General features: G+C 66.2%; 46 protein-coding genes and 1 tRNA gene (2 of these 47 running past the window's edge). 23 read left to right on the top strand and 24 right to left on the bottom strand.

Translation table 11 applies throughout. The features are described from left to right. Both VGN62_RS19130 and VGN62_RS19125 read right to left on the bottom strand, forming a co-directional pair. Positions 1-915, bottom strand: partial view of an ACP S-malonyltransferase gene (locus tag VGN62_RS19130; protein ID WP_327456861.1) — the 5' portion only. Its footprint begins 129 nt before the window's first position; the window shows 915 of its 1,044 coding nt (coding positions 1-915); the start codon lies at positions 913-915; its stop codon lies off the left edge, out of view. Further along, the gene (locus VGN62_RS19125; protein ID WP_327456859.1) at positions 912-3,113 is read right to left on the bottom strand and encodes a thiamine pyrophosphate-dependent enzyme; all 2,202 of its coding nucleotides are present in this window, start codon (positions 3,111-3,113) and stop codon (positions 912-914) included. The genes VGN62_RS19130 and VGN62_RS19125 overlap by 4 nt, the downstream gene beginning before the upstream one ends. A 180-nt stretch (positions 3,114-3,293) precedes the next feature. Here VGN62_RS19125 and VGN62_RS19120 point away from each other — a divergent pair, with 180 nt between their 5' ends. Genes VGN62_RS19120 through VGN62_RS19085 form a run of 8 tightly spaced genes read left to right on the top strand, consistent with a single transcriptional unit; the run spans position 3,294 to position 10,581 of the window. Next, a complete protein-coding gene (locus VGN62_RS19120; RefSeq protein WP_327456856.1) occupies positions 3,294-4,004 on the top strand; it encodes a DUF4129 domain-containing protein in 711 nt (236 codons plus the stop codon). Then, on the top strand, positions 4,001-5,233 hold the full coding sequence (locus VGN62_RS19115; RefSeq protein WP_327456854.1) for a DUF4350 domain-containing protein: 1,233 nt from the start codon (positions 4,001-4,003) through the stop codon (positions 5,231-5,233). Before VGN62_RS19120 ends, VGN62_RS19115 begins: the two co-directional genes overlap by 4 nt. Then, positions 5,223-6,188 (top strand): MoxR family ATPase, encoded by a 966-nt coding sequence (locus VGN62_RS19110; RefSeq protein ID WP_327456852.1) that lies wholly within the window; start codon positions 5,223-5,225, stop codon positions 6,186-6,188. Before VGN62_RS19115 ends, VGN62_RS19110 begins: the two co-directional genes overlap by 11 nt. Next, positions 6,185-7,501, top strand: a complete 1,317-nt coding sequence (locus VGN62_RS19105; RefSeq protein ID WP_327456850.1) for a DUF58 domain-containing protein — start codon at positions 6,185-6,187, stop codon at positions 7,499-7,501. Before VGN62_RS19110 ends, VGN62_RS19105 begins: the two co-directional genes overlap by 4 nt. Then, positions 7,501-8,538 carry a stage II sporulation protein M gene (locus VGN62_RS19100; protein WP_414713306.1) on the top strand — a complete coding sequence of 346 codons (1,038 nt, stop codon included), beginning with the start codon at positions 7,501-7,503 and terminating at the stop codon, positions 8,536-8,538. Before VGN62_RS19105 ends, VGN62_RS19100 begins: the two co-directional genes overlap by 1 nt. Next, the gene (locus VGN62_RS19095) at positions 8,535-9,404 is read left to right on the top strand and encodes an RDD family protein (RefSeq protein ID WP_327456846.1); all 870 of its coding nucleotides are present in this window, start codon (positions 8,535-8,537) and stop codon (positions 9,402-9,404) included. The genes VGN62_RS19100 and VGN62_RS19095 overlap by 4 nt, the downstream gene beginning before the upstream one ends. After that, positions 9,391-10,077, top strand: a complete 687-nt coding sequence (locus VGN62_RS19090; protein WP_327456844.1) for a nitroreductase — start codon at positions 9,391-9,393, stop codon at positions 10,075-10,077. Before VGN62_RS19095 ends, VGN62_RS19090 begins: the two co-directional genes overlap by 14 nt. 6 nt (positions 10,078-10,083) lie before the next feature. Further along, positions 10,084-10,581, top strand: coding sequence for a hypothetical protein (locus VGN62_RS19085; protein ID WP_327456842.1), 498 nt, complete (start codon positions 10,084-10,086; stop codon positions 10,579-10,581). A gap of 9 nt (positions 10,582-10,590) precedes the next feature. Here VGN62_RS19085 and VGN62_RS19080 read toward each other — a convergent pair whose 3' ends face one another. Then, positions 10,591-11,025 carry a hypothetical protein gene (locus tag VGN62_RS19080; protein WP_327456840.1) on the bottom strand — a complete coding sequence of 145 codons (435 nt, stop codon included), beginning with the start codon at positions 11,023-11,025 and terminating at the stop codon, positions 10,591-10,593. Between the two features lie 107 nt (positions 11,026-11,132). On the opposite strand from VGN62_RS19080, the gene gyrB reads away from it, so the two are divergent. Together gyrB and VGN62_RS19070 are read left to right on the top strand one after the other, a co-directional pair. Next, positions 11,133-13,679: a DNA topoisomerase (ATP-hydrolyzing) subunit B gene (gyrB, locus tag VGN62_RS19075; RefSeq protein ID WP_327456838.1), complete on the top strand. Its 2,547-nt coding sequence runs from the start codon at positions 11,133-11,135 to the stop codon at positions 13,677-13,679. Between the two features lie 151 nt (positions 13,680-13,830). Continuing rightward, the gene (locus VGN62_RS19070; RefSeq protein WP_327456836.1) at positions 13,831-14,226 is read left to right on the top strand and encodes a septal ring lytic transglycosylase RlpA family protein; all 396 of its coding nucleotides are present in this window, start codon (positions 13,831-13,833) and stop codon (positions 14,224-14,226) included. Here the strand turns inward: VGN62_RS19070 and VGN62_RS19065 are convergent. After that, positions 14,223-14,768: a putative immunity protein gene (locus VGN62_RS19065; RefSeq protein WP_327456834.1), complete on the bottom strand. Its 546-nt coding sequence runs from the start codon at positions 14,766-14,768 to the stop codon at positions 14,223-14,225. The two genes, VGN62_RS19070 and VGN62_RS19065, sit on opposite strands and share 4 nt — an antisense overlap. An 8-nt stretch (positions 14,769-14,776) precedes the next feature. After that, entirely contained in the window at positions 14,777-15,706 is a 930-nt protein-coding gene (locus tag VGN62_RS19060) for a glutaminase (protein ID WP_414713301.1), read from the bottom strand. A 100-nt stretch (positions 15,707-15,806) separates the two neighbouring features. Between VGN62_RS19060 and VGN62_RS19055 the strand changes: the two genes are divergently transcribed. The 8 genes from VGN62_RS19055 (at position 15,807) to VGN62_RS19020 (ending at position 27,634) form a co-directional block, all read left to right on the top strand. Beyond that, positions 15,807-16,280, top strand: a complete 474-nt coding sequence (locus VGN62_RS19055) for a VOC family protein (RefSeq protein ID WP_327456832.1) — start codon at positions 15,807-15,809, stop codon at positions 16,278-16,280. Further along, positions 16,277-16,603 carry a metalloregulator ArsR/SmtB family transcription factor gene (locus VGN62_RS19050; protein ID WP_327456830.1) on the top strand — a complete coding sequence of 109 codons (327 nt, stop codon included), beginning with the start codon at positions 16,277-16,279 and terminating at the stop codon, positions 16,601-16,603. Before VGN62_RS19055 ends, VGN62_RS19050 begins: the two co-directional genes overlap by 4 nt. Next, the gene (locus VGN62_RS19045) at positions 16,600-17,067 is read left to right on the top strand and encodes an SRPBCC domain-containing protein (protein WP_327456828.1); all 468 of its coding nucleotides are present in this window, start codon (positions 16,600-16,602) and stop codon (positions 17,065-17,067) included. Before VGN62_RS19050 ends, VGN62_RS19045 begins: the two co-directional genes overlap by 4 nt. Positions 17,068-17,344: 277 nt before the next feature. Then, positions 17,345-19,756: a ligase-associated DNA damage response DEXH box helicase gene (locus tag VGN62_RS19040; protein ID WP_327456826.1), complete on the top strand. Its 2,412-nt coding sequence runs from the start codon at positions 17,345-17,347 to the stop codon at positions 19,754-19,756. 69 nt (positions 19,757-19,825) lie between these two features. After that, positions 19,826-20,863 (top strand): retroviral-like aspartic protease family protein, encoded by a 1,038-nt coding sequence (locus tag VGN62_RS19035; RefSeq protein ID WP_327456824.1) that lies wholly within the window; start codon positions 19,826-19,828, stop codon positions 20,861-20,863. A gap of 40 nt (positions 20,864-20,903) precedes the next feature. After that, positions 20,904-21,626 carry a ligase-associated DNA damage response endonuclease PdeM gene (pdeM, locus tag VGN62_RS19030; RefSeq protein WP_327456822.1) on the top strand — a complete coding sequence of 241 codons (723 nt, stop codon included), beginning with the start codon at positions 20,904-20,906 and terminating at the stop codon, positions 21,624-21,626. A gap of 152 nt (positions 21,627-21,778) precedes the next feature. Continuing rightward, complete coding sequence (locus VGN62_RS19025; protein WP_327456820.1) at positions 21,779-24,613, top strand: TonB-dependent receptor; 2,835 nt, start codon at positions 21,779-21,781, stop codon at positions 24,611-24,613. Between the two features lie 237 nt (positions 24,614-24,850). Further along, positions 24,851-27,634 carry a TonB-dependent receptor gene (locus tag VGN62_RS19020; RefSeq protein ID WP_327456818.1) on the top strand — a complete coding sequence of 928 codons (2,784 nt, stop codon included), beginning with the start codon at positions 24,851-24,853 and terminating at the stop codon, positions 27,632-27,634. 93 nt (positions 27,635-27,727) lie between these two features. Here the strand turns inward: VGN62_RS19020 and VGN62_RS19015 are convergent, their stop codons facing one another. From VGN62_RS19015 to VGN62_RS18935, 17 genes are all read right to left on the bottom strand, one after another. After that, positions 27,728-29,011 (bottom strand): peptide MFS transporter, encoded by a 1,284-nt coding sequence (locus VGN62_RS19015; RefSeq protein WP_327456816.1) that lies wholly within the window; start codon positions 29,009-29,011, stop codon positions 27,728-27,730. Then, positions 29,008-30,018: a dipeptide epimerase gene (locus VGN62_RS19010; RefSeq protein WP_327456814.1), complete on the bottom strand. Its 1,011-nt coding sequence runs from the start codon at positions 30,016-30,018 to the stop codon at positions 29,008-29,010. The genes VGN62_RS19015 and VGN62_RS19010 overlap by 4 nt, the downstream gene beginning before the upstream one ends. Continuing rightward, complete coding sequence (locus tag VGN62_RS19005; RefSeq protein ID WP_327456812.1) at positions 30,018-32,003, bottom strand: serine hydrolase domain-containing protein; 1,986 nt, start codon at positions 32,001-32,003, stop codon at positions 30,018-30,020. The genes VGN62_RS19010 and VGN62_RS19005 overlap by 1 nt, the downstream gene beginning before the upstream one ends. A 2-nt stretch (positions 32,004-32,005) precedes the next feature. After that, positions 32,006-33,292 (bottom strand): metal-dependent hydrolase family protein, encoded by a 1,287-nt coding sequence (locus tag VGN62_RS19000; RefSeq protein WP_327456810.1) that lies wholly within the window; start codon positions 33,290-33,292, stop codon positions 32,006-32,008. A 28-nt stretch (positions 33,293-33,320) separates the two neighbouring features. Then, positions 33,321-34,331 carry a dipeptide epimerase gene (locus VGN62_RS18995; protein WP_327456808.1) on the bottom strand — a complete coding sequence of 337 codons (1,011 nt, stop codon included), beginning with the start codon at positions 34,329-34,331 and terminating at the stop codon, positions 33,321-33,323. Between the two features lie 21 nt (positions 34,332-34,352). Beyond that, the gene (locus VGN62_RS18990; protein WP_327456806.1) at positions 34,353-35,780 is read right to left on the bottom strand and encodes a serine hydrolase; all 1,428 of its coding nucleotides are present in this window, start codon (positions 35,778-35,780) and stop codon (positions 34,353-34,355) included. A 4-nt stretch (positions 35,781-35,784) separates the two neighbouring features. Next, the gene (locus VGN62_RS18985) at positions 35,785-37,410 is read right to left on the bottom strand and encodes a D-aminoacylase (RefSeq protein ID WP_327456804.1); all 1,626 of its coding nucleotides are present in this window, start codon (positions 37,408-37,410) and stop codon (positions 35,785-35,787) included. A 40-nt stretch (positions 37,411-37,450) separates the two neighbouring features. Further along, a complete protein-coding gene (locus VGN62_RS18980) occupies positions 37,451-38,509 on the bottom strand; it encodes an alpha/beta hydrolase (protein ID WP_327456802.1) in 1,059 nt (352 codons plus the stop codon). Then, complete coding sequence (locus VGN62_RS18975) at positions 38,506-39,663, bottom strand: hypothetical protein (protein ID WP_327456800.1); 1,158 nt, start codon at positions 39,661-39,663, stop codon at positions 38,506-38,508. Before VGN62_RS18975 ends, VGN62_RS18980 begins: the two co-directional genes overlap by 4 nt. Further along, positions 39,660-40,706: a DUF1611 domain-containing protein gene (locus VGN62_RS18970; protein ID WP_327456798.1), complete on the bottom strand. Its 1,047-nt coding sequence runs from the start codon at positions 40,704-40,706 to the stop codon at positions 39,660-39,662. The genes VGN62_RS18975 and VGN62_RS18970 overlap by 4 nt, the downstream gene beginning before the upstream one ends. 189 nt (positions 40,707-40,895) lie before the next feature. Next, positions 40,896-42,875, bottom strand: a complete 1,980-nt coding sequence (locus VGN62_RS18965) for a serine hydrolase domain-containing protein (protein ID WP_327456796.1) — start codon at positions 42,873-42,875, stop codon at positions 40,896-40,898. Positions 42,876-43,103: 228 nt separating this feature from the next. Beyond that, complete coding sequence (locus VGN62_RS18960) at positions 43,104-43,775, bottom strand: XRE family transcriptional regulator (RefSeq protein ID WP_327456794.1); 672 nt, start codon at positions 43,773-43,775, stop codon at positions 43,104-43,106. Positions 43,776-43,972: 197 nt separating this feature from the next. After that, positions 43,973-45,142 (bottom strand): acyl-CoA dehydrogenase family protein, encoded by a 1,170-nt coding sequence (locus VGN62_RS18955; protein ID WP_327456792.1) that lies wholly within the window; start codon positions 45,140-45,142, stop codon positions 43,973-43,975. Positions 45,143-45,153: 11 nt separating this feature from the next. Continuing rightward, the gene (locus VGN62_RS18950) at positions 45,154-46,071 is read right to left on the bottom strand and encodes an SDR family NAD(P)-dependent oxidoreductase (protein ID WP_327456790.1); all 918 of its coding nucleotides are present in this window, start codon (positions 46,069-46,071) and stop codon (positions 45,154-45,156) included. 171 nt (positions 46,072-46,242) lie between these two features. Next, entirely contained in the window at positions 46,243-47,235 is a 993-nt protein-coding gene (locus VGN62_RS18945; RefSeq protein WP_327456788.1) for a hypothetical protein, read from the bottom strand. Positions 47,236-47,260: 25 nt separating this feature from the next. Beyond that, on the bottom strand, positions 47,261-48,823 hold the full coding sequence (locus VGN62_RS18940; RefSeq protein ID WP_327456786.1) for an aldehyde dehydrogenase family protein: 1,563 nt from the start codon (positions 48,821-48,823) through the stop codon (positions 47,261-47,263). Between the two features lie 48 nt (positions 48,824-48,871). Continuing rightward, positions 48,872-50,209 carry an amidohydrolase family protein gene (locus VGN62_RS18935; protein ID WP_327456784.1) on the bottom strand — a complete coding sequence of 446 codons (1,338 nt, stop codon included), beginning with the start codon at positions 50,207-50,209 and terminating at the stop codon, positions 48,872-48,874. A 193-nt stretch (positions 50,210-50,402) separates the two neighbouring features. On the opposite strand from VGN62_RS18935, the gene VGN62_RS18930 reads away from it, so the two are divergent. From VGN62_RS18930 to VGN62_RS18915, 4 genes are all read left to right on the top strand, one after another. Next, positions 50,403-52,844 carry a TonB-dependent receptor gene (locus VGN62_RS18930; RefSeq protein ID WP_327456782.1) on the top strand — a complete coding sequence of 814 codons (2,442 nt, stop codon included), beginning with the start codon at positions 50,403-50,405 and terminating at the stop codon, positions 52,842-52,844. Between the two features lie 194 nt (positions 52,845-53,038). Continuing rightward, positions 53,039-53,662 (top strand): XRE family transcriptional regulator, encoded by a 624-nt coding sequence (locus tag VGN62_RS18925; RefSeq protein ID WP_327456780.1) that lies wholly within the window; start codon positions 53,039-53,041, stop codon positions 53,660-53,662. A gap of 89 nt (positions 53,663-53,751) precedes the next feature. Continuing rightward, positions 53,752-54,816, top strand: a complete 1,065-nt coding sequence (locus VGN62_RS18920) for a dipeptidase (RefSeq protein WP_327456778.1) — start codon at positions 53,752-53,754, stop codon at positions 54,814-54,816. Next, positions 54,813-55,742, top strand: coding sequence for a hypothetical protein (locus tag VGN62_RS18915; RefSeq protein WP_327456776.1), 930 nt, complete (start codon positions 54,813-54,815; stop codon positions 55,740-55,742). Before VGN62_RS18920 ends, VGN62_RS18915 begins: the two co-directional genes overlap by 4 nt. Before the next feature lie 153 nt (positions 55,743-55,895). Here VGN62_RS18915 and VGN62_RS18910 read toward each other — a convergent pair. Beyond that, positions 55,896-55,972, bottom strand: a tRNA-Arg gene (locus tag VGN62_RS18910). Positions 55,973-56,076: 104 nt separating this feature from the next. Here VGN62_RS18910 and VGN62_RS18905 point away from each other — a divergent pair. Next, positions 56,077-57,138, top strand: coding sequence for a YeiH family protein (locus VGN62_RS18905; protein WP_327456774.1), 1,062 nt, complete (start codon positions 56,077-56,079; stop codon positions 57,136-57,138). A 31-nt stretch (positions 57,139-57,169) separates the two neighbouring features. On the opposite strand, the gene VGN62_RS18900 is transcribed toward VGN62_RS18905, so the two are convergent. Next, positions 57,170-57,671, bottom strand: the 3' portion of a protein-coding gene (locus VGN62_RS18900; protein WP_327456772.1) for a zinc-ribbon domain-containing protein. Its footprint extends 278 nt past the window's final position; the window shows 502 of its 780 coding nt (coding positions 279-780); its start codon lies off the right edge, out of view; the stop codon is at positions 57,170-57,172.

The following is a 57,671-nucleotide window of genomic DNA, read 5'->3' as shown; positions in this document are numbered from 1 at the left end:
CGCGCCACCGAGCGTGTCGCCGGGGCCGGGCAGGATGATCACGTCGGGGGCGAATTCCCGGACCGCGACCTGCACCGACAGAGCAAAATCATAGGGTGCGAGGATCTGCTGACCGAAGGTGTAATCCCACATCGCGGCCGGATCGGCGGATAAACGCCGCCAGATATGCCCACGCCCGTCGACAAGCGGCAGCGCAGGACGATGGAAGAACGAATGCGGCAGCTCGGCCTTCGCCTTGTCCGAACTGCCGAACATCAGCGGGGTGTGGAACGGCCCGTGGCCCGCGAGGCGAAGCGGATCGCGCCCCGGGGTCGGCGGCGCGGCGGCGAGAAGCGCGGCAAGGCCCTCTTCATTGCCCGCGAGCACGAGCATCCCGGCAAGATCGATCGAGAGCGCGAGTGCGTGGCCGGGGCGCAATGCGATATCGGCGACGAGGCCGAGCAGCTTTTCGCGCAGGCCCGGCACCGGACGCCAGTCGTCATCGACAAGCTGAAGCAATATCTGCCCGCCCGGCCCGTGCGTCTGGCTGTTGAGCCCCATCGCATTGCTGATGCGAAACCCGTCCTCGGCCGACACCGCACCGCCCAGCGCCAGCGCGCTGTACCAGCCCATCGAATTGCCGAGGGCCGCAACGACATCATATTTGTCACGATCGATGCTCAGCCAGTCGAGCACCGTCGCCGTGTAGATCAGCGGCGCGGCAACATCGCCGCGCATGTGCGTCGCGACGCTAAAGCGTTCGGCGCCGTCGAGTTCGCTGACCGTCGGCTGGCCGCGGTCGCGGCGCTGCGCGTCGAAATCGGCGATCAGCTCGCCGAAGCGCGCGCCGTGCAGCCGCGCGATGCTGCCCAGCTCGCCTTTGCCATAGGTGCCGCGGCCGGGCGCGACGACCAGCGCGGTCCGCCGGGCGCTCATGCGAGAAGCGCCTTCGCGGCAGCGTAGATCGAGTCGCGGCTCGGCAAGGTCAGCGTCGCCGCCCTCCCCAGCGGGATGAAGCTGTCGTCGGCGGCGATGCGCTTGAGCTTCTTTTCGGGCGTGCGCTCGACAAAGGTCGCCATCAGCGCCTCGCTCTGCGACCCGGTGATGCGGCATTCATCGACGATCAGGATGCGTTTCGCGTCGCCGACGGCGGCGACGAGCTTGTCCTCATCGACCGGGCCAAGCCAGCGCAGGTCGATCACGCGCGCCTTCACCCCATCGGCGGCAAGCAACTTCTCGGCCTGCCGCGAGAGATAATATCCGTTGCCATAGGTGACGATCGCAAGGTCGGTGCCGTCACCATGAACCCCGACGTCGCCGAGGCGGATCGGCGCTCCCGCACCCGGCGCCTCGTAGGTGCTGGTCCACAGGCCGTCGCCCTCCTCGTGCAGGTCGCGCGTCATATAGAGCGCGATCGGTTCGACGAAGACGACGACGCGTTGTTCCTCGCGCGCGAGCCGCACGCATTCGCGGAGCATCGCGACCGCATCGCGACCGTTCGACGGCACCGCGAGGATCACGCCCGGAATGTCGCGGAAGACCGCGAGACTGTTGTCATTGTGGAAATGGCCGCCGAAGCCCTTCTGGTAGCCGAGCCCCGCGATGCGGATCACCATCGGGTTGGTATATTGGCCGTCGGAGAAGAAGCTCAAGGTCGCCGCCTCGCCGCGGATCTGGTCTTCGGCATTGTGGACATAGGCGAGGAACTGGATTTCGGGCATTGGGACAAAGCCATTGTGCGCCATGCCGATCGCGAGCCCGAGGATCGCCTGTTCGTCGAGCAAGGTGTTGACGACACGCGCCGACCCGAAGCGCTGGTGGAGCTTCGCCGTGACGTTGTAGACGCCGCCCTTCGGCCCCACATCCTCGCCCGCGACGACGATTTCCTCATGCGCGAGCATCAGGTCGGCGAGCGCCCACGAGAGGAGCCGCGCCATGTGCATCGGCTTGTCCATCTGGCCGGCGTCGCTGCCGAACATCGCCTTGCGATCATCGTCCGACAGCGTGTTGGCGCGCGCGACTTCGCGCTTCGGCGGGACCAGGCTTTCCATCACATGCGCAGGCGTCGTGATCTTCGGTCGCAGGATCGCCGCCTCGGCCTGCCGCGCGAGCGTCGCACCGATATCTTCATAGGCGTCGGCGATTTCGGCGGGCGACATCCAGCCATGCTCGGCCATCAGCGCCGCGCCGGCGAGCAGCGGGTCGCGTGCCTCGTCGGCCTCGATCAGCGCCTTGGGAAGATATGCGCCCTGCACGTCCGACCCGGCGTGGCCATAGAGACGAACGGTGCCCATATGGAGGAAAACGGGCTTGCGATACCGCCGCGCATAGTCGGCGGCCTCGGCGGCACCGGCATAGGCCGAGACGAGGTCGGTCCCGTCGCATTTGATATAGTGCAGCCCTGCGCGGTGCCGGAACTGCGCCTCGATCCAGCCCGTCGGCGTGCGCGTCGAAATGCCGATGCCATTGTCTTCGCACAGGAAGATGAGCGGCATCGGCGAGCCCTGGAACGCCGCCCAGCCCGCGGTGTTGAACGCGCCCTGCGCGGTCGAATGGTTCGCCGACGCGTCGCCGAAACTCGTGAGCACGACCGCATCGTCGGGAAGCGGCAGCCCGGTCATGCCGAGGCGGCGCGCGATGCCGATCGAGAAGGCGGCACCGACGGCCTTCGGCAAGTGCGAGGCGATCGTCGAGGTCTGCGGCGGGATATTGAGCGGCTTCGACCCGATCACCTTGTGCCGCCCGCCCGAGATCGGGTCTTCGGACGACGCCGCGAAGCTCAGCAGCATGTCCCACGTCGGCGTGCCGCCCGGAAGCTGGCGCGCGCGGTGGAGCTGGAACGCGTTCGAACGATAGTGGAGGAACGCCATGTCGGTGACGCGGAGCGCCGCCGCGACCGCGGCATTGCCCTCGTGCCCCGACGAGCCGATCGTGTAAAAGCCTTCGCCGCGCGCCTGAAGCGCACGCGACAGCCGGTCCATCTGGCGGCTCGTGAGCTGCGACAGGAAGATGTCGGTCGCCTGGCCGCGCGACAGGCCGGCGACCGCGGGATCGGGCGCGTCGGCGCGATCGGGCAGACGCCCCCCCGCCAAGGCTGCGAGGAACTTCTCATGTACCGCTTGCGCCGCGTCCACCTGTCTCTCCTGTCGCGCGGCCTTACGGTTACACCTGTAACGACCCGGCCGGTTTTGCCGCGCGCTAGAACGAGGCCGTTCGGCGCGCAAGCATCTCTTGTCCTCCTCTCTTGCCTTCCCGCGCCGCCTCGCGCTACCACCATTCACAATGAACGACCGGGGCTGGGCCATCTTTTCAACATGATATCCTTGTGGATCGCCCAGGCGTCGGCCGCGGCCGACACGTCCGGCACCGGCGGGGGTCAGGGCTGGCTGCTCGATCCCGAACTCGTCGATCCAGGCTATAGCCAGACGATCGCGGGCGGCGGTATCCAGACCGCCTTTCCGCCGCCCCCGCCGCCCCCGCCGCCGCCCCCCGAATGGATGCGATCGCTGTTCGACGCGATCGGCCGGTTTTTCGAGTGGAGCGCGCCCGCCGCCAAGCCGCTGATGTGGATCGCGGTCGCGGCGCTCGTGCTGTTCCTCCTCTATCACTTCGTCCCCGCCTTTGCGCAGTGGGTCGACAGGCTGCGTTTCGGCCGCAAGGCGGGCGATGCCGATGCGGCGGACCATGTCGGGCAGGCCGAAGCGGGCGCCGCGCGCGCGCTGCTCGGCGAAGCCGACGCGCTCGCCGCCGAAGGCCGCTTTGCCGAGGCGGTGCATCTGCTGCTCTATCGCAGCGTCGAGGACATCGACGGGCGCCGTCCCGGCCTCGTCAAACCCGCGATGACCTCGCGCGACCTCGCCGAGGCGGAAGGGCTGCCGTCGGTCGCGCGGGGGGCGTTCAGCCGCATCGCGCGCGCGGTCGAGATCAGCCTGTTCGGCGGGCGTTCGATCGATGCCGGGGCGTGGCAACAGTGCCGTGCCGCCTATGCCGAGCTGACCGTCGCGAAGAACTGGGCGCGCGCATGAGCAGCGCGGCCGACGATCATGGCTTCAACCCGCGGCTGATCGCCGCGGTGGTCGCGATCGGCGTGATCGCCTTCATCGCGCTCTGGGCGCTGATCGCCCTGGGGCCGCAGATCAGCAGCGGCAACGACGGCGGCGGCCATGCGCTGTCGAAGGCGGCACCGGGCTATGCCGGGATCGTCGACCTCGCCGAGCGCGCGGGCGCCGGGGTCGAGCTGCGCCGCCGCGTCGAGACGACGCGTTACGAAGACCATGAGCCCTTGCTGATACTGACCCCGACACACCGCACCCGCGCGCCGGAAATCGCCGAGCTGATCGATGCCGACGGCAACGCGCCCATATTGGTCGTGCTGCCGAAATGGCAGACGATGGCGGTTCCCGGCCAGACGCCGAAGCCCGGCTGGGTCAGCGCGGGCATCGCCGTCAAGCCGCCCGCAAAAATGTTGCCCCCTGCCCATTTCGGGACACTCGAAATCAAGACGGCGCCGAGCAAGGCGCAACCGGTACCCGCCAACATTACCGGCCATGTTTTCACCGCGCTGCTCCCCGACAATGTGCAGACGGTGACGGGTAAAAATCTCGAAACGCTGATCGCGGGGCCAAGCGGCGGCGCCGTGCTGGCGCAGGTCGGCGACCGCGACCTTTACATCCTCGCCGACCCCGACCTGATCAACAATTTCGCCTTTGCTTCGAGCGACAAGGCGCGCGCGGGCGTCACGCTGGTCGATGCACTCGCCGAATATGCGGACGCCGACGGTCTGGCCTTCGATGTGACGCTCAACGGCTTCGGCGGCCAGCGCTCGCTGCTCCGCTTCGCGTTCGTCCCGCCCTTTATCGGCATCACGCTCTGCCTGATCGCGGCGGGGCTGTTCGCGCTGTGGCAGGCGTGGATGCGCTTCGGCCCCGCGACCCGGCCCGGACGCGCGATCCCGGTATCGAAGGCGGCGCTGATCGCGAACAGCGCCGACCTGATCAAACAGGCAAGGCGCGAGCTCGACGGTGCCGACGCCTATGTAAAGAGCCAGCGCACTGCGATCGCGCGGCGGCTGCACGCGCCCGCCGGGCTCGACGACGAAGCAACCGATCGCTGGATCGACAAGCATCTGCGCGCCGGCAGCGACCTCTTCTCCTCGCTCGCGCGGCGCCTGCCGCTCGCGCGCAATACGCATGAATTTCTCGGCGACGCACAGGCGTTGCACGACATCAGGAAGGATCTACTCCGTGACAGCTAACCCCATCGAGAGCGTCCAGGCGCTCGGTTCCGCGATCGAGGGCGAGGTCGCCAAGGTCGTGTTCGGGCAAGGACCGCTCACGCGCATGGTGACGATCGCGCTGCTCGCGGGCGGGCATGTGCTGCTCGAAGGGCCGCCGGGAACCGCCAAAACGCTGCTCGCGCAGGCCTTTGCGCGCGCGACGGGGCTGGCGTTCGGACGCATCCAGTTCACCCCCGACCTGATGCCCGGCGACATTTTGGGGTCGAACCTCTTCAACTTCCAGACGTCGAGCTTCACCCTCACCAAGGGACCGATCTTCACCGAGCTGCTGCTCGCCGACGAAATCAACCGGACCCCGCCGAAGACGCAGGCGGCGCTGCTCGAAGCGATGCAGGAACGCCGCGTGACGATCAACGGCGAACCGCATGTGATGAGCCCGCGCTTTACCGTGCTCGCGACGCAGAACCCGATCGAACAGCAGGGCGTCTATCCGCTTCCTGAAGCGCAGCTCGACCGCTTCCTGTTCAAGCTGGTCGTCGATTATCCCGACGCCGCAGAGGAACGGCGGATCGTCGCCGACCATGGCGGGCGCTTCAAAAGCCCCGCGGTCGCCGATTTCGGGGTGACCGAGGTCGCCAATGCGAAAACGATCGAGGCCGCAATCGACACGATCGCGACCGTGCGGCTCGCCGACGAGATTGTCGATTATATCGTCCGGCTGGTGCGCGCGACGCGCGAAAGCGCCGACCTCGAATGCGGAGCGAGTCCGCGCGCAGCGACCCTGCTGGCGCGTGCGGCGTGCGCAGCGGCGGCGCTCGACGGGCGCGACTATGTCATTCCCGACGACATCCAGCGGCTTGCCGCAGGCGTCCTGCGCCACCGCGTGATCCTGTCGGCCGCCGCCGAGATCGAGGGCCGCAATGTCGAACAGGTCGTCGCGGCACTGCTCGAACGCGAGGAGGTGCCGCGTTGATCTACCCGACGCGCCGCGCGATCTACCTGCTGCTCGCGGGCGCCCCGATGGCGCTCGCGCTCGGGCTTGTGCGGCCCGAGCTGTGGCTCGTTGCGCCCGGCTGGATCGGAGTGATCCTCGCCTGCCTGATCGTCGATTGCGTGGCGGGGGCGAACCCGCGCCTCCTCGGCCTCGACGCGCGGTTTCCGCACCAGGTCGGGGTCGGCGACCCGTTCGACCTGTCGCTGGCCGCGACCGGCGCCGCGGTGCCGCCGCGTGCCGAGATCGCGCTCGCGCTCGACGAACGGCTCGCCGAGGGCGGGCGGCTGGCGGGCGATATGCGCAGGGTGGCCGAGGGCGGTATTCTGACGCGCACGCTGTCGCTCACTGCCTCGCGGCGCGGGCTGGCGCGGATCGAGGCGCTGTGGATTCGCTGGGCGGGGCCGCTCGGGCTCGTCTGGAAACAGCGGAAATTTGTCATCGACGGCGCGATCAACATCGTGCCGAGCCTGCGCGCGGTGACCGACGAGGGCAGCCGCTTGTTCCAGCGCAACAGTTGGTTCGGGCTCCGCCAACAGCGCTTTCGCGGCGAAGGCAGTGAATATGAGGCGCTCGCCGAATATCAGCCGGGGATGGACCGCCGCGCGATCGACTGGAACGCGTCGGCGCGTCACGTCAAACTGCTCGCGAAGGAATATCGGGTCGAGCGCGACAATCGCGTCGTGCTGGCGATCGATGGCGGACGGACGATGGCCGAGCCCGTCGGCGGCATGCCGCGCGTCGACCGCGCAGTGTCGGCAGCGCTTCTGCTCGCCTATGTCGGGCTGAAACTCAACGACCGGATCAGCCTGTTCTCCTTTGCCGCGAAGCCGCACGCGCTGACCCCCGCCTATATGCACACGCAGGATTTCCCGGCGCTGCAGCGCGCGGCGAGCCTGATCGACTATGCGCACGTCGAAAGCAATTTTACCCTCGCGCTCACGACGCTCAGCGCGCAGCTCAACCGCCGGTCGCTGATCATCCTGTTCACCGAATTTACCGATGCGACGAGCGCCGACCTGATGATCCGCGCCGCCGGACGGCTGGTGAAAAAGCATCGCCTGCTGTTCGTCGTGATCCGCGACGAAGAGGTCGAGAGCGAGGAGCGCCGCCGCCCCGAAAGCGCCGCCGACGTTACCCGCTCGAACGTCGCCGCGGCGATGCTGCGCGACCGCCAGCTCGTCATCGCGCGCCTCCAGCGGCTCGGCGCCGATGTGATCGAGGTGCCCGCCGACGCGATGGGGGCGAGCGCGGTCGAGGCCTATCTGGGCATCAAACGGCAGGGCAGCCTGTGATCCCGCCCGCCGCCTCCCCGCGTGCGATCGACGCGCCGAGCTTTTCGACGAGCCGCTTTCGCGCCGAGCGCGAGGCCGACTGGATCGCGTTCGACCTGCTGCTCACCCGGCTCGAAAAGAAGGGCGCGGCGGCGCTGACCAGCGACGAGCTGCTGCAGTTGCCGCTGCTCTATCGTGCAACCTTGTCGTCGCTGTCGATCGCGCGCGCGACGAGCCTCGACAAGGCGCTGCTCGATCATCTCGAGGCGCTGTCGATCCGCGGCTATTTCCTCGTCTATGGCGTGCGCGAGAGCCGCTGGAACCGGCTCCGCCGTTTCTTCCTCTACGACTGGCCTGCCGCAGTGCGCTCGGTGTGGAAGGAGACGGTGATCATTTCGCTGATCATCCTGCTCGGTGCGCTGACCAGCTATTCGCTCGTCTCGAGCAACCCCGAATGGTATTTCAATTTCGTCGACGAGGAGATGTCGGGCGGTCGCGACCCGCGCGCGACCGCCGAATTTCTCCAGTCGACGCTGGGCCACGGCAAGGCCGCGGCGGAGAAGGGCGAAAGCGGGCTGCACGTCTTCGCGACCTATTTGTTCACCCACAACAGCCAGGTCTCGATCCTGTCCTTCGCGCTCGGCTTCGCCTTCGGCATCCCGACGATGATGCTCGAATACTATCAGGGGATCGGGCTCGGCGCGATGATGGCGATCTTTTCCGCCAAGGGGCTCGGCTTCGACTTCGGCGGCTGGCTGTTCATCCACGGCACCACCGAATTGTTCGCCGCCGCGCTGTCGGGTGCCGCGGGACTGCGGATCGGGAGCGCCGTCGTCTTCCCCGGTGCGCGCGGACGGTTGCAGGCAGCAGCCGACGCGGGCCGAACCGCGGGCAAGGTGATGGTCGGCGTCATATTGATGCTGTTCGCCGCCGGGCTGCTCGAAGGTTTCGGGCGCCAGCTGATCACCGACACGATGCTGCGTTACGCCATCGGATCGCTGATGCTGCTGTTCTGGCTCGCCTATTATTACATTCCGCGGCGCGAGGATGTGACATGACCGCCGCCGCCGCCAACGCGAAATCGCGCGCCGCGCGCGCGAAAAAGATCCGCCAGTTCGTCACCCCCGAGGGCGTCGACCTCGAACTGAAGATCGCGAGCGCGGGGCTACGCTTCGGCGCGCTACTGATCGACATGATCCTGATCCAGCTCGCGCTGCTCCTCTTCTGGTTGCTGATGCTGTGGATCGGGGTCGCCGCGCAATCCGATGTCACCGAGGTGATCTGGATGCTCGGCGCCTTCCTGCTCCGCACCTTCTGGTTCATCGGGTTCGAGCTGGGGTCGCGCGCCGCGACGCCGGGTAAGAGATTGATGGGCATCCGCGTCGTCGCGCGCGACGGCGGCCGCCTGACCGCCGATGCCGTGGTCGCGCGCAACCTGATCCGCGAACTCGAGCTGTTCCTGCCGCTGATGATGCTGGGGGCCGGAGTCGCGCAGGACAGCGTGTCGGGATGGATCATGCTCGCGGGCGTGCTCTGGTCGCTGACGCTCAGCCTGTTCCTGCTGTTCAATCGCGACCGGATGCGGATGGGCGACCTGATCGCCGGGACGTGGGTCGTGATGGCACAGCGCGTCAAGCTCGACACCGATATCGCGGTCGATGCGGCGGGGGGCGCGATGACGTTCAGCGAGGAAGAACTTGCAGTCTACGGTATTTTCGAGCTGCAGGAACTCGAGCGTGTCCTGCGCGGCCGCGATCCGCGCGCGATGCGCGACGTCGCCGACGCGATCCGCGCCAAGATCGGGCGGCCTGTCGCCGAAGAGGATGACGTGTTCCTGCTTTCCTATTACCGGCAATTGAAAGCCCGGCTCGAACGCAAACTGCTGTTCGGCAAACGGCGAGAGGATAAATATGCCAGCGACTGACACCAGCGTTACCGAAGCCCTGCATGCGCGCCGTTCGGTGCGTGCCTTCACCGACAAACCCGTCGACCCGGCACTGCTCAAGCAAATCTTCGCCGCGGCGCAGCGCGCGCCGTCAGGGGGCAATCTCCAGCCGTGGCAGGCGACGGTGCTGACCGGCGAACCCTGGCAGGCGGTGAAGGATGCGGTCGCAGCGCGGATCGCGATGGGGCGCGAGGGCTATGAACCCGAATATGACATCTATCCCAAGGGGCTGATCGAACCCTGGACCGATCGGCGTTTCGGCGTCGGCGAGGCGCTCTACGCCTCGCTCGGCATCCCGCGCGAGGACAAGGCGGGGCGGCTCGCTCGGTTCATGGATAATTACCGGGGTTTCGACGCACCGGTGATGCTTTTCCTCCACTGCTCGCGCATCATGGGGCCGCCGCAATGGTCGGACATGGGCATGTGGCTGCAATCGGTGATGCTGCTGCTCGTCGAGGCCGGGCTCGCAAGTTGCCCGCAGGAATGCTGGGCGATGTACGGAGCGACGGTGCGCCGCACGGTGGGGCTGGACGAAGGGCAGATTTTGTTCACCGGGCTGGCGATCGGCCATGCCGATACCGATGCGGCGGTAAACCAGTGGGCGGTGCCGCGCGTATCGCTCGACGAAGTGATTGATTGGCAGGGATTTTAGACGATGATGAGCAAGGGTTTTCGCTATGGCGCCGCGGGCGCGCTGATGCTCGTCGTCGCGGGGTGCGCCGCCATCCCGCAACCCGAAACCCCGCCGCCCGCGCCGCGCCCGGTTGCTCCCGCGCCGACACCCGCGCCGCTGCCGACGCCGACGTCGGGCTGGGAGGACCGCGCGGTCGATGCGGGCGCTTGGCGTTATGACGCGGGCAGCCGTACCGCAGCGTTCGTCCCGACGGGCAGTTCCAACCCGCTGCTCAGCATGACGTGCAGCGGCGGCGGCATCCGGATGACCTCGTCGCTATCGGGCAATGTCAGCCTGCGCACGAGCGCCGGGACCGACCAGATCCGCTTCGATGGCGGTAGCGCGAACCTCGCGAACCGCGACCCGCGTCTCGACCGCATCGCCTTCAGCCGCGGGCGTTTCGCGCTCGAAACGCCGGGTGGCGGCGCAATGACGCTGCCGGTGCAGTCCGAAATCGGCCGTGTGATCGAGGATTGCCGCTAGGCAGGCCGTTCAGCCGCCGAGCTGGACCGTCCCGCCCTTGATCCAGCCCCAGCGGCACGGTCCCTGATATTCGCGGGCGTTCTGCACCGACTTGCCGACGCCGCACATGTCGGGGTCGGTGCCGGGTGCCGCGAAGACGACGCCGAACCAGGCATCATTTTCGGCCGCTTCGCACAGCGACACATTTGCGCCGCCCGCAAGCTTGGCCTTGATCGCGCGTGTTTCGCCGGGCGCCCAATAGACGTCGGTGCCGCCCGCCTTGACGCGGCTGATGCTCGAACAGGCGGGCAGGCTCGGCCCTTCGGTGCCGATCATCACTGCGCGGGTCGCGAGCGGTTCGCCGGCAACCGCGGGCGCGTTTTCGGCGGGTGGCGCGGGCTGGCTGCACGCGGCGAGCGAGACGGTCAGAAGAGCGGCGGCGGGGAAGACGAGACGATGTTTCATGCCTGTGAAACTAGCCGCCGCGGCGCGCGCGCGCAACGCTCGTCGCCACGGCAGCGAGAGCCGCATTTTCGCTTGGGTTTTTGCGCCTTCGACCCTATATAATCGATATGACGGACACGCCTGAAAATAACGCGCCGAGCGCGCCTTCCAACCAGCCCAACACCAACGCCTATGGCGCCGATTCGATCAAGGTTCTCAAGGGCCTCGACGCAGTGCGCAAACGGCCGGGCATGTATATCGGCGACACCGACGACGGGTCGGGTCTGCACCACATGGTGTTCGAGGTTTCGGATAACGCGATCGACGAAGCGCTCGCGGGGCATTGCGACCTTGTCCTGATCACATTGAACAGCGACGGATCGGTCAGCGTCGAGGACAACGGCCGCGGTATCCCCACCGGCATCCATGCCGAGGAAGGCATTTCGGCGGCCGAGGTCATCATGACCCAGCTCCACGCCGGCGGGAAGTTCGAGAATACCAGCGACGACAATGCGTACAAGGTGTCGGGCGGCCTCCACGGCGTCGGCGTCAGCGTCGTCAACGCGCTCAGCGAATGGCTCGAACTCACGATCTGGCGCGACGGCGAAGAGCATTGGATGCGCTTCGAACATGGCGATTCGGTCGCGCCGCTGAAGGTCAACGGCCCCGCCCCCGCGGGCAAGAAGGGCACGCGCGTGACCTTCATGGCTTCGACCGAGACGTTCAAGAATGTCACCGAGTTCGATTTCGAAAAGCTCGAGCATCGTTATCGCGAGCTCGCCTTCCTCAATTCGGGCGTGCGAATCAAGCTCGTCGACGCGCGCCATGCCGAGCATGAAAGCCATGACCTCTTCTACGAAGGCGGCATCGCGGCCTTCGTCAAATATCTCGACCGCAACAAGAATGCGCTGCTTCCCGATCCGATCGCGATCAGCAGCGAGCGCGACGGCATCGGCATCGACGTCGCGCTGGAGTGGAACGACAGCTATTACGAGAATGTCCTCTGCTTCACGAACAACATCCCGCAGCGCGACGGCGGCACGCACCTTGCGGCGTTCCGCGCCGCGCTGACGCGAACGCTCAACGGCTATGGCGAAAAGTCAGGGATGCTGAAGAAGGAGAAGGTCAGCCTCACCGGCGAGGATATGCGCGAAGGGCTGACCGCGATCGTGTCGGTCAAGCTGCCCGATCCGAAATTCTCGTCGCAGACCAAGGACAAGCTCGTCAGCAGCGAAGTTCGCCAGCCGCTCGAAAGCCTGATGGCAGACCGGATGACCGAATGGCTCGAAGAAAATCCCGCGCATGCGAAAGCGGTGATCCAGAAGGTGATCGACGCCGCCGCGGCGCGCGAGGCTGCGAAAAAGGCGCGCGAGCTGACGCGGCGCAAGGGCGCGATGGACATCGCCAGCCTGCCCGGCAAGCTCGCCGACTGCCAGGAACGCGATCCGACCAAATGCGAACTCTTCCTCGTCGAGGGTGACTCGGCAGGCGGATCGGCGAAGCAAGGCCGCGACCGCCATGTGCAGGCGATCCTGCCGCTGAAGGGCAAGATTTTGAACGTCGAGCGTGCGCGCTTCGACCGCATCATCTCGTCGAAGGAAGTCGGCACGCTGATCCAGGCGCTCGGCACCGGGATCCGCGACGAGTTCAACCTCGAAAAACTGCGCTATCATAAGATCGTGATCATGACCGACGCCGACGTCGACGGCGCGCATATCCGCACCTTGTTGCTCACCTTCTTTTACCGCCAGATGCCCGAGATCATCGAGGGCGGCCATCTCTACATCGCCCAGCCGCCGCTCTACAAGGTCGCGAAGGGGCGGAGCGAGGTGTATCTGAAGGACGACACGGCGCTCGAAAATTACCTTGTCGACGCCGGGATCGACGCGCTGCTGCTCGAAACGCCGGGCGGCGCGCGTTCGGGGCAGGATTTGCGCGGGCTGATCGATCATGGCCGGCGCCTGCGCGCGCTGATGCGCTATGTGCCGCGCAACCTGAACCATGGGCTGATCGAAGCGCTCGCGCTGACCGGCGCGCTCGACCCCGATCTCGACACCGCGGGACGCCACAGCGCCGCCGCGACCGCCGCAACCTGGCTCAACGCCGCCGAGCGTGCGCTGACCGGCGGCGCCGAAGCCGTATGGACCGTCGAGGCGGTCGAAGGCGGCGGTTACACGCTCGAACGCCGCTGGCGCGGGGTCAGCGACCATCATGCGATCGACGCCGCTTTCCTCGGCAGCCAGGAAGCGCGCCGAATGCACAAGCTCGCCGCCGAACAGGCCGACAGCTATGCGCGCCCGGCACGGCTGGTGAAGGCGACGGGCGCGGCCGCCGAGGTCGAAGCGGAAATCGCCGATGGCGAAGAGCCCGACCTGCCTGCGGCAACGAGTGCAAAGGCCAGCCCGGTCACGCGCCCGTCCGAACTGCTCGAGGCGATCTTTGCGCACAGCCGCAAGGGGCTCGCGATCAGCCGCTACAAGGGGCTGGGCGAGATGAATGCCGAGCAGCTCTGGGAAACGACGCTCGATCCCGCCAACCGTTCGCTGCTGCGGGTCGAGGCCGAGCAGGCTGATGTCGCGCACGAAATCTTCGAACGGCTGATGGGCGACGAAGTCGAACCGCGTCGCGATTTCATTCAGACGAACGCGCTGTCGGTGGCAAATCTGGACGTATAGTTTCAGTTATTGTTCGGTTAAAACCGGACAAATCGCACATCCGGACGCAAAATCACTTCAGTCCAACGCGCGGCGGCTTGCCTTGGCAGGCCGCCGCTGCTTTTGGCGCCTCCTCTGACAAGGGGATGATGTCATGCGGGCCTTTTCTGCCATGATGATACCGCTTCTGCTGACGGTTTCGGCCGCAGCGCAGGAAGTCGAAGCCATCGATCAAGCCGGCCAGAGCGTCGCCGACATCGATGAAGAAACCGAAATCGGCGGCGGCATGGCCAGCTATTACGGCAACGAACTTGCCGGAAATCGCACCGCGAGCGGCGAACGCTTCGATCCCGGTCAGCTCACCGCAGCACACCGGTCGCTCCCCTTCGGCAGCATGGTACGCGTCACCAACACGTCGAACGGCGACAGCGTGATCGTCCGCATCAACGACCGCGGCCCCTTTGCGCACGGCCGCGTCATCGACGTCAGCCAGGCCGCCGCGCGCGAAATCGGCATGCACCGCAGCGGCACCGCACGCGTCAAGCTGGCATTGCTCAGCGACGACTAGGTTGCGCCGCCTTCGCGGCGTTTCCCGCGAAGCTTCATATCGAGCAGTCGCAAAAGTTCACCGGTCCGCCCGCCGCCCCTCGGCGCCGGAGGGTAGCGACACAATATGTCTATAACCGCAGGCGTAGCTTCGCATGCCGCGGCTTCGACGAAAGCATCCCCGGCAGCGAGGTCGTCGCCGGCGGCGAGCTCCGCCGCACGGGCAGCGTGCGCGGCGGCGCCGAGAATGTGACGAACCTGCGTCGAACGCGCCAAGGGATGCAGAAAAGCGGCCGAGGGCGCGGACATCGCCGCCCTTGCCGCCTCGCACGCTGCCGGATCGCCGGCGCCCTGCGCGGCTTTCAGCGCGGCCCACGCCGTATCGCGCAGCGCCGCAACACGCTTGCCGCCGTCCGCGAAAGCCCTGGCGGCCGCGATGGCCTCGCCCGGGCGCGGGTCCGACGGACAAGCCCGTTCGAAAATTATCAGCGCCTTCTCCGCGCTCGCGGCGGCATAAGCCGCAACCGTGCGAAGGTCCGTGATGTCGAGTTCGATGTCTGTCATCGCAACAATCAGTCGAACACCGACCAGCCCGCCGCATAAGCGAAATGTTCGAGCGCCACGGCGCCCGCCAACGAGGTACCCGCCTCGTTGAGCGCGGGTGACCAGACCGCGATCGATCCCTGCCCCGGCGCGATGCAGAGAATGCCGCCGCCGACCCCGCTCTTGCCCGGCAGGCCGACGCGGAAAGCGAACTCGCCCGAATTGTCGTAATGGCCGCACAGCATCATGATCGCGTTGATGCGCCGCGCCCGGTGCGGCTCTATCAGCTGCTCGCCGGTCAGCGGGTCGCGCCCCTCCATCGCAAGGAACAGCCCGGCGCGCGCGAGCTGGCGGCACGACATCGCGATCGCGCATTGGCGAAAATAGACGCCGACCACCGTTTCGACGGGATGCCTCAGGTTTCCGAACGCGTCCATGAAATGCGACAGGCTGCGGTTGCGCGCACCGGTTTCGGATTCGGAGAAAGCGACGTCGAAATCGATTTCGACGCTGTCGTCGCCCGCCAGCGCGCGCATGAAATCGACGATCTCGTCCGCGACCGCATCGCCGCCGCGCCCGTCGATCAGCCGGTCGGTCGCCGCGATCGCACCCGCGTTGATCAGCGGGTTGCGCGGGATGCCATGCTCGCTTTCCAACTGGACGATCGAATTGAATGCCGATCCCGACGGTTCGCGCCCGACGCTGTCCCACAGCGAACTGCCAACCCGCCTGAGCGCCATTGCCAGCGTGAACACCTTCGATACCGACTGGATCGAGAAGGACTCGTCAGCGTCGCCCGATGTGTGGACGGTGCCGTCGGGGAGCGCGAGCGCGAAGCCGAGCTTGTTCGGATCGACCCCGGCCAGCGCGGGGATATAGTCGGCGACGCGGCCTTTCCCGAGGTGCGCGGCGGCCAGCGTCATCGCTTCGTCGATATGGATGCGGAGGTCATCGGTCATCGCGCAACTTTAGCATCTTCGCGCACATCGACGAGTATTTTCATTATTGCGAAAATATTCTATGAAACGGAAACCAATCCAGCGACTCGGGAGAAGGAAGATGGTGGATCATCCGCGCGGCAAGGGGCTTTCGAGCGCCGTCAGTTATCAGGACAGCAAGGCGGCGTTCCGCTGGCTGGAGGAGGCGTTCGGGTTCGAGCCGCTGTTCGTGCTGCTCGATGCCGACGGCAACCTCGCGCATTCGGAAATGGAGTTCGGCAATTCGGCGATCATGGTCGGCAACGAATGGTCGGACGATCACAAAAGCCCGAAGTCGATCGGCGGCAAGAACACCCAGTCGGTGCATGTCCAGCTCGCCGTCGGCGACGATATCGACGCGCATTGCGAAAAGGCGCGTGCCGCAGGAGCCGAGATCATCGCCGAACCCGAAACCCAATTCTACGGCGACCGCAGCTACCGCGCGAAGGACCCCGAGGGCCATATCTGGACCTTCGGCGTGACGGTCGAGGAAAAGACCGCCGAACAATGGGACGCCGAGGGCGGTTTCACGACCAAGACGCGGCTCGACGATTGAGCGCCGCGCTCGACCGGATGCTGGGGGCGCTCGCCGACCCGAAACGGCGGCGCGCGATCGAACTGCTGGGCGAGCGCCCGCGCAGCGCGGGCGAACTCGCCGGCGAACTCGGCCTCGCACCCCCGGCGATGAGCCGCCATTTGCGCGCGCTGAAGGAGGGCGGGCTCGTCGAGGACGGGCATCCCGACTTCGACGCGCGGGTGCGCATCTATTCGCTGAAGGACGGCGCGACCGCCGAGCTCAAGCAATGGCTGGCCGAGACCGAGGCGCTATGGTCGCACCAGCTCGCGTCTTTCAAGCGCCATGTCGAGGGCGGCGCATGACCGCTGCGGTGATCGTCGCCTTGCGTATCGGCGTGACACCCGACGTCGCCTTTACCGCCTTTACGCGCGACATCGGCATGTGGTGGAAAAGCCACCCGCTGTTCCAGCTGTCGCGAAAGGGCGACGGCACGTTGCGATTTGATCCGGAGGGACCGGGCGGGCGGCTCGTCACCCGCTTCGACGACGGCAAGGAGTGGGAGATCGGCGCCGTGCATCATTGGCTGCCCGGCGAGCGGCTGGCGTTTGGCTGGCGGCTGCCGAGTTTCAAGGCCGATCAGGCGACCGCGGTCGATGTGCGCTTCGAGGCCGTCGGCGCCGAGACCCGCGTGACGGTCGAGCATCGCGGCTGGGACAGCATCCCGCAGAAACATGTCGCGCGGCACGGGTTCGAGCTGATGCTGTTCCAGCGGCGGCTAGGCGAATATTGGCGCGGGTTGCTGAAAGGGATGGAAGCGGGGCTTTGAATGAAGACCGCTTTGGGGTGGGGAGCGGATGTTCTCCACTTTCGTCATCCCCGCGAAAGCGGGGACCCAGAGCGCGCGTGGGCTTACTCCACACTAGGTTCCCGCTTTCGCGGGAATGACAAACTAAGATGGGACGCAATGTCCGCAACCGGTCGGTTTCTGCCCACCCGTGTGCCCCGGCTTTCGCCGGGGTTCACATCTCTACGGCAATAACCGGTCGTGAGCAGACGATGAGAGAAGCATTGCGCGCGCGCGTATCCGGCCCCACGTTCGGCTTATGGATTTGCCCGCCCCTTTCGCTCAATGGTTTGGCGCGCGCGGGTGGCGGCTTCGGCGGCACCAGGCCGATATGCTCGCGGCCGGGATGCGCGGCGAGCATGCGTTGCTCGTCGCCGCGACGGGCGCGGGCAAGACGCTGTCGGGTTTCCTGCCGACGCTCGTCGACCTCGCGCAGCATCCGACCGACCGGCTGCACACGCTCTACGTCTCCCCGCTGAAGGCGCTCGCCGCCGACGTCGAGCGCAACCTCCTCGGCCCGATCGCCGAGATGGGGCTCGACATCAGCGTCGAGAGCCGGAGCGGCGACACATCGTCGGACAAGAAGGCACGCCAGCGCAGCCGGCCGCCGAACATCTTGCTGACCACCCCCGAATCGCTGTCGCTGCTGCTGTCCTACCCCGACAGTTTCACGATGTTCGCCGACCTCAAGACGGTCGTGATCGACGAGATTCACGCCTTTGCCCCCGGCAAGCGTGGTGACCTGCTCAGCCTCGCGATGGCGCGGCTGCAGGCGATCGCCCCCGCCCTCCGCCGCGTCGGCCTGTCGGCGACGATCGCCGACACCGCCGCCTATCGCAGCTGGCTCGCGCCCGATGACGACGCGGACGCGGTGACATTGGTCGAGGGCGAGGCGGGCGCCGATCCCGACATCGCGATCCTGCTGCCCGAGGGCGCGGTGCCCTGGGCGGGGCATTCGGGGCGTTATGCGGTCCACCAGGTGATGGAGGAGATTGCGAAGAACCGCACGACGATCATCTTCTGCAACACGCGCGGACTAGCCGAGCTGATCTTCCAGGAGCTGTGGAAGGTCAACGACCTGTCGCTCCCCATCGCGATCCACCACGGCAGCCTCGACCGCGAGGCGCGCCTGCGCGCCGAGGCGGCGATGGCCGAGGGGCGGCTGCGCGCGCTCGTCGCGACGTCGAGCCTCGACCTCGGGCTCGACTGGGGCGATGTCGATTGCGTGATCCAGATGGGCGCGCCGAAAGGCTCGTCGCGGCTGCTCCAGCGCATCGGGCGCGCCAACCACCGGCTCGACGAGCCGAGCAAGGCGCTGATCGTCCCCGGCAACCGCTTCGAATATCTCGAGGCGCGCGCGGCGCTCGATGCCGTCGACGCCGGCGAGCGCGACGCCGACCGCTTCCGCCCCGGCGCGCTCGACGTGCTGGCACAGCATGTGATGGCGCTCGCCTGCGCAGCATCGTTCCGCGAGGACGAACTGCTCGCCGAGATCCGGTCGGCGACGCCCTACAAATGGATCGACGCCGACATCTTTGCGCGCCTCATCAGTTTCGTGCGCGACGGCGGCTATGCGCTCAAAAGCTATGACCGCTTCCGCCGCCTCGCCCCCGACGGAGAGGGCCGCTGGCGCATCGCGCACCCGCGGCTTGCTGCGCAGCACCGGCTCAACGCCGGGATCATCGTCGAGGCGCCGATGGCCGATGTGCGCTTCAGGAACGGCCGGCGGCTCGGCAAGGTCGAGGAATATTTCGCGAGCACGCTGTCGCCCGGCGACACCTTCGCCTTCGCCGGCCTCAGTCTCGAGGTCGAATCGATCCGCGACACCGACCTGATCGTGCGCGCGACGACGCGCCCCGCGCGCATCCCGAGCTATATGGGCGCGCGCCTCGCGATCTCGACGCGGCTCGCCGACCGCGTCCGCGCATTCCTTGCCGACCGGACGAGCTGGCACCGCTTTCCCGAGGATGTGCGCTTCTGGCTGGAAATGCAGGCATTGCGTTCGGCCTTGCCGCGTCCCGGCGAGCTGCTCGTCGAGACCTTCCCGCACGAGGGCCATCATTATCTCGTCTGCTACCCGTTCGAGGGATGGAACGCGCACCAGTCGCTCGGCATGCTGATCACCAAGCGCATGGAGCGCGCCGGGTTGCAGCCATTGGGCTTCGTCGCGTCGGACTATGCCATCGCCATCTGGTCGCTGCGGCCCGTGCCGCATCCGCAAAATCTGTTCGATGCCGAAATCCTGTCGGAGGAGTTCGTCGAATGGGTCGAGCGGTCGCATCTGTTGAAGCGCGCGTTTCGCGAGGTCGCGGTGATCGGCGGGCTGATCGAGCGCCAGCATCCGGGCAAGCGCAAGACGGGCAAGCAGGTCACCTTTTCGACCGACCTGATCTTCGACGTGCTGCAAAAATACGAGCCCGACCATCTGCTGCTCGAGGCGGCATGGGCCGACGCGCGCGAGCGACTGACCGATGTCGCGCGGCTCGGCGACCTGCTCGACCGCGCGGCGGGGACGATGCTCCACCAAAGGCTGGACCGGATCAGCCCGCTCGCGATCCCCGTGCTCGTGCTGATCGGGCGCGAGAATGTCGCCGCGGCGGATATCGACGACGCGCTGCTCGGCGAGCTTGCCGACTCACTCGCCGAACGGGCGATGCGCCTCGACCAGTGACCGGCGTTTCGCTTGCTGCGCGGCCCGATGAGGCGTAGATTGGGACAAAATATACAGAGGATGCCAGCGATGACCCAAGCTACTCCGCGGTCCGTCCTGTTTGCGCTGCTGCTCGCCGCCCCGGCGCTCGTCGGCGCAACGCCGGCTCCCCCCCACCCGGCACCCGTACCGGCCGCGACCCCCGCCGCGACGGGCGAGGTGGTCGCGCCGCCGGTCGTCGTTGTCCCCTTCATCGAACCTTTCGACCTCGACGCGTCGCGGCGGATGTCGGTGAAGGTGATGGTGGGCGGCAAGGGTCCTTTCTCCTTCCTCGTCGATACCGGCGCCGAACGCACGGTGATCGCGCGCGAGCTCGCCGAGCGGCTGGGGCTGGCCGAGGGCGCGAAGCTGCGGCTTGCGACGATCGGCGGGTCGGCGACGGTCCCGAGCTACCGCATCGCGGCGCTCCAGATGGCGAAGCTCCACCTTGCCTCGGTCGAGGCGCCGGCCTTTTTCGGACGGCATATCGGTGCCGCGGGGCTGATCGGGGTCGACATGCTCGAGGAACGCCGCGTTCTGATCGATTTCCGCAAGGAAAGCATGCAGATACTGGAGACGCGGCGGCGCGCGCAGCCGATCATTCGCGACGATGACGCGATCGTCGTCACCGCGCGCAATTCGGCGGGGCGCCTGATCCTGTCCGACGCGCGGCTGAACGGCAAACGCATCGACGTCATCGTCGACACCGGCGCACAGACGAGCGTCGGCAATATGGCGCTGCAGCGGCTGGTCGCGAGCAAGCGAGCGAACCGCTTTCCCTTTACCGCGACGATCCTCGACGCCGTGACGGGGGAGTCGGTCCCCGCCATGCAGACGGCGATCAGGCGGATCGTGATCAACGGCATGGACGTCAACGACCTGCCGGTCGCCTTTGCCGACGGCCAGGCGTTTCGCGCGCTCGGCCTGCACGAACGGCCCGCGCTGCTGCTCGGCATGGACAGCCTGTCGCTGTTCGACCGCGTCGAGATCGATTTCCCCAACAAACGCGTCGTGTTCGACCTGCCCGACGAAGCGAGCCGCAAGGCCGGCCAACGCTTCGCCGCAAACATGGCGATGCAGGGCAGTTAGGGCGCTTGCGGCGCCCCCGCCGCGCCTGCATAGCGGCGTCATGTCCGCCGCGCCGACCTTCGACTTCGCGGGCCAGCCGTTCCAGATGCTGGCCGACCGCGCGCTGTTCTGGCCGCGTCACGGCGCGCTGATCGTCGCCGACCTGCACCTCGAAAAGGCGAGCTGGTACGCCGCGCTCGGCCAGCCGCTGCCGCCCTATGACAGCCACGACACGCTCGACCGGCTCGCGGCGCTGGCTGCCGAAACCGGCGCGCGCGCGATCTGGTGCCTCGGCGACAGCTTCCACGACCGGGACGCCGCAGAACGGATCGTGCCCGCGGTGGCCGAGCGCCTGTCGGGGCAGGCAGCGGCGGCCAAACTCCTGTGGATCGCGGGCAACCACGATGGGCTCAGCGGCGGCGCGTGGGGCGGCAACGTCGCCGACGAGCTGGTCGTCGACGGCATCGTCTTTCGTCACCAGAGCCAAGGCAGCGAGACACGGCCGGAAATTTCGGGGCATTTCCATCCCAAGCTGCGGATCAATGTGCGCGGCCGCCCGATTTCGCGGCCCTGTTTCGCGGGCGACGCGCAGCGATTGATCCTGCCCGCCTTTGGCAGCCTGACGGGCGGCCTCGCCGCCGACGATCCGGTGATCGCGGCAAATTTTGCCGGACCTTATGCCGCGATGCTCGTCGCGCGCGGCCGCCATTTGCGCTTCCCGTGCCGCGGCCGCGGGGCCAATGACGCTACGGCAAGCCCGCCGACGCGGCAAACGAACGCCTAAGCCCCGCCGAACAGGCGCTTTTCCGCCTGTGGCCTAAAAGCATCACCCGATCAAAAACGACGCAAAAGCGTGCCTTCGTCTGGATCGCCCGCGCAATTGAGTTATGCTCCCCTCGCAACAAAAATAATGAAATGTTGAGAGGAGTGCCCGATATGAAATCATCTTCCCTTCGTGCTGCCCGCTTTCTGCGCACCAGCGCGCTCGGTGTCTCGATTGCCCTCGCGGCGGTCTCGGCTCCGGCCTTCGCACAGGACGCGCCCGCCGATACCGCGACCGACGACAGCGACAACACCCCGATCATCGTGACCGCACAGGGCCGCGCCCAGCTGCTTTCGGACGTGCCGGTCGCGATCTCGGCGGTCAGCGCCGAAACCTTGCAGAACAGCGGCGCGAACGACATCCGCCAGCTGAACCAGGTCGCCCCGTCGCTGTTCGTTTCGTCGACGGGTTCGGAAGCGAACGGTTCGGCACGTATCCGCGGGATCGGCACCGTTGGCGACAACCCCGGTCTCGAAAGCTCGGTCCCCGTCTTCATCGACGGCGTCTATCGCTCGCGATCGGGCATCGGCCTCAACGAACTCGGCGAAATCGACCGTGTCGAAGTGCAGCGCGGTCCGCAGGGCACGCTGGGCGGCCGCAACTCGTCGGCAGGCCTGATCAGCATTTACTCCAAAAAGCCGAGCTTCGAATTCGGCGGCTCGGGTGAGATCACCTACGGCAACTACGACTATTGGCGCCTCGCCGGCGGCGTGACTGGCCCAATCGGCGACACCGTCGCCTTCCGTCTCGACGGCGTGTGGGTCAAGCGCGACGGCTTCCTCAAGGACACGGCAAACAACACCGACGTCAACAATCGCGACCGCTATTTCGTGCGCGGTCAGTTGCTGTTCGAACCGACCGATGCGCTCTCGATCCGGCTGATCGCCGACTATACCTATCGCGACGAACGCTGCTGCGGCGCAATCTATGTCGACAACAGCGTCAATCCCTATATCGGCGGTCTCAACACCCCCTCGCCGCTGCCGTTGCCGCCCGGCGCGGCCATTCCGGCCGGCACCAACAATATCGTCACCGTGCTTCGCGACCTCGGCCAGCCGATCGGTGCGTTCAACCAGGGATATAGCCGCAACCTGTCGGTCACCCCGGGGCGCAGCTTTGCCGGCGAGACCAAGGATTACGGCTTCTCGGGCCAGATCGATTACGACATCGGCAGCGCGACGCTGACCTCGATCACCGGGTATCGCGAATATCGGTCGGGACAGGCGGGCGACCTCGACTATGGTTCGGTCGACATCCTCTATCGCGCACCGAGCGACGACGCCTATCGTCAGTTTCACACCTTCACGCAGGAACTGCGCCTGCAAGGCGAGGCTTTCGACGGCAAGCTCGACTGGCTCGTTGGCGGTTTCTATTCGAACGAGAAGCTGACCGTTCGCGACAATCTGCGTTTCGGCACGCAATATGGCCAGTTCGCGGCGTGCCGCCTCGTTTCGGGCAGCTTTGCCTTCGCCTATGGCCCGACCTCGCCCGGCTGTCTCAGCCCCGCCGGCCGCGCGGGCCTGCTTGGCGCAAACGGCGGTGCCGGTCAGTTCGGCGCGGCAACGCCGCTGCTGCTGGGGGCAATCGACCGTCTCGGAACGCTCAGTGACAAGGGCAGCATCAACGATCGCTACCACCAGAACGGCACCAACTGGGCGCTGTTCACGCACAATATCTTCCACATCACCGACAAGCTCGATTTCACATTTGGCGTCCGTTACACGCACGACAAGAAGAAGTTCAGCGCGTCGTTCACCAACGACAATACCATCTGTACCCAGAATCAGGCTGCCATCGGCGGGCTGCTCGCCAACGCGGCGCTGCAACCGCTCGTTGCCGGCATCCTGGGCCTGAGCTGCCAGGGCAATTCGACCGCCGAACTCAACGGCGTCTCGATCAACGACCAGCGCAGCGAAGACGAGTTCACCGGCACCGCGATCCTGTCGTACAAGCCGGTCGATGATCTGATGGTCTATGCAAGCTATTCGCGCGGCTACAAGGCGGGTGGCTTTAACCTCGACCGTTCGGCGCTGAAGCCACCGGTCATCACCGGGGCGACGCCCAGCTCCACCTTCGCAGCGGTCGGCGGCGCACAGGCGCTGGTCGGCAATCTCCAGTTCGATCCCGAACTGGTCAACAGCTATGAAATCGGCGCGAAATATGCGACCGGCCCGTTCAGCGTCGGCCTGACCCTGTTCCGTTCCGATTTCGAGAATTTCCAGCTCAACACGTTCAATGGCACGGTCTTCCTCGTCCAGAATATCAACGGGTGCGAGGACAGCCTGAATGGCGGCGACCGCGACCAGAGCAAGTTCACGACCGCACCAAACTATAGCGCCGCAGCGGCAACGACCGGCGCGTGCGCAACGGACAAGGTGGGCTGGGGCGTGCGTTCGGAAGGGTTCGAACTCGAAGCCTCGCTGGTTCCGGCGCCGAGCTTCCGCATGACCGCGGGCCTGACCTATGCAAAGACGAAATATCGCAGCAATCTGGTCGGCACCAAATCGGGCGCGCCGCTCGATCAGGCGCTCCGCCTGTTGCCCGGTGACAATATGTCGAATGCGCCCGAACTGGTCGCAACCGGCAGCGTCGCGTGGACGCCGGATATCGGCAGCAGCGGCCTGACCGGCCTCGTTTATGTCGATGGCCGCATGACCAGTGACTACAACACCGGGTCGGACCTGTTCCCGCAGAAGGAACAGAATGGCTATGCGATCTTCAACGCGCGTATCGGCGTTCGCGGTCCCGACGAGAAGTGGGGCATCGAATTCTGGGGCCAGAATATCTTCAACAAGCAATATGCGCAGGTCGCCTTCAACTCGCCGTTCCAGGAAGGTGCGACGACGGGCGCCTTTGCCGACCCGCAATATCCGGGTGGCCGCCAGATCTATTCGCAGTTCCTCGCCGAACCGCGGACCTATGGTGTGACGCTGCGCGGCAAGTTCTGATCGCAGCGACCTTTGTAACAGAGGGGCGGGGCCGTTGGCCTCGCCCCTTTTCTTTTGGCGGATGACGTCAACCCGTCACTTCTGACAGCTGTGACATAAATGCCGCGCCGCGCCGGACAATGACGTTACGGAACGGCTTGCACTGGCTTGCCGCGTCCCGGTCGTGATAGGCTGGCCGCAAGTAGAATATCGCGACGCTCTCCCGCACGAAAAAACCTGTGGAGGAGGGCCATGACCATGACAGACTGTTCCCACCGTACCCGCCTGCTGCGCACCAGCGTTGCCGGCCTGCCGCTTGTCTTCGCCCTGTGGGCAGCGCCTGCCGCGGCGCAGGAAGCCGGCACCACGACGAACGACGAAACGATCATCGTCACCGCAACGCGGCGCAGCGAGGCGCTATCCGATGTCCCGATCGCGGTGTCCGCGGTCACCGGCGACACGCTGGAAAAGACCGGGGCGACCGACGTCCGCGCGCTGGGGCAGGTCGCGCCGTCGCTGCTCGTGTCGGGCGCGACGAGCGAGGTCAATTTCTCCGCGCGCATCCGCGGCATCGGCACGGTCGGCGAGAATCCCGGCCTCGAATCGTCGGTCGGCCTGTTCATCGACGGCGTCTATCGCAGCCGCACGGGGGTCGGACTGTCCGAGCTCGGCGATATCGAGCGCGTCGAAGTGCTGCGCGGGCCGCAGGGGACCTTGTTCGGGCGCAACTCGACCGCGGGGCTGATCAACATCGTGACCAAGGGTCCCGACCTCGGCCGTTTCGGCGCCAAGGGTTCGATATCCTATGGCAATTATGATTATTGGCGCGTCGACGGCATGGTCAACGCACCGCTGGGCGACAAGGCGGCGGTGCGCGTCGACGGCGTCTGGCAGAAGCGCGACGGTTTCATCGACAATGCGACCGCCGGCGAACCCGATATCAACGACCGCGACCGCTGGCTGGTGCGCGGACAGGCGTTGTTCGAGCCGAGCGAGACGCTGAAGTTCCGCCTGATCGCCGATTACAGCAAACGTAACGAAAATTGCTGCGGCGGCATCCTGTTGAACCCCGTGCGCAACCTCGCGCGCGGCCCCGACGGCTTCCCCGTGGCATCGGCGAACACGTTGCTGCCGATCCTGCAGGCCTTGGGGGCGAACCATCAGGTCGCACCGGCGGGAACGCCGTTCGTCCGGCGGCAGGCGACAACGCCGGGGGTCACCTATCGTTCGGATACCAAGGACTGGGGCGTGTCGGGCGAGCTGAACTGGGAGCTTGGCGCGGCGACATTGACCTCGATCACCGCCTATCGCGATTACAAGAATGCGCAGGGGCAGGACGCCGATTTCAGCGCGCTCGATATATTGCGCCGCACCGACCTCGACCGGCGTTTCCGGCTGTTCACGCAGGAGGTGCGGTTGCAGGGTGAAGCGTTCGACGGGCGGCTCGACTGGCTGATCGGCGGCTATTATGCGAACGAGAAACTCGATGTCGACGACGACATCGTCTATGGCAATAATTACGAGCAATTCGCCAATTGCCTGCTCTTCGCGAGCGCGCTGCCGAGCGCGGTGCTACCCTCGAATGCGTCGTGCGTAAACGTGCCGGTGGTACAGGGAACGATCGCCGTGCTGCCCCCGGGGGCGACGCGCACGCTGCTCCAGTCGCTGATCGCCAATCCGGCGCGCCCGGGCTTCGGCTCGCTCGCCGCGGCGCTCGGCCAGCCGGCGCTCGCGATCAACGGAACGGGCAACCAGGGATCGACCTTTGCGCAGCGCAGCCGCAATTTCGCGGTCTTTACGCATAACAGTTTCGACATCGTTCCCGACGTGCTGACCTTCACGATCGGCGCGCGTTACACGAGCGAACGCAAGACGCTCGATGCCGACGCGAATTTCAACAATGCGATCTGCCCACTGATCGTCAATTCGCCGTTCCAGTCGCTCGCGACCTTGCCGTGCGTGATCAACGGCACCGCGCCCGACCTGCCGCGCGGCAGCGCAGGGACGAAGTTCAAGGACAATGAATGGACGGGGACCGCGGTGCTCAGCTGGAAACCCGCGCCCGAATGGCTGGTCTATGGGTCGGCGTCGAAGGGGTACAAGGCCGGCGGCTTCAACCTCGATTTCTCGGCGCTCGACCGGACGTGCAGCGTGACCTTCGACACCGCCTGCGCAGCACGCCTGGCGTTGCCCGCAAACACCCCCGGCAACGGGCGGCCCGAGGCGAGCGACCTGCAGTTCGCGAGCGAAAAGGTCGACGCCTATGAACTCGGGATCAAATGGGACGGCCCCGGGATCGACGTCAATATCGCGGCCTTTTATCAGGAATATAGCAATTACCAGCTCAACACCTTCAACGGCGTCAATTTCGAGGTCACCAATATCCAGGCGTGCAAGGACGACCTGAACGGCGCCGATTCGGACGGATCGGCGACGACCGGAGCGTGCCCCTCCGACCGGCTGAAACCCGGCGTGCGGTCGAAGGGGATCGAGATCGAGGCGTTCATGCGCCCCGTGCGTTATGTGTCGGTCAACATGGGGCTGACCTATGTCGACACGCTTTATCGCCGCAACCTCGTCGGCACGGGCGGGCGGCCACTGTCGCCGGTGCTGTTCCAGCTTCCCGGCCGCGGGGTGTCGAACGCGCCGCGCTATGTCGCGACCGCGGGGATCAGCTGGACGCCGCCGATCGGCAGTTCGGGGATGAGCGCGCTCGTCTATCTCGACGCGCGCCTGCAAAGCGACACCAACACCGGGTCCGACCTCGACGTCGAAAAGATCCAGGACGGCTTCGCGATCTTCAACGGCCGCGTCGGGCTTTACGGGCCCGAACGGCGCTGGGGCATCGAGCTGTGGGGCCAGAACCTGCTCAACAAGAAATATTACCAGATCGGCGCCGACATGCCGCTGCAAGGCGGGGGCACCTTCCGCGCCGTCGCGGCGCCCGCATCTTCAGGGCTGGCGGGGACCGCGAACCAGCTGTTCGTCGGCTTCCCCGGCGAACCGCGCACCTATGGCGTGACCCTGCGCGGACAGTTCTGACCGCTCTCTCCCCCTCCCCAAATCCGGGGAGGGCGTAGGGAGGGCCTGCCGCGGCCGGGCACTGTCGCGTCAGGCCCTTTCCTTTGGGTGCGGTCAGTCGCCCTTGGGTGCCCAGGTCGGGTCGACGCGCCGCACCGCGCCGTCGAGCGCGCGCAGCAGCAGCGCGGCCGCGAACGCGATCACGGCGAGCATCGCAAAGAAGGGCGCCTGCCCCATGTGGCTCCACAGCATCCCGACGAGCCCCGCCGACAGGCTGCCGGTAAAGATCGCGAGATACCAGGCCGCGACCGTCGTCGCGCCGAGACGCGGCGGCGCGAGGCGGGCAAAGAGTCCGAGCCCCGTCGGCAGGATCAGCAGCTCGCCGAAGGTGAAGATCGCGAAGAAGACCGCGAACCACAGCCAGGGCGCCTTCGCATCGCCGCTGCCCCACTCGACGGCAGCGAGCAGCAGATAGGCACAGGCGACGACGGCGGCGCCGAGCGCCATGCGCCGCGCGGGCGACATGTCCTTCCCCGCGTCGGCGCGGCGGTGCCAGTAAGCGAGCAGCGGCGGGGTCATCAGCATGACGAGCAGCGGGTTGAGCGACTGGAACCAGGTCATCGGGATGGTGAAGGCACCGGCGGCGCGGTCGAGCCCGGTATCGGCCCACAGCGCGACGGTATTGCCGACCTGTTCATAAGCGCCGCGGAACACGGTCACCGACAGCGCGACCGCGAGCAGCACCATGAAGGTGCCCTTGTGATCGGCCCAGCGCATCGGCGGCGTGTCGGCGGTCGGCACGCGCGGCGGTTCGGGCGGCAGGTAGCGCTGGCCCCACAGATAGATGACCAGCCCGGCGAACATGCCGATGCCCGCGGCCCCGAAACCATAGTGCCAGCCGTAAAGCTCGCCGAGGGTGCCGCAGATCAGCGGCGCGAGGAAACCACCGATATTGATGCCGACATAATAGACATTATACGCCCAGCCGCGCCGCGAATCGCCCGCCTTGTAAAGGTCGTTGATCTGGCTCGGCAGGCTGGGGAGGAACAGCCCGTTGCCGAGCGCGATCGTCGCGAGCGCGAAATAGAAAAGCGGTTCGAACGCCATCATGAAATGGCCGATCGCCATGATCGTCGCGCCGAGAATCACCGCGCGCCGCTTGCCGAGCAGCCGGTCGGCGATCACCCCGCCAACGATCGGGGTGAAATAGGCGCAGGCGGTATAGGCGCCGTAAACGAAGCTGCTGTGCCCTTGGCTCAGCAGCAGTTCCTTGGTCATGTAATAGACCAGCAGCGCGCGCATCCCATAGTAGGAGAATTGCTCCCACATATTGGTGAGGAACAGGACGGTCAGCCCGCGCGGCTGGCCGAACCAGGTCGGAGCGGCGGCGTGCGTCATGCGGCGACGGCCGCCTTCGCACCCCACACCGATTCATCGCACCAGACTGTCCCGTCGCGATAGACGACGCCCGGCGTGCGATCCTGTTTCAGGAAGATCGGCCCGTCGAGGTCGACGAGGTCGCAAAGCTGACCGACGACGAACCCCGGCGCGGCGCCGAGGCTGCTGCACACCATGCACCCGACCATCACGCCCAACCCCGCCTCGCGCGCTGCGGCGGCAATCATCAGCGCCTCGGTCAGCCCGCCGCATTTGTCGAGCTTGATGTTGAAGACGTCGAAACGCCCCCTGAGACCCGCGACATCGGCGAGCGTCAGCGCGCTTTCGTCGGCGGCGAGCGGGATCGGTGCATCATAACCGTCGAGATCGGCCTCGCGCCCGCGCGCCAGCGGCTGTTCGATCAACGACACGCCCGCCGCGACCATCGCGGCGACGAGCTTGTCGAGATCGCCCACCGAAAAGCCCTGGTTGGCGTCGACTCCCAGCCACACGTCGGGGCGCGCCGCGCGGATCGCATCGACCCGCGCGATGTCGAGGTCGAGCTCGCCGGTGAGTTTGACCTTGATCGAGTTCGCGCCGCGATAGGCGACAGCCTCGGCGGCCATCCTTGCCGGCTCGTCCGCGCCGACGGTGAAGGTCGTGCGGAGCGGGCGCGGCGCATCGAGCCCGGCGAGCGCCCAGACCGGCCGGCCCGCGCGTTTCGATTCGAGCTCCCACAGCGCCGCGTCGACCGCGTTGCGCGCGCCGCCGGCGGGCAGGATGGCGCGGAGGTCGGCGCGCGACGGACCCGCCTCGATCGCGCCACGCGCATTGGCGAGCGCCGCGAGCATCTGTTCGAGATCGTCGCCGATATAATAGACGCCCGTCGCCTCGCCGCGCCCGACATGTTCGCCGTCGTCGAGCGTGACGATGACCGCGTTCCGGCCGTCGAAGACATGGCCCGAGATCCGGAACGGGTTGGCAAGGCGGAGCTTCTCGACCGAAACCCCCATTTTCAGACGTGACATCAGTAGTTCACCGTCATCGCGAGCAGGCCGAAGGTCCATGCGACATAGAGCGGCATGACCGTCGCGAGCAGCAGGAGCAGCGCCCAGAGCGTGCGGAACCAGCCGCGCCTTTCACGGACGACGGTCCGCAAATTCCACGCCGCGAGCAGGACGCCGCCGACGAGGACGATCAGGCCGGCGATCTGGAGGAACCACAGCCAGGGATCGTAGGAAGGCAGGGCCTTCAGCGTCGACATGCTGACCACCCATGCGGCGACGAGCGCAAGCACCAGCCCCGCCGCGGCGCGCACGCCGCGATAGGCGAGGAGCGAGCGGCGCGGGAGCGTCAGCGGCGCCTTGTAATGGCGGCGGATCAGCGCCGAGACCGGCCATTGGAGGAAGGTGAGCAGCAATATGCCGAGGCTGACGTACATCGCGGGCATGATCCATCCCGCGGACTTCGACGCGGGCGCGCGGTCGAACACCATGAAGGGCGAAAGGCCGTCGATGCTCCAGCGCACGACCTTTCCGTCCACCACCTGCGCGGCGAGCCGGCCGTGGCCGTTGGCGTTGTGCCAGACGAAGGGCGAGGTTTCGATCCACTTGGCGGGCTTGCCGTTGAGGTCGCGTCCCGCCGGGACGACAAGCTCGCCCTTCGCATCGACGCTGATCTTGACCTGCCCGAGCAGCGACGCGATCGCATAGAAATTCGTCTCGGCCCGGCGGCTGTTGAGCCAGTTGCCAACCAGCATCTTCGCATGTTCGGCCGAGGTCTTCGCATCGACGCGGGTCGCGGGCATTTCGTTGCCCGGCAGGTAGCGGTCGGCGAAATCCTCGAACAGCGCGCGGCGCAGCGGGCCTACCGAGGCCTGTTCGCCGGTGGCGTTGAACGACATGTAGATGCCGACATTCTCGTTCATGAACAGGTGCAGCGCGGTGTGGAAAAGCTGCGTGTCGCCCAGATGCGCGATCACCTGACGGCCGTTGATGTTCGTTTCGAAAAAGCCGAGCTCCATCCGGTTGAGCGGCGGCAGGATCGTCAGCGGGGTGTCGTGCATCATCCGCGCGGTTTCGGGCTTCATCAGCCCCGCGCCCTGATTGAGGTGCGCGACCATGAACTTCGCCATGTCGGCGCCGGTCGACGAGAGGCCGCCCGCGGGCGACGGACCGACGATTTCGAACTTCGACGGCCCGGCCGAAAGCTGGCGATAACCCGTCGCCATCCACGGCGCGAACGCCCCCGGCAGCGGCTGGCGGAAGGTCGACTGCGTCATGCCGAGCGGCTGGAAAATCCGCTGTTCGACATAATCGTCGAACGGCATCTTCGTCACGCGCTCGACGATATAGCCCGCGAGCGCGGTGCCATAGTTCGAATAGGAGGGCGTGGTTCCGGGCGCATAGATGCGGTTCGGGATACCGCCCTTCACCAGGGCGCCGAGCGGGATCTGGAATTTCTTGTCCTCGAACATGGTCAGCTTGCCATGTTCCTCGAACCCAGCGGTATGCGTCATCAACTGGCGCATCGTGACGGGTTTGCCATCCTTCGGCGGGATCTTGAAATCGAGGTAGGTGTTGACGTCCTTGTCGAGGTCGATCCTGCCCGCTTCGACCTGCTGCATCACCGCGGTCCAGGTGAAGAGCTTCGACACCGAACCGGGACGGAACAAGGTGCGCGCGGGGTCGACCGGCGTGCGCTTCGCGGCATCGGCATAACCGAAGCCGCGCTGCGTCAGCACCTGGCCATCCTTGACGACGACGACCACCGCGCCCGCAAGGTCGCCGCGTTTCAGCGCATAGGGGACGAGGCCGTCGAGCCAGCTGTCGACGTCCTGCTTCGTCAACGGAGCCGCCGATGCCGGAAGCGCCGGGGCGGGCGCCGCCGCCTTTTGCGCTTCGGCCGCCGGCTTGGGGGCCAGCACGGGCGCCAAGGGGGTCGCCGGTTTCGACGCCGCGGTGCCGAGCATCATGACGAGCGGCAGCAGCGCGAATAATTTCATCGAACGCATCGTCACTCCCCTGCCGCCCGCACGACGACGCCGCGCGCCATCACGAAGCCCATCGTTTCGAGGCTGCTGACGTCGGTCAGCGGATCGCCCTTCACCGCGACGATGTCGGCCGACTTGCCTGCGGCGAGCGTGCCGATCTCGGCTTCGAGCCCGGCATGCGTTGCCGCCCACACGGTCGCGGACTTGATCGTCTCGAGCGGGGTCAGCCCCGCCTTCACCATCAGCGCGAATTCGCGGGCATTCTCGCCATGCTTCGACACCGCGCTGTCGGTGCCGAACGCGATCCGAACGCCGCCCTGGTGCGCGCGGCGTAGCGCGTCGATCATCAGCGGGCCGACGGTGCGCGCCTTGGCGCGAACCGGAGCGGGCATCCAGTCGGCGGTTTCTGCCTGCCGCGCGACGGTATCGCCCGCGAGCAGGGTGGGAACGAGATAGCTTCCCTTCGCCTTGAACAGGCGGATCGATTCGGCGTCCAGATACGTCCCATGCTCGACCGAATCGACCCCGGCGCGAAGCGCGGCGTTGACGCCGTCGGTGCCATGCGCGTGCGCCGCGACCTTGCGGCCGAGGCGGTGCGCGGTGTCGACGATCGCGACAAGTTCGGCGTCGCTCATCTGCTGGCCGAGCCCCGCTGCGGTGTTCGACATCACGCCGCCGGTCGAGGCGGTCTTGATGACGTCGGCGCCCTGCTGCACCGCGAGCCGAACCGCGCGCGCGCAGTCGTCGGCGCCCGAACAGAGCGTCGGCGAACGGAACAGGTCGATGATTTCCTGGCGATAGCCGTGGACGTCGCCATGCCCGCCATGCGCGGCGACACCGCCCGCGGCGATGATCCGCGGCCCCACGACCTTGCCCGTCGCGGTTGCGTCGCGCAGCGCGTTGATCGCCTGCGGATCGGAGCCGAGGTCGACCACCGTCGTGAACCCCGCGCGCACGGTGCGCTTGGCGAAGACGACGCCGTCGAACGCCTGATCGACCGTCGATTTCGTCACCGCGTCGAGGCGGCTCGTCGGACTCGATTCAAAGGTCAGGTGGACATGGCTGTCGATGAAGCCCGGCATGACGAACTGGTCGCGCAGGTCGACCACCCTGCCTTCCCCGACGAAGCCGTCGCGGATTTCGGCGACCTTTCCGGCGGTGACGACAATCGTCTTGTTCGTTTCGACACGGCCGCTTGCCGGATCGGCGAGCAACCGGCCCGCGTGGATATATGTCTTCGCCGGTTCTTGCGCGGCGGCCGGCTGGATCAGTGCCACGAGCGCGAGCCCTGCGAATATCGTCTTTTTCATCGTGCCTCTCCCTGTCCCGTTATCGCAATCAGCCGACGTCGCGGCCCCAGATCGCCTCGCCGCACCATGCATTGCCGTCCGTATATTCGATCGAGGGCTTGCGATCGTCGGCGAGGAAGATCGGTCCGTCGAGGTCGACGATGTCGCAGAGCTGTCCGACGATAAACGCCGGCGCCATCGCGAGGCTGGAGCCGACCATATTGCCGACCATCACGCCCAGACCGAGTTCGCGCGCGCGCTTGGCGATGGCGAGGCCTTCGGTCAGCCCGCCGCATTTATCGAGTTTGATGTTCACGACGTCGAAGCGGCCGACCAGCCCCTCGACATCGGCGAGCGTCAGCGCGCTTTCGTCCGCCGCAATCGGGATCGGGCACTGGTAGCCGTCGAGATCGGCTTCGCGTCCGCGCGCCAGCGGCTGTTCGAGCAGCTTGACGTCGGCCGCGACCAGCGCCGCGACGAGCGCGTCGAGATCGCCGATCGCAAAACCCTGGTTGGCATCGACGCCGATCCAGCATTCGGGCCGCGCCGCGCGTACCGCCTGCACCCGCGCGATATCGAGGTCGAGGTCGCCGGTGAGCTTGAGCTTGAGCGCGCGCGCCTGTGCGTAGCCCCGCGCCCCTTCTGCCATCACTTCGGGATCGTCGGCGCCGAGCGTGAAGGTGGTGCGGAGCGGGCGCGGTTCGGCGAGGCCCGCGAGTTCCCAGACCGGAACGCCGCGGCGCCGCGCGTCGAGTTCCCACAGCGCGCAATCGATCGCGTTGCGCGCGCCGCCCGCGGGCAAGAGCGTCTGCAACGCCTCGCGCGTAATCCCGGCCTCGACTGCGCCGCGCACGCTTTCGATGGCAGCGACCATCGCGGGCACATCGTCGCTGAGATAATAGACCCCCGACGCCTCGCCGCGCCCGGCGTGCTCGCCGTCGGATAGCGTGACGAGAACGACCGGGGTGTCGGTGAAAACATGGCCAGAAATGCGAAACGGCTTGGCGAGCGGAAGCGATTCGATCGCGACGTCGAGCGTGAGGGGGGCAGGCGTGGTCATCGATTTTGTCCTTCGGTCGATTCAGGGCGCAGCGACGGCGGGCGCAAGTGCCGCCGCGATTTGCGAGAGATATTTGTTCCAGTCGAATGTGTGTCCCTCGGGCGTCCAGCCGAGGCGGACGATCACCGCATCCTGCGACGGGATCGCGGCGACAATCTGGAAACTATGCCCGCGCGCCATGACGGTATCCTCCGGCAGGCCGGGATAGAGTTTCCGCCGCTCGCCGTCGGCTTCGGCCTGGTTCAGCCAGAGCTGTGCGCCATAGACGGGGCGCGGCGCGGATTTTGTCGGCGTGACCGCAAAATCGAGCCATTGCTTCGACAGCAATTGCTTGCCCCCGGCCTTGCCCTTGTTGAGGTGCAGCAGGCCATATCTCGCCCAGTCGCGCGCGGTCGCATAGGCGTAGGAGCTGCCGACCTGCACGCCCGCTTCGTCGGGTTCGATCAGTGCGCTCGTCATGCCCGTCGGCTCGAACAGCCGCTTTTGCGCAAAGCGCGTCATGCCCTCCAGCGTCCCGCCGGTCGCGTCGAACACGATGCGCGAGAGGATATTCGTCGTCCCCGACGAATAGCTCCAGCTCGTGCCGGGTGCGTCCTTCAGCGGCTTCGCCGCCGCCATTGCGCCCATGTCGCCCGCCTCGAACAGCATCTTGATCGAGTCGTTGCCGGGGACATAGCTTTCGCTGAAGGTCAGGCCGCTCGACATGGTGAGCAACTGGCGCAGCGTGATCTTCGCGCGCGGATCGCCTTCGCCCTTCCACTCGGGAACGGGCGCGGGTTCGTCGAGTTTCAGGACCCCGTCGTCGACCAGCAGGCCGACCAATGTGCCCATGATGCTCTTCGACGCCGACCAGCCGAGCATCTCGGTGTTCCGATCGAACCCCGGCGCATAATGTTCGGCGACGATCGCCCCGCCCTGCACGACGACGATCGCGCGCGTGTCGGGATAGCCGCCCTTATTCTGCTCGTCGAAGGCGGCGCGCACCGCCTTGTCGAGCGCGGCGCGGTCGAGCTTCGCTTCGGCGGCCGCGGCAAGCTTGGGCACCGGGGCGTCGCCGATGGGCCAGGGCTTTGCCGCCTTCCCGCGCATCGGCTTGAGCTTCGCGGCCTGCGCATCGAGCGCGGCGGTCGAAACATCGCCGGTGAGCAGCGTGCACCCCGCGACCGGGCGGAACAGCGCGGTGCGCGTCGCGGCGCCCGGCGCCGATGCGGTGACCGTCCGCGCCTTGCGATCGACCGCGAGCGTCACGGCCTTCATGAACGGCGCGAAGGGATGGATATCCTCGCGCAGCACATCGGCCTCGGCGCGCTCGGCGACGAAGATGCCGGCGCAGGCGATCTGCGCCGATACCGCGGTGCCAAGGTCTTCGGGCGTCGCAATCGCCGGGGCGGCAAAGGCCGGTCCCGAGACAGCAAGCGCAAGAATGAGGGCAAAGACGGGCCGCGCCATATCGTCAGACGCCGCAGCTGTGCCGCAGCACCGCGCCCGCCTTGGCGCCCGTATGCTTGCCGTTCGCGATCGTGACGACGCCGTTGACGATCACCGTCTCGATCCCCGTCGGCGACGCGGTGGGCTTTTCCCAGCTCGCGACATCGTCGAGCTTGTCGAGATCGAACACGACGATATCGGCGCGCATCCCGTCGCGGATCAGCCCGCGGTCGGTGAGCCCCATGCGCTGCGCCGGCCAGCCGGTCATCTTGCGCACCGCATCCTCGAGCGACAGCACCGGACGGCGCTTCACATATTCGGCGATGATGCGCGGGAAAGTGCCATAGGCGCGCGGGTGCGGCAGGCCGAGCGCGTCCATCTCGCCCGTTTTTTCCGATGCCGCGGCGTCGCTGCCGATGCTCACCCACGGCTGCTTGATCGCGGTTTCGATGTCCTGCTCGCTCATCATGAAATAGAGCGCGACCGAGCGGTTCGGCAGGCCTTCGAGCAAGATGTCCCACGCCACATCGGCCGGGTCGCGACCCAGCGCCTTGCCGATCTCGGCGAGGCTCTTGCCATGGTACGGCCGGTATTTGTCGCTGAAACCGTTGGCGAGCCGGACGTTGGCGAAGCCGCCCGACGCATGGACGAGGTTCGACCAGCCGGGCATCGAGCCCGCGGCGACTTCCTTCTTCATCCGCTCGCGCACCTTGGGATCGCGGAGCCGTTCGATCCCCTTCTGGATGCCGTCGGCCCACACCCAGCTCGGCGCGATGATCTCGAGCCCGGTGCCGCCCGCGGTGTAGGGATAAAGGTCCGCCGCAACGTCGACGCCGCGCGCGCGCGCCGCGTTGATCGTCGCCACCGCCTGCGGCATCAGCTTGCCCCAGCCGGGGGCGTAAGCGGCCTTGAGGTGGAAGATCTCGACTTTCACGCCACCCTTTTCGCCGATCTCGATCGCTTCCTCGATCGCCTTGACGAGACCCTCGCTCTCGTCGCGCATGTGCGTCGCATAGAAACCGTCGCACTGCGCCGCGACCTTCGCCAAGGTGACGAGATCGGACGTGGTCTGGAAGCTGCTCGGCGGATAGATGAGCGCGCTGGTGATGCCGAACGCGCCATTCTGCATCGCGATCTTGACCTCGCGGCCCATTGCCTCGAGCTGCGCCGGGGTCGGTTGCCCGGCGCCGTCGCCCATCACCTTCACGCGCGCCTGCGTCGCCGAATAATAGGTGCCGTAATTGACCGAAATGCCCTGCTTTTCGAGCTGGCTGAAATGCGCCGGAATCTCGGCCGCCTCGGCCGGCGGGCCGCCTTCGCCGGCGATCACGGTCGTCACGCCCATCAAGAGCTTGTTCTCGGCCGCGCCGTTCTTGACCAGCACGCGCCCCGACTGGTCCATCATGTCGATGAAGCCCGGCGAGACATAACGCCCCGTCGCGTCGATTTCCTTGGCGCCGCGCCCTGCGACACGGCCGATGCGAACGACCCGGCCGTCCTTCACCGCGACATCGGCGCTGACCCACGGGCTGCCCGCGCCGTCGAGCATGCGGCCGCCGCGGATGACGATGTCATAGTCGGGCGCCGGGGTATTCGCGGCGAGCAGCAGCGGCAGCATCGACATGGCACCCAAGAGGATCTTACGCTTCATCATTCATCTCCCTGTCGGCGCGGGGGGGCGCCGTTGGTTCTCACTTTTTTCCGGCGCTGGTCCCTGCGTCGGCACGCACCTCGTCGACCACCGCATGGACCGCGGCGATCACGACGTCGGGCCGGTCGATCTGGATATAATGGCCCGCATCGCCCACGATCTGCTGGCGGCCACGGGTCGAAAGCGCGGCCTGTTCGGCGTTGAGCGCCTTCCATTCCTGTTTGAAGCGCGCGCCGTCCGACGCCTTCAGCGACAATCCCTTCAGTTCTGCGGGCTTGAACGGCGCCATCGCGGTCAGCACGATCACCGGCCGGCTTCCGAAGCTTTTCACCGCGCGCGCATCGTCCATCGTGGCATCGAAGCCATCGAGTTCGGACGTCGCGCCGTGCACCGACGTGCTGGCATAGGCCGCCATCCGCGCCGCAGCGTCCTTCGGCAATTTGCCCTGCCCCGCGTTCGCCATCGCGAAGCGCACGATGCCCGTCCACGACAGCGCGGTCGCGGTGTGCATGATCCATCCCGCCTGTCCCGGATGCGCATCGACCTTCACCGCCTTTCCGAGCCGCGCGACCTGGTCGGGGTGCGACGCGTCGACCAGGACAAGCCCCGCAACCTGTTCGCCATATTTTCCGACATAGGTCCGTGTGTAGGGTCCGCCGATCGAATGGCCGACGAGTACCAGCGGACCGGTGATCCCGGCGCCCTTCAGCAGCACATGGAGATCGTCGGCGACGGCGGATGCCCGCTGCGGCGTGTCCTTAGCATCGCTCCACATGATGCCGGCGCGGTCATAGGCGCAGGCACGGGTAAAGCCCGCAATCTTGTCGTGCACCAGCGTCCAGTCGATCGTGCCGCCCGTTCCGAGCCCCGATTCGAAAACGACGGTCGGCGACCCGGTGCCGCGGCAATCGATGTGCATCTTGCGCCCGCCGACATCGACGAGCTTGCCGGGCGGCGGATAATGCGCTGCGGCGTTCTTGCGGCCCAGCGCCTCGTAAATCGCGCCCACCGCGACGAGCAGCACCAGCAGCGCGAGCAGGCCCAGCAAGATACGCTTCACCCAGCGCCGGAACCGCCGCCAGCCCGTCAATTTCGTCATGCCGCAGCTCCCTGGACGGCGGGTTGAAGGTCCTGTTTCCGGCTGCGGAGCAGGCGGTACAGCCCGACGGTCAGCAGCGGCACGACATAGACCGCGAGGAAGACCCACGAGAGAAAGCGGTAGCCGCTGGCGATCAGCGTCACGAGGCCGAAGCGGTCGGCGAGGAACATGCAGCCGACGAGCAGCGCGGCGGCGATGCCCGCACGCGCGCGCTTGCCGAGCGCCGCATGTCCGCGCGCGCGGCGTGCCGCATCGACGCGTTCGTTGATCGCGTGCACCGATCCCGCACCGCTTTCGAGCAAGGCGGCAAAGATCATGAACTGGAACAGGAGGTGGAACAGCGGCATGTCGAGCTGGCGCAGCATGAAATCCGACGGCAGCGTTTCGTGCATGATGCCGGGATAGAAGGCGATCATCGCGGCGAAGAAGAGGATCGCCGGTGCCATCGCGAGCGGCCCGGCGATGAGGCCCGAGACGATCGCGTCGCGCTGGCTGGTCAAGTGGCGGATCACCGGCAGGATCACCACCGCGCCGATGACATTATAACCCGTATAGGTCAGCCCGCCCATCACCCAGCCGTCCGACGGGGCCGGAATGGCAAAGCGCGCCGCGATCTCGTCGCCGAAGCTGCCGAGCGCGAGTATCATGAACAGCGCGTAGACGCCGTAGAGCAGGAAGGAGACATATTTGAACAAGCCCTCGACCGAGGCATTGCCGAAGGTCACGAACAGCGCGATCGAGGCGGCGAGGAAAGCAGTGCCGACAAGCGGCGGCCAGCCGAAGATCGCGGCGCCGATCTCGCCCGCCGCGGCGCCGAACACCGCGAGGATCAGCGTCACGAGAAGGACATAGCCGACCTCGAAGAGGATCCAGCCGCGGCCAAGCAGCTTTTCGAAGAAGCTGCGATAGTCGAACGCCTGCATCGCCCGCGCGAAGGCGAAGGTGGTCGCGCAGATGATGCTCCAGAGCAGCATCGCAAGCAGCATCGCCGCCAGCCCGCCCCACGGCCCGCTCGGCAGGAAAAATTCCGCGAGTTCGCGCCCGGTGGCATAACCGCCGCCGATCACGACGGCCTTGAAAGCGAAGCCCGGCAACAGGAAGCGCTGGAACCAGGAGGAACCAGCCGCGGTTGCCGGGGCGTTCGCCGCGCTCATGCGAGGCAGCTGTCCACCAGGCGGGCGAAGGCGTCGCCGCCGCGGATCGGGTCGGCGACGGGCAGTCCCAGCCTGCGGCTTTCCGCCGCCATCAGCGCGTGCGCCTCGTCTTCCCCGAGGTGCGAGGTGTTGAACGAAAGCCCCGCACAGCGGATCGCGGGATTGGTGCGCGAGCCAAGCCGCAGGTTGAGACCGATCGTGTCCTCGATGCTCGGCACCGCATAGCCCGGCGTCCCCAGCATCAGTTCGCGGCCGGGCTGGTGACATACGACGATCACGTCGGGCTGGCTGCCGTGCAGCAGCCCGAGCGACACCGCGGCATAGGCGGGGTGCATCAACGAACCCTGCCCCTCGATCACGTCCCAGTGCGCGGGATCGGCGTCGGGGCTGAGCGTCTCGGCGGCGCCCGCTTCGAAATCGGACACCACCGCGTCCATCGGGATGCCGCCGCCGGCGATCATGATGCCGGTCTGGCCACTGGCGCGGAAATCGACATCGACGTTGCGCTCGGCAAAAGCCCGCGCAATCGCGAGTGCGGTATATTTCTTGCCCAGCGCGCAATCGGTTCCGACCGTCAGCAGCCGCTTGCCCGGACGCTTGCGCCCCGTTCCCACCGGCAGGCCGCGCGGGGGATGGCGGATGTCGATCAGCTGGCGGCCGAGCCGCTCCGCCTGCGCAGCGAGCCCCGGGACGTCGGCGAGGCGAATGTGCATCCCGCTCACGATATCCAGTCCCGCCTCGAGCGCCTCGGACAGCGCGGGGACCCAGCTTGGGGGAATGACACCGCCGCTGTTGGCAACCCCGATAAGCAGGGCGCGCGCGCCGCTGGCAGCCGCCTCTGCGGGCGTCAGAGCGGGCAATCCCGTGCTGACCGTCGCCGCGGGCAAGCCATATTCGCCGACGCATTTTTCGGGCGCCCAGTCGCGCAGGCCATAGGCCGTCTTGGCAAAGCCCGGCTCGGTCGTGTCGCCGAGGAACAGCAGATAGGGCTGGGGCAATTGCAAGGCGCCACCGGCGATGTCGAGGGAGGTTTGAATGTTCACGTCTCTCACCAAAATCGGGAGAAGGCCTCGACACGGCGCCCTGATGGCGCACGGTTCGGCCTCTTTTCCCTGTTGACCTGCTTAGGACATTATTTTCAGATTTTGATAATTGCAACAGAAATGGAGAATTTTCTTTGACCGGTCACGCCAGCGGAGGCCGAGGGGAGCCCGTCCGCTGGCGCGCGGCGGTCAGAAACGCGTGCCAAAGCCGATCAGGTGGAAGCCGATGGCGACCCACAGCAGGATGATCGCCGACAGCAGCAATAGGATGCTCCAGAATTTGGCGAACCGGCCGCGCTTTCCCGTCCAAACGTGGCGGATGTTCCAGATCGCGCTGGCAAACAGGCCGAAGAAGACGACCGGGGTCAGGATCTGGAGCGCGATCAGCGTGCCGTCGAGTTCGCCGCTGAGCGACGAAAAGTCCCTGACCAGCTTGCTGACGAACAGGATCCACCCGACGACCACCGCGACGGCGAGCGCCGCGAAGCCGCGCGTAAACCTATAACTTTTGAGCGCGGCGGGGGAGAGACCGGTGTTCGCGCCGTAGCGGCGGCGGATCAGCGCGGCGGCGGGCCATGCGATCGCGGTCAGCAGCAGCGCGCCGAGACCGGCCAGGAAAGCCGGCCTGATCCACGCCGTCGACAGATACCAGGGCACCCGGTCGAACGCGATATAGGGCGATCCCGAATCGACGCTGAACCGGACGACGCGGCCCTTTTCGACCTTTGCGGCGAGGCGCATCTTGCCGTCCTGCTCGCGCCAGACGAACGGGGCGATTTCGACCCATTTGCGCGGCTTCCCGTCAAGCCCCGGCGCCACGCTCAGCACGATCCCGCCATCGCGGTCGAGTGAGACCGTCACCTGCCCGGCAAGTTCCATCGCCTTGAGGAAGCTCGATTCGAGCCGCCGCGTCTTGTTGTAGGTGCCGACCATCATGCGCGCATGTTCGCGCGCGGTCGCCGCATCGACGCGGCCGTCCCGCTGCGCGAAGGGGAAATAGCGATCGGCGAAGGCTTCGAACAAGTGGCTGCGGATCGGCCCCGACACATTCTGCATCCCCGCGGCGTTCATCGACATGTAGATGCCGACCTTCTCTTCGGGGAAAATCCAGAGCTGGCTGTGGAAGTTCAGGCTGTCGCCCGCGTGCGAGAGCGCCTTGCGGCCGTTGATATTCTGTTCATAAAAGCCGAGCGCCATGCCGTTGAGCGGCGGGATCAGCCGCAGGATCGTGTTGTGCATCTGCGCCGCAGTCGCGGGCTTCAGCAGCGCGCCGCCATCGGCGAGATGCGCGATCATGAAGCGTCCCATGTCGGCGCCCGACGCGGTCATCGCGCCCGACGGCGTGAAGCTGCTGAGTTCGAACTTCCCCGGCTCGCCCGACCCGAGCATATATCCGCTCGCCATCAGCGGACGCAGCGCCGCCGGAAGCGGCTGGCGGAAACTCGATCGCGTCATGCCCGCAGGCGCGAAGATGTTCCGCTCGACATAATCGTCGTACGAAAGCCCCGACACGCGCTCGACGATATAGCCCGCCAGCGAGGTGCCGAAGTTCGAATAGGCCGGGGTCGTTCCCGGCGCGAAGATGCGATGCGGCACCTGCCGCTTCAGCGCGGCGCCGAGCGACGGGATTTTCGCCGGATCATAACTGTTGAGCCCGCGCTGCACCTCCTCGAAGCCCGCAGTGTGCGTCATCAGGTTGCGCATCGTTACCGGCTTGCCGTCGAACGGGGCGATCCGGAAATCGAGATAGGCGTTGACGTCGCGGTCGAGGTCGATCTTGCCCTGCTCGACAAGCTGCATCACCGCGGTCCAGGTGATCAGTTTCGATACCGAAGCCTGCCGGAACAGCGTGGTTTCGGGGTCGACCGGCCGGCGCGCCGCGACGTCGGCATAGCCGAAGCCGCGCTGCGTCACCACCGCGCCGTCCTTGACCACGACGACCACCGCGCCCGCCGCATCGCCGCGCCGCAGCGCAAAGGGCATATAACCGTCGAGCCACGCATCGACGTCGCTTTTTACCAGCACGGGTGCGGACCCGGACGTCGCTGCGTCGCGCGCCTCCACAGCCGGAACGGCCGCCGGGCGCGCCATCGCATCGGTCGTCAGCGGACCCGCGAACAGGGCGAGCAAGGCCGCCCCCAGCCATCCGCACGAACTCAGGACCCGCATCAGCCTCCCCTTTCACCATGGCGACGATGATCGTCGCACAGGAAATTTCTCATTTTGAAATATTTTCAATTTGGAGCATAAACATCCTGTACGGAAATTTGTCAACGGCGCTCGCGACGGCGCCCGTCGACGACGGCGCGGAACGCTGTCCGCCGCCGGACCGGTACAATTTTCCATGGATGAAAATGGCATCGCTGCGGCCGCAGCGGCGCGCGGCAACTCCGCCGCTTAGTCCGAAAGGATCTTTTCGCCCTCGATCGGATGGAGCGCGGACTTGAGGTCGGCGTCGGTCGCCGAACAGACCGACAGGATGCGGCACGGCTTGTCGCCGACCGCGACATAGCCATGCCCCATCGACGCGTCGAAATAGACCGAATCGCCCGTCTGGAGGAGCGAGGGCGCGTAAATGTCGCTGTGGAACTCGCACTCGCCTTCGAGGACGAGCACATATTCCTCGCCCGAATGGCGCATCAGGTCGCCGAATTCCTCGATCGAGCGCACCTTGATGTCGATGATCATCGGATTGAGCAGCTTGTTGAGCAGGTCCGCCGAGGGATAGGTATAATTATAGGTCGCGGTCTGGATCGAAGGCCCCTCGCCCGCGGGCGTAATGCTGCGGCGCCCGTTGGCGGTGTGCGTCGCGGCGGGCAGCGCCGCTGCGGCCGCGAAAAGCCGGGTGATGTCGATACCGAGTCCCTGGCTGAGGCGTAGCAGCTTTTCATAGCTGAGCGACATCTTGCCCGTTTCAATCTTTGACAAAGTTGAAACGGGAATCCGCGTCCGCTCGCTGACTTCGGCGAGCGTCCAGCCCTTTTCGGTCCGCAATTCGCGCAGGAATGTGCCCGGATTGCCGTCGACGGCGGTCCGGCGATCGCTGGCGGGCGAGCTCGGTTGGCGCATGGCCGGCATCTCGGTCCTTTCAATCGATTTTCTCATCTTGCACATATTTGCGCATTTTTCTCGCCGATCAAGCAGCGATAGCCCGGGAACGGCCAGCCAGCCGGGCATAAAGCCCGTCGCTCCGGGGTCGCGCGGAGCACGCCCGCCGGTTTCGACCGGCGCGCCGCACCGAAAGACGGCGCGTCATCCGCCGCTCGTCAGTTCGCCGCAGCGAACTCGCGCAGCATATGTTTCGCGATCTGGAGCTGCAGGATCTGCGTCGTGCCTTCATAGATGCGATAGATGCGCGCATCGCGGAAAAAGCGTTCGGCATCATATTCGGCGAGATAGCCGGCACCGCCGTAGACCTGCACGCAGGCATCGACGACGCGCCCGCACATTTCGCTCGCGAACACCTTGAACGCCGCCGCCTTGCGCAGGACATTCTCGCCCGCATCGGCGCGGCGCGTGACATCCTCCATCATGCATTCGGCGGCATAGATATCGATCTCGCTCTGCGCGAGCATCTGCTGGATCAGCTGGAAATTCGCGATCGGCTCGCCGAACGCCTTGCGTTCGGTCGCGTAACGGATCGCGCTGTCGAGCGCGCGGCGCGCGTAGGCGGTCGCCGCCGCGCCGACCGACATGCGGCCATTGTCGAGGCTCATCATCGCATAGGCGAAGCCCTTGCCCAATTCGCCGCCGAGCAGTGCCTCGCCGCCGACGCGGACATCCTCCATGATGACGTCGGCGATATGGCTGCCCGACTGGCCCATCTTCTTGTCCGACTTGCCGATCGTCACGCCGGGCGCGTCGAGCGGGACGAGGAAGGCCGAGACATGGGCGTTCTTGGGAAGATTCTCCTTCGTCGTGCGCGCCATGATCAGGCCGAGCTTCGCGAAGGGCGAATTGGTGATGTAGCGCTTCGTCCCGTTGAGCACCCAGCCATTGTCGGTCTGCACCGCACTCGCCTGGAGTCCCGCCGAATCGGATCCCGAGCCCGGCTCGGTCAGGCCGAAGCAGGCGATCTCGCCCGCCGCGATGCGCGGCAGCCATTCGGCCTTCTGCGCGTCGGTCCCGCCATTTTTGAGCGCCGACGCGACCATGCCGATGTTGATCGAGATGATCGAGCGGAACGCCGGCATCGCATAGGACAGGGTGTGGATGGTGCGGACATATTGGCTGACGTTCATTCCCGCGCCGCCGAACTCCTCGGGGATCGTCAGCCCGAACAGCCCCATGTCGCGCATTTCGGCGAGGATGTCGGCGGGGATCTGGTCGGTCTCGATAATCCCCTGTTCGGCGGGAATCAGTCGCTCGCGCACATAACGCTCGAGCTGCTCGATGAACTGGTCGAAGATGTCGGCGTCCATGCCGGGATTGCTCATGGCGGTGATCCTCAAATCGGGTCGTAGGGAAAAACATGCGCCGACACCTCGTCGGCGCGCGCAAAGTCGGGACGGAACGCGGGGATCAGCTCGTCGGCGATCGCCTCGGCGGTCCAGCCTTCGAGCTTCGCCATCGACCGGATCGGGCGCGGTTTCGAGAAGAGCAATATCTCGTTCTTGCGCACGCTGAAAATCTGGTTGGTGACGTTCTTGGCGCGGTCGGAGGCGAGATAGGCGACGAGCGGCGCGATCTTGTCGGCCGACATCGACTGGAGGCGCTTGACGCGCTCCTGCTGCTCGGGCGTTTCGGCGGGAATCGACGAGGTCATGCGGCTCCACGCGAACGGCGCGATGCAGTTCGAGCGCACCCCGACGCGCGCCATGTCGAGCGCGATAGACTGCGACAGCGCGACGACGCCGAGCTTCGCCGCCGAATAATTCGCCTGCCCAAGGTTGCCGATCAGCCCGCTGGTCGAGGTGAAGTGGATGAAGCTGCCCGACTGCTGTTCGCGAAACCAGGGCGTCGCGGCCTTCGACACGTTGAAGACGCCGGTGAGGTTGACCTCGATGACGCTCTTCCAGTCCTCGTAGCTCATCTTGTGCCAGATCGTGTCGCGCAGGATGCCGGCGTTGTTCACCACCGCGTCGATGCGGCCGAACTTCGCGACCGCATCCTCGATGATGCCCGCGGCTTCTTTCGGATCTGCGACATTGCCGAAGTTCGCGATCGCCTTGCCGCCCGCCGCGACGATGTCGTTCGCGGTGGTCTCGGCGGGTGCCGCATCGCCGCCGTCGCCGGCCTGCGCGACGCCGGGGTCGTTGACGACGACCGCTGCGCCCTCGGCCGCGCAATAGAGCGCCAGTTCGCGCCCGATGCCGCGCCCCGCGCCGGTGATCGCGACGACCTTGCCTTCCAATATCCTCGCCATCGGCTCTCCTCTCCCGGAAAGCGCGTAAGGGCGAAGCCGCATCATTTCAACGGCGCTTGCGCTGATTCGCGCACGAAAATTGCGTTCGCTATAAAATGCGTGCATCCCCGGCGCCGGCAAAAAATGTGCGGCGCCGGGGTGCGGTCCTTCAGTCGCGGACCACTGGTCCGATCAGGGCTGTTCGCCCGGGAAGAGCAGGAGCCAGTCGGCTTCGGCCTGAATGCGCGCGAAAAAGCCCCAGCTGTCGACATTGATCGAACGCTTCAGCCAGGGCTTCGCCTTCTCGGGCTCGCCGCTGAGGATATAATAGTTGGCAAGGCTGTACGCGGTCGATGCCGCGACGCCGTCGGCGGTCGCGAAGGCGCGGCCGCTGTCCTTGTCGCTGAAGAAGCTGTCGGCGGCGCGGTGGCCCTTGAACAGTTGCAGCCCGTCGAAATAGGTGTCCGAACCGCCCTTCGGATGGACCTCGAACAAGGTCAGGTCATAGTCGTCGAGCAGCTTCTGCGCTTCGCGAAGCTTCCCGGCGCGCGCGAGCGACAGATATTCCCAATAGCCGTTCGCGGTGCGCGCCTCGACATCGTGGGTGAAGGCGGCCGATTCGGCCGACTTGGCGAACCATTTCGCCGCATTGTCGAAATCATGCTTGGCGAAATAGGCTTGGCCCAGGTGGTAATAGAGATAATATTGCACGACGTCGGGGTCGCCCGGGAAATAGTCCGGACCCGGCTTTTCGCGTTCGAGCGGCTGGTTCTCGTAGAGCTTCGCCGCCTTCAGCCCGAGTTCGATCGACTTGTCGAAGTCGCGCAGCGAAAAGGCGCGGTGCGCGCGGTGGCGCAGCAGCTTGCCCGAATTGGGAAAGCGCTTGAGCGCCTGGTCGTAGACTGCGGCCGATTCCTTCGAATAGCCTTGGTAGAAGAGGATGCGCCCGTACCAGGTCGCGCTGTCGACCGTCATATTGGCTTCATAGGCCGCCTTGGCATCGCGCGCCGCGCGGTCGAGCGTCTCGATCGCCGCGACATTGGCGTTGCGCGTCTGCGTCGTGACCATCGGCTTGCCGAGCAGGGAGGTGCCCTGCACGCTGCCTTCCTGCGCCGCTGCCGACAGCGGCATCGCCAGCATCAGCAGGCCGGCCGACGCCAGCCATTTCAGTTTCCCGGGGACCATTTCAAACCTCCTCCAACAGATATGTTCAGTCGATGTCGAGATCGAACTTCACGCCCTGCGCGAGCGGGAGCGAAGTCGAGTAATTCACCGTCGCGGTAACGCGGCGCATATAATTCTTCCAGCTGTCGGACCCCGACACACGGCCGCCGCCGGTCACCTTCTCGCCGCCGAACGCGCCGCCGATCTCGGCGCCGCTCGTCCCGATATTGACGTTGACGATGCCGCAGTCGCTGCCTGTCGCCGACTGGAAGCGCTCGGCTTCGCGCACGTCATTGGTAAAGATGCACGACGACAGCCCCTGCGGCACGCCGTTCTGGAGCGCGATCGCTTCGTCGAGGGTCGAATAGGACAGGACGTAAAGGATCGGCGCGAAAGTCTCTTCGCGGACGATTTCACTCTGGCCCGGCATTTCGACGATAGCGGGGCGAACATAATAGGCGTCGGGCGATCCGGCGATCTCGATCCGCTGACCGCCATGGACGGTGCCGCCTTCGGCGCGCGCCTGATCGAGCGCGCGCTGCATCGCATCGAACGCCGCCTTGTCGATCAGCGGGCCGACATGCGTGTCGTCGACGAGCGGGCTGCCGATGCGCAGGCTGCGGGCGGTGGCGATGAGGCGTTTCACGAAATCGGCGCGGATGCTGTCGTGGACGATCAGGCGGCGCAGCGTCGTGCAGCGCTGGCCGCAGGTGCCCGTCGCGGCAAAGACCGTCCCGCGCAGGGCGAGGCCGATGTCGGCGCTCGGCGCGACGATCGCGGCGTTGTTGCCGCCGAGTTCGAGCACCGCGCGCCCGAAGCGCCGCTGGACGCGGACGCCGACGTCCTGCCCCATGCGCACACTGCCCGTCGCGCTGACGATCGCGATTCCCGGATGGTCGGCGAGGGTACCGCCGCATTCGGCGGCGCCGATCGCGACCTGCACCAGATGTTCGGGCGCAAATTCATAGTCGGCAGCGGCTTTCTGGAGCAGCTTGCCGAAGGCGAGCGCGGTCAGCGGCGTCTTTTCCGACGGCTTCCAAATCGCGCTGTCGCCGCAGACGAGCGCGACCGTGGTGCCCCATGCCCAGACCGCGGCGGGGAAGTTGAACGCCGAGATCAGCCCGAGCGGGCCGAGCGGGTGCCAATATTCGGTCAGCCGGTGCTCGGCGCGCTCCGACGCGATCGTCAACCCGAAGAGCTGGCGCGACAGGCCGACGGCATATTCGCAGATGTCGATCACCTCCTGCACCTCGCCGCGCGCCTCGGTCAGGATCTTGCCATTCTCTATCGTCAGCAGGCGCGAAAGCACTTCCTTATGCTCGCGCACCAGCTGACCATAGCGCCGGACGAGTTCGCCGCGATGCGGCGCGGGAACCTGCTTCCACGCGAGGAAGGCCGTCTGCGCATTCGCGACCATCGCGTCCATGTCGGCGGTCCGGTGCGTTTTCAGCGTCGCCAGCGTCGACCCGTCGATCGGTGAAAAGACGTCAAGGTCGGGCCCCAGGTCGCCCGCGAGCGACAGGCCGAGTTCGTCGAAAATGCCGGTCACGGCGTCGGCGAGGGCGCCCGATGCCGGCTGCGAGGAGAGAGACGTGTCGATGGCGTTCATTTTTGTGTCCGTAAAAAGCGTTGCGAGAATAGGGGGTCAACCTGCGGCTCAGCGCCGGTCGTGAATGATGATGCGGCCGTCCTTGATCACGGTGGCGACCTTTTCCATCACCGTAATGTCGCGCGCGGGGTCACCCGCGACGGCGACGATGTCGGCGAGTTTGCCGACCTCGATCGTCCCGAGGCTCTCCGACTGATCGAGAAGCGTCGCGGCATCGACGGTCGCCGAGCGCAGCGCCGCCATCGGCGTCATCGGCCCATGCTCGACCATCAGCCGGAACTGGCGCGCATTCTGCCCATGCGGCGATACGCCCGCGTCGGTGCCGAAGGCGATGTTGACCTTGTGCCGGACCGCGAGGCGGATATTTTGCCCCGCGACGCGTCGCGCTTCGGCCATTTTGGCCTGCACCGCGGGGCTGGCGTCGGCTTCCTTGCGCGCGTCGAGCAGCCCGAGCGTCGGCACCAGCCAGGTGCCGCGCTTCGCCATCGCCTGCGCGGTTTCGGCGTCGAGCCAGGTGCCATGCTCGATCGAATCGACCCCCGCGCGCACCGATGCGGCGACACCCGCGCCGCCATGCGCATGCGCCGCGACCTTGAGTCCGAGGCCGTGCGCGGTGGTGACGATCGAGACGAGTTCCTCGTCGCTCAGATGCTGGCCCAGCCCGCGCGCCTGCTGCGACATGATGCCGCCGGTCGAGGTGATCTTGATCAGGTCGGCGCCATATTTCGCCGCCTCGCGAACGCGCAGCGCGCATTCGACCGCCCCGGTGCACGCGCCGGTATAGTCATAGGGGAACAAGGCCTCGGTCGTCTTGCGGTTGAGCCCCGACATGTCGCCATGCCCGCCGACGATCGACAGCGACGTGCCCGACAGGAAGATGCGCGGGCCGACGACGGTGCCGTCGTTCACCGCATCGCGCAGCGCGTGGATCGAATAGCCGTCCGACCCGACATCGCGCACCGTCGTGAACCCCGCTTCGAGGGTCTTTTTCGCATTGGAAAAGGCGAAGAGCGCGACATCCTCGGGCGTGTCGATCGCCGCCGACCAGAGTTTGGTTTCGGGGGCGAAGCTGAAATGAACATGCGTGTCGATCAGCCCGGGCAGCACGGTGCGATCCTTGAGGTCGATCGTCGGCACCGCGGGGAAATCGACATAACCCGCACGGATTTCGGCAATCCGCCGGTCACGGACGACGATCGTGGTCGGGCCGAGTGTGCGTTCGCCGGGAATCGCGATCACCGCGCCGGCGTGGATCACCAGCTCTTCATGCGGGGCAGGGGCCGCGGCCGCCGTGCCCGCAAGCAACGCACCGATGATCGACGCCGGGAGCACGCCACCCCGCAGCCGCGAGCGCACAGGCGCCGCGCGCCGCGTCCTGTCCGTCACCTGAAAGCCCATCACCTTAAAAAAACTCCCGCCGGCCGGGCGCCGAAGATCGGCTCCGGGGCCTTTCCCATCGCATAGGAATATTTTGCTGGTTGGGCAATAAATTTTATGATAGGAAAATTATCAACAATGAGATGGACTCCGGAAATTTGGACATTTCCGGGTGGGGAAATGGGTTACCAAGGAGGGAAAAATGTCGAAGTTCGTTTCACGCCTGCTGCTGTCGTCGGCGGTCGCTTTCGCAATCGCGCCTGCCGCGCAGGCCCAGACGGCGCCGCCCGAAGCCGACGGTGCCACGACCGATGACGGCGGCAACGATATCGTCGTGATCGGGACGCGTCGCAAGGATCGCTCGATCACCGACAGCTCGGTCGCGATCGACGTCATTTCGCCCGAAAGCATCACCGCGACGGGTTATGCCGACGTGAACGACGCGCTGCGCACGCTGGTGCCGGCGTTCAACGCCCAGCGCCTGCAGGGCAATGACGGCTCCTCCTTCGTGCGCCCGATCACGCTGCGCGGTTCGCCCGCCGACCATGTCCTGCTGCTGATGAACGGCAAGCGCCGCCACCGCGCGTCGATCGTGCAGATCGGCACCGGCCATGCCTCGACCTCGGGCTCGCAGGGGCAGGATTTCAACGTCATCCCGCCGATCGCGCTGTCGAGCGTCGAAGTGCTGCGCGACGGCGCGTCGGCGCAATATGGTTCGGACGCGATCGCCGGCGTGATCAACATGGAGCTGAAAAAGGCGAAGAGCGGCGGCTCGATCATGGCGCAGGTCGGCGAATATTTCGAAAGCGGCGGCCGCAATTACGACATCCAGGGCCATATTGCCGTCCCCGTCGGCGACAACGCCTATTTCAACCTCGCCGCCCAATATACCGATCAGGCCAAAGCCTATGCGAAAAAGGCGCGCCACGCCGGCGCCGAAGCGCTGAAAGCCGCGGGCGTCCCCGGCGTACCCAAACATCCCGAAGGCAATCTCGATCCGCGCTACATGGCATTCAAGGCGGTGTGGAACGCGGGCGTCGAACTGGGCGACGAACTCGAAGCCTATACGTTCGGCAACTATATGACGGGCAAAAGCGCGGTGACCTTCGGCCTGCGCCAGCCCTTTACCGCGGGCGGCGTGAACGGCCATGGCACCTATGCCAATTCGCGCTTCGACCTCAGCCCCGCGCATCCGCAAGAATTCAATCTTGCCGCAATCTATCCGGGCGGGTTCACGCCCGAATTCTCCGGCAATCTCGAGGATTTCAGCGCCCTCGTCGGCCTGCGCGATCAGGTCGGCCCGTGGAACTGGGACCTGTCGGCGCGCTATGGCACCAACACCGTCGACTATACGATCACCGGGACGATCAACGCGTCGATGGGGGTCAATTCGCCGACCTCGTTCAAGCCGGGGTCGCTGACCCAGCGCGAAATCCAGTTCGACGCCGAAACATCCTATGAACTGACCGACAACATCCTCGCGTTCGCTGGCGCCAGCTATCGCAAGGAAACCTATGTCATCGGCCGCGGCGACGTCGCCAGCTATACGACGGGTCCGTTGCAGGACCTGCCCGCGGGTTCGAACGGCTTCCAGGGCTTCTCGCCCGAATTCGCCGGCAGCTTCGATTCGGCGAGCTACGCGGTTTTCGCCGAAGTCGATGCCGATATCACGCCCTGGTGGAACCTGTCGGTCGCTGGCCGCTACGAAGATTATGACCAGTTCGGCACGAACTTCAGCTACAAGGCGGCGACCCGTTTCGAGCTGAGCGACGCCTTTGCGCTGCGCGGCTCGGTCAGCACCGGCTTTCGCGCTCCGGCCGCCGGGCAGGTGTTCGGAACCAGCCTGACCTCGCAGCTCGACGGGCTGGGCGGCTTCATTCTCGACGCCGTGCTGGTCCCGGGTTCGCCCGCAGCGCAGGTCTTCGGGTCGAAGTCGCTGAAGCCTGAGACCTCGTTCAACATGTCCGCGGGCGTGGTCTTCACCGGCCTCGACGGCTTCCTCACCACGCTCGACTTTTACCAGATCAAGGTCGACGATCGCCTGCTGCTGACGCCATCGCGCAAGACCACCGCGGCGGAACGCGCCGCGCTGGCGGCGCTCGGCTTCCCGAACGGCGCCGACATCGAGGATGTGCGCTATTTCCAGAATGAAATGAACACCCGCGTGCGCGGTTTCGACCTGGTGAGCACCTATCGCCAGACCTGGTCGGACAATGCCTCGACCGACTTCAGCCTCGCCGTGAACTATAACGAGCAGCAGCTGCGCGGCGCACCGCCGGTCGGCTTTACCTCGGCGATCGTCACCGAATTCGAACGCGGCACCCCGCGCTGGCGCGGCAACTTCTCGGCAACGACCAAGGTCGGCGATTTCGCCTTCATGGGCCGCGCGATCCATTATGGCGCGTGGCGCCGCCTCGACGGCGCGACCTTCCTGCCGCGCAAGGCCGTGACCCTGTTCGACGCCGAAGTGACCTATTCGGGGATCGAAGGCGTCGACCTCAGCATCGGCGCACGCAATATCTTCAACATCTTTCCGCCGGGCCGCGGCCCGGCGCGCGCACGGTCGGGCCTGATTTACGACAATCACAGCGTATTCGGGGTCGCCGGCGGCTTCTATTATTTGAATGCTAAGTATAAATTCTGATCTCGTCTGTTCGGGATCGGCCAATATTTCCGGTGGGCATATGCGATAGCGGCATAGCGGATATGCCAACATCGTAGCCTATCGGAAATTTGTGCTTTATAGATTGCGGTGGCTGATTGGCCGGACTCCTTCCCCCAGCCGTCCTCCAATGGCCGATACCGTATGATCTCGAGCAAGTTGAGGATTGGAGACTTATGCCGCCCAGAAATGGAGACGAGCCGGAAGTTCTGGACGCCATACGTACCAGGAAACGGCCCCGTTCCGAAGGGTTTCACCTGGGCGAGCGATTGCGCCAGTTGCGCAAGGAACGCGGCATGACGCTGGAGGACGCCGGGCGCCTCACCAGCCTCGCCGCCTCGACCCTGTCGAAGATCGAAAATGACCAGATGTCGCCGACGTTCGACGTCGTGCAAAAGCTCGCCGCAGGTTTCGACATCGACATCACCGAACTCTTCGCGAGCAATTCGGGGCAGGACGCCGCGGGGCGGCGCAGCGTCACGATGGACGGCGCGGGCCGCCTGATGGAAACCGCGGTCTATCGCCACCGGCTGATCGCCGCCGAGCTCAAGAACAAGCGGATCCTGCCGTTCGTCACGACGATCAAGGCGCGCAGCCTCGAGGATTTCAAGAGCTGGTCGCAGCATAGCGGCGAGGAATTCCTCTACGTGCTCGAAGGCGAAATCTGTTTCCAGACCGAGCATTACGAACCCGCGATCCTCGGCGTCGGCGACAGCATCTACATCAACAGCAGCATGCAGCACGCCGCCTATTCGACGAGCGAGGAAGACGCCGTCGTGCTGTGGGTCAACACCGGCTGAGCGTCCGCCCACCCGCCCGATCATCGGGCTTGCAATAATTTTCCGATACGCTAATTTCTTTCCAATAGAGAATTGGAGAGGGCGAAGCGATGGACAGACGGAATTTCATCCTGTCGGGGGCGGCCTTGTCGGCCACGATGGCACTGGCACCCGCCGCGGCAGCACTGGCGAAGACGCGCCCGCTCACCTTCGACGCGATGGGCGAGGTGCGCTTCGAATATGATGCTGCGCTGATCGGCCAGATGCGCGCGAGCGGGCTCGACGCGATCACCGTCACGCTCTGCGATCCCAAGGTCTATGAAGGCCAGGCTTATGAGGAAGCGATACAGGCCGTCCTCGACCACGACGCGCATATCGCGAAGCACCCCGACCTGTTCCTGAAGGCGACCAAGGCCAGCGACATCGACGTCGCGCGCAAGAACGGCCAGCTCGCGCTCTTCTACCTGTTCCAGAACAGCACCCAGTTCGGACGCGACCTCGACAATGTCGACCTGTTCCGCAAGCTCGGCGTGACGTCGGCGCAGATCACCTACAACGACCAGAATTGGGCGGGCGCGGGGTGCAAGGAACTCGGCGCGAACGGGCTGACGCACTTCGGTCGCGATCTCGTCGGCCGCATGAACGAACAGCGGATGCTGATCGACCTGTCGCATTCCAACATGCAGACGATGGCCGACACGATCGCCGCATCGAAAGTCCCCGTCATCGTCTCGCATACCGCGTGCATGGCGGTGCACAGCAATGTCCGCAACACGACCGATGCGAACCTGCGCCTGCTTGCCGACAAGGGCGGCGTCGCCGGCATCTGCCAGATGCGGCCGTTCCTGACGACGAAGCGCGACGACGCGCTGCCCGAATATTTCCGCCATATCGACCATGCGGTGAAGGTGATGGGCGCCGACCATGTCGCGATCGGCAGCGACCGCGACCACCGCGTCGTCGAAATGACCGATGCCTATATCGCCGAACTGAAGGCCGAAGAGGGCGCGAACTTCAATGCGGACGACTGGCCGCTGTTCATCAACGAACTCAATGGCCCGCGCCGCATGGAAGTGGTGTGGGATGGCGTGCGCAAGCTCGGCTATCCCTCGGCCACCGTCGAAAAGATCATGGGGACCAACGTCCGCCGCATCTATCAGGAGGTCATCGGATGAGCCTCCGCATCTCCACCTTCACCCTTGCACTGCTGCTGGCAGCAGCCCCCGCGTCGGCGAACGTCCCTGGCGCCGACGCGGGGAATTGCGCGACCAGCCTGATCGGCACGCCGCTGACGATCCCGAAATATTCGGCCGCGACGCAAAAGATGCTCGACGAGGATATCGCGATCGCCGCGGCAGCGCTGCGCATCGCGCCGGACCGCGAGGACAGCCATATCTGGTACGGCCGCCGCCTCGATTATGCGGGCCGCATCTGCGACGCGGTCGATGCCTTCAGCGCCGGGATCAAGCAATTCCCGGAGAGCTATAAACTCTACCGCTTCCGCGCCCGCGACCTGACGCGCGCGCGCCGGTTCGAGGAAGCGCTCGCCGATTATGCAAAGGCGCTCGAACTGATGGGCGACACCCCCGACAGTTTCGAACCCGACGGCATGCCCAATCCGATCGGCCTGACGATCAGCACCTATCGCGGCAACATCGTCTATTATCATGCGCAGACGAGCTTCGCGACGGGCGATTATCCGACGATGGTGTCGGGAATGGCGAAATCGCTCGAGCTCGCCGCCGATTTCGCGCGCGACGACATGCGCGTGCCGACCGCTTACTGGACCTATCTCGCGTACCGGAAAATGGGGCAGCACGACAAGGCGCGCGCGGCGATCGACGCGATCGAGCCGGGGCTGAAGCTGATCGAGAATTTCACTTATTATCAGGCGGTGCAGATCATGCAGGGCCGCCTCGCCCCGGCGGCGTTCAAGGACAGCCGCGACAGCACGATCAAGTTCGCGATCGCGATGGAGCGCCGCTTCGCCGGCGACGAAAAGGGCGCAAAGGCACTGCTCACCGAAATCGTCCGCGAAAATCCGCAAGGGCATTGGCCGTCGGAGGCCGAGCTCGCCGCACCCGATCGCAGGGGCTATTAAAGCCTATTGGGCCGCGGACGGGTTCGTCCGTCGGCCCCGCGCAGCAAGCCGCAAAGCCGCCACTTGGCGGCCGTTTCCGGGCGACACCCCTATGCGGCAGGTCGCGCCTTGGCGCCCCGCACCGGGGCACAAAAATACCGATTATCGGAAAAATGGCGCACCCGAAGGGATTCGAACCCCTGGCCTCTGCCTTCGGAGGGCAGCGCTCTATCCAGCTGAGCTACGGGTGCCGGTAGAGCGGCGCCTCTAGCAAGCCCGCGCCCCGCCAGCAATGGGCTATCGACCGCCGCGCGCGGATATGCGAAGCGGGCGCGCGCGAAACAAGGGAGCGTCGGTGAAAGCGTCCGAACAGAATTGGCCAATGGCCGCCGATCTTTATGGCGAGATGCAGCTCGAGGCGCATCCGCCGGCGCGCCGGCGCTGGCGCGACTATCTGCCCGGCGTCCTCGTCACCGCGATTGCCGCACTCGCCGCGGCCTGGCTCGCCGACCATTATGCCGCGCCGATCGTGCTGATGGGGCTGCTGATCGGCCTCGCCCTCTCCTTCCTGTCGCAGGATAGGCGTACCCACGCCGGGCTCGACCTGATGTCGCAGACCGCGCTGCGCGTCGGGATCGTGCTCGTCGGCGCGCGCATCACCGCCGAACAGCTCGCCGAACTCGGCCCCCTGCCCTTCGCGCTACTCGTGGTGATCATGCTCACGGTGATCATCGTCACCGTCGCGAGCGCACGGCTGTTCGCGCAGGACCGGCACGCCGCGCTGCTCGCGGGCGGCGCGACCGCGATCTGCGGCGCCTCGGCCGCGCTCGCGCTCTATTCGCTGATCGGCGACCGGCGCGTCGACCAGGCGCGTTTCACGCTGACGCTCGTCGGCATCACGGTCGCGAGCGCGCTCGCGATGACGCTCTATCCCGTGCTCGCCGCCGAACTCGGGCTGACCGATGCGCAGGCGGGATTCCTGATCGGCGCGTCGATCCATGACGTCGCGCAAGCGATCGGCGGCGGCTTTTCCTTCTCGCCGCAGGCGGGCGAGGTCGCAACGATCGTCAAGCTGACACGCGTCGCGCTGCTCGCGCCGACGCTGATGCTTGTCGCGCTGTGGCTCGGGCGAAGCGGCGAAGGCGACGGCAAGACGCGCATCCCGCTGCGCCTGCCCTGGTTCATCCTCGGCTTCCTCGCCGTGGCGGCGGTCAATTCGGTCGTCGCGATCCCGAAACCGGCGCAGGATGCCGCCGCCACGGGCGCGCAGGCGCTGCTGCTGCTCGCGATCGTCGCCACCGCGATGAAGGCGCGGCTGCACCTGCTGCTCGATCAGGGGTGGCGGAGCTTCGCACCGATCATCGTCGCGACGCTGGCCAGCTTCCTGCTGTCGCTCGCCGCCGCGCTCTGCCTGTGACGGCGTGGCTTCACCGTAACATTTTCTGGTTTCAGCTTTTTGGAAGCGCCCAGCTGACGGTCAACTGCGTCGCGCGGCGCGGGATATCGAGCTTGGCTTCGCTGAAATTGACCTTTTCATTGGGCGGCAACATCCGCACCGGCGGCTTGATCGTCCAGCTGTAGACGATCGTCCCCTGCGCATCGCGCAATTCGGCAAGGATCGGCGGCACGCGCTGTTCGCGGTCGGTCGGGTTGATGATCACCCCCGATGCCGCGAAATAGATCGTGCCGTCGGCGAGTTCGCGATGATCCTGGTTCGGCGGCAGTTCGATCACGAGATCGGGCTCGGCGACCATCCCCGGCAGCCCCAGCCCCTGTGCCCAGCTTGGCAGGCCGAACCAAGCGAGCCCCGCGGTCGCCGCGAGCATCAGGGCGGCCGCGCTCGCCGCGATGATCGTCCAGCGCTTCGCCGGATTGCGCCGCGGGCGCCGGAACGGCAGCGGCGCGTCGTCGGCAAGGGCGCGGCGCGGCGCCGGTTCGCTAGCGGAGGCA

Source organism: Sphingopyxis sp. (assembly GCF_035998905.1).
Taxonomy (GTDB): Bacteria; Pseudomonadota; Alphaproteobacteria; order Sphingomonadales; family Sphingomonadaceae; genus Sphingopyxis.
This window is presented reverse-complemented; position numbering and strand designations above follow the sequence as displayed.

Excerpts from the sequence above, each read along its gene's own strand:
- VGN62_RS18995 (WP_327456808.1), bottom strand. The coding sequence starts at position 34,331 with ATGACCACGCCTGCCCCCCTCACGCTCGACGTCGCGATCGAATCGCTT.
- VGN62_RS19010 (WP_327456814.1), bottom strand. The coding sequence starts at position 30,018 with ATGTCACGTCTGAAAATGGGGGTTTCGGTCGAGAAGCTCCGCCTTGCC.
- VGN62_RS19060 (WP_414713301.1), bottom strand. The coding sequence starts at position 15,706 with ATGACCGATGACCTCCGCATCCATATCGACGAAGCGATGACGCTGGCC.
- VGN62_RS18945 (WP_327456788.1), bottom strand. The coding sequence starts at position 47,235 with ATGGTCCCCGGGAAACTGAAATGGCTGGCGTCGGCCGGCCTGCTGATG.
- VGN62_RS18980 (WP_327456802.1), bottom strand. The coding sequence starts at position 38,509 with ATGACGAAATTGACGGGCTGGCGGCGGTTCCGGCGCTGGGTGAAGCGT.
- VGN62_RS19040 (WP_327456826.1), top strand. The coding sequence starts at position 17,345 with ATGGATTTGCCCGCCCCTTTCGCTCAATGGTTTGGCGCGCGCGGGTGG.
- VGN62_RS19090 (WP_327456844.1), top strand. The coding sequence starts at position 9,391 with ATGCCAGCGACTGACACCAGCGTTACCGAAGCCCTGCATGCGCGCCGT.
- VGN62_RS18930 (WP_327456782.1), top strand. The coding sequence starts at position 50,403 with ATGTCGAAGTTCGTTTCACGCCTGCTGCTGTCGTCGGCGGTCGCTTTC.
- VGN62_RS19035 (WP_327456824.1), top strand. The coding sequence starts at position 19,826 with ATGACCCAAGCTACTCCGCGGTCCGTCCTGTTTGCGCTGCTGCTCGCC.
- VGN62_RS18940 (WP_327456786.1), bottom strand. The coding sequence starts at position 48,823 with ATGAACGCCATCGACACGTCTCTCTCCTCGCAGCCGGCATCGGGCGCC.
- VGN62_RS19000 (WP_327456810.1), bottom strand. The coding sequence starts at position 33,292 with ATGAAAAAGACGATATTCGCAGGGCTCGCGCTCGTGGCACTGATCCAG.
- VGN62_RS18990 (WP_327456806.1), bottom strand. The coding sequence starts at position 35,780 with ATGGCGCGGCCCGTCTTTGCCCTCATTCTTGCGCTTGCTGTCTCGGGA.
- VGN62_RS19070 (WP_327456836.1), top strand. The coding sequence starts at position 13,831 with ATGATGATACCGCTTCTGCTGACGGTTTCGGCCGCAGCGCAGGAAGTC.
- gyrB (WP_327456838.1), top strand. The coding sequence starts at position 11,133 with ATGACGGACACGCCTGAAAATAACGCGCCGAGCGCGCCTTCCAACCAG.
- VGN62_RS18965 (WP_327456796.1), bottom strand. The coding sequence starts at position 42,875 with ATGCGGGTCCTGAGTTCGTGCGGATGGCTGGGGGCGGCCTTGCTCGCC.
- VGN62_RS19005 (WP_327456812.1), bottom strand. The coding sequence starts at position 32,003 with ATGCGTTCGATGAAATTATTCGCGCTGCTGCCGCTCGTCATGATGCTC.
- VGN62_RS18925 (WP_327456780.1), top strand. The coding sequence starts at position 53,039 with ATGCCGCCCAGAAATGGAGACGAGCCGGAAGTTCTGGACGCCATACGT.
- VGN62_RS18975 (WP_327456800.1), bottom strand. The coding sequence starts at position 39,663 with ATGAGCGCGGCGAACGCCCCGGCAACCGCGGCTGGTTCCTCCTGGTTC.
- VGN62_RS19065 (WP_327456834.1), bottom strand. The coding sequence starts at position 14,768 with ATGACAGACATCGAACTCGACATCACGGACCTTCGCACGGTTGCGGCT.
- VGN62_RS19045 (WP_327456828.1), top strand. The coding sequence starts at position 16,600 with ATGACCGCTGCGGTGATCGTCGCCTTGCGTATCGGCGTGACACCCGAC.
- VGN62_RS19055 (WP_327456832.1), top strand. The coding sequence starts at position 15,807 with ATGGTGGATCATCCGCGCGGCAAGGGGCTTTCGAGCGCCGTCAGTTAT.
- VGN62_RS19115 (WP_327456854.1), top strand. The coding sequence starts at position 4,001 with ATGAGCAGCGCGGCCGACGATCATGGCTTCAACCCGCGGCTGATCGCC.
- VGN62_RS19085 (WP_327456842.1), top strand. The coding sequence starts at position 10,084 with ATGAGCAAGGGTTTTCGCTATGGCGCCGCGGGCGCGCTGATGCTCGTC.
- VGN62_RS19080 (WP_327456840.1), bottom strand. The coding sequence starts at position 11,025 with ATGAAACATCGTCTCGTCTTCCCCGCCGCCGCTCTTCTGACCGTCTCG.
- VGN62_RS18920 (WP_327456778.1), top strand. The coding sequence starts at position 53,752 with ATGGACAGACGGAATTTCATCCTGTCGGGGGCGGCCTTGTCGGCCACG.
- VGN62_RS19120 (WP_327456856.1), top strand. The coding sequence starts at position 3,294 with ATGATATCCTTGTGGATCGCCCAGGCGTCGGCCGCGGCCGACACGTCC.
- VGN62_RS18960 (WP_327456794.1), bottom strand. The coding sequence starts at position 43,775 with ATGCGCCAACCGAGCTCGCCCGCCAGCGATCGCCGGACCGCCGTCGAC.
- pdeM (WP_327456822.1), top strand. The coding sequence starts at position 20,904 with ATGTCCGCCGCGCCGACCTTCGACTTCGCGGGCCAGCCGTTCCAGATG.
- VGN62_RS19020 (WP_327456818.1), top strand. The coding sequence starts at position 24,851 with ATGACAGACTGTTCCCACCGTACCCGCCTGCTGCGCACCAGCGTTGCC.
- VGN62_RS18955 (WP_327456792.1), bottom strand. The coding sequence starts at position 45,142 with ATGAGCAATCCCGGCATGGACGCCGACATCTTCGACCAGTTCATCGAG.
- VGN62_RS19095 (WP_327456846.1), top strand. The coding sequence starts at position 8,535 with ATGACCGCCGCCGCCGCCAACGCGAAATCGCGCGCCGCGCGCGCGAAA.
- VGN62_RS18950 (WP_327456790.1), bottom strand. The coding sequence starts at position 46,071 with ATGGCGAGGATATTGGAAGGCAAGGTCGTCGCGATCACCGGCGCGGGG.
- VGN62_RS19025 (WP_327456820.1), top strand. The coding sequence starts at position 21,779 with ATGAAATCATCTTCCCTTCGTGCTGCCCGCTTTCTGCGCACCAGCGCG.
- VGN62_RS18985 (WP_327456804.1), bottom strand. The coding sequence starts at position 37,410 with ATGAAGCGTAAGATCCTCTTGGGTGCCATGTCGATGCTGCCGCTGCTG.
- VGN62_RS18915 (WP_327456776.1), top strand. The coding sequence starts at position 54,813 with ATGAGCCTCCGCATCTCCACCTTCACCCTTGCACTGCTGCTGGCAGCA.
- VGN62_RS19015 (WP_327456816.1), bottom strand. The coding sequence starts at position 29,011 with ATGACGCACGCCGCCGCTCCGACCTGGTTCGGCCAGCCGCGCGGGCTG.